This is a genomic window from Clostridium sp. AM22-11AC, from assembly GCF_003473545.1.
GTDB lineage: Bacteria > Bacillota > Clostridia > Lachnospirales > Lachnospiraceae > Enterocloster.
Window position 1 is genome coordinate 1 of the sequence record NZ_QUCM01000001.1, and the last position, 57,671, is coordinate 57,671.

Genomic DNA, 57,671 nt, shown 5'->3' on the forward strand with positions numbered 1-57,671 from the left:
ATGACCATGGACGAATACAAAGATTTAAGAAATGACATTGGCCTGGATGAAAATTCCAAAGTACTGCTCTTCTCTACAGAGGGCGATACCGATCCTGATCGTTACAAGAACATTGTATGAAAAGGCCTTGATAAATAATTACAAAACAGGAAATACATGTTTAAAACATAACCACTAAAAGAGATCCTTCTATGATATGTTCGATATCTATAGAAAGGATCTCTTTAATATCATAAATACTCATAAACAAAAGAAACTTTTATTTTTCCATCTCTTGTACACAATATCCCCTTATGCTATACTGAAGCTAGTGCTGATAACACAGAAAACTCTGTGTTATGGGTCTTTTTTTATCTTTATAAAATTTCATATATAAAATTATTTTTACGAATGGAGAAGTTTTTATGAAACAGCCATCTAAAGATCTGACTCAGGGATCCCTTTGGAAGAACATTTTTGTTTTCAGCATACCGCTGATGCTTTCCAATGTCCTCCAGGTTCTTTTTAATATGTCGGATATCGCCGTTGTAGGACGTTTTGCGGGGCCGTTAGCTTTGGGGTCCGTTGGTTCCACTGCGATCCTGGTAACGATGTTTACAGGCTTTCTCATTGGTCTGGCGGGTGGTATCAATGTACTTACCGCCCTCTATCTTGGCGCCGGGAAAAAGCAGGCTCTTTCCCATACGGTCCACTCTGCTCTTATCGTCAGTATCTGCAGCGGTCTGGCCCTGTTATTATTCGGTATCTGCTTTGCAAGACCTGTCCTTGAGATCTTACATACAAAGGAAGAACTGATCGACGGCTCTGTGCTGTATCTTCGCATTTACTTCCTTGGAATGCCTGCCCTGGCTGTTTATAACTGCGGTAATGCTATTTTCAGCGCAGACGGTGATACAGCAAGGCCGGTACGCTATCTGCTCCTTGCAGGCGTTTTAAACGTGATCATGAACCTGTTCTTCGTCGTCATCTGCAAGATGGATGTAGCCGGTGTTGCAACTGCCAGTGCCATATCCCAGTATGTATCTGCCGGACTGATCTTACGGGATCTGTTCTGTATCAATACAGATTACAGACTGCATTTATCAAAGCTCCGTCCGGACCCGTCAAAGACCATCGACATCTTAAAGATCGGTATTCCTTCCGGTCTGCAGAATGCTATTTTCGCCCTTGCAAACCTGTTTGTACAGGTAGGTGTCAATTCCTTCAGCGCCACTATGGTTGCAGGAAATTCTGCGGCTGCAAACTCCGACGGCCTGATCTATGACGTAATGGCAGCTATCTATACCGCATGCGCCAGCTTTATGAGCCAGAACCTGGGTGCCGGAAAACGTGACCGGGTATTAAAGAGCTATCTGATCAGCCTGCTGTATTCTTTCGGCATCGGAGGTGCTATGGGACTGCTCTTAGTTATCTTCGGAAAACAGTTCTTATCTCTGTTTACAGCTGATCCTGAAGTCATTACTGCCGGTCTTAAGCGCCTTACCATCATGGGCTTTTCCTATGGTGTTTCTGCTTTTATGGACTGCACCATTGCCGCTTCCAGAGCCCTTGGAAAGAGTCTGGTTCCCATGTTCATCGTGATCATGGGTTCCTGTGTATTCCGTGTTGTATGGGTCTACACTGTATTTGCCTACTTTAAGACGATCCCGTCTTTGTATCTGCTTTATGTTTTCTCCTGGACCATTACAGCCATTACAGAGATCATTTACTTCCTGCATGTATACAGAGGGATATTCCCCAAGGCGAACGCTGTGGCCTGATCTGATCACATCAGATTCGCTTCAAAACATTGTATTTATCCCAAAAATCTTCAAATACTGTCTGCTGCCAGTTCTGTTGGATGCAGGCGGTATTTCTTTACTTTGAACCTGCTACCGGCAGCTTCCTTCAGATGCATAAAATGCATGGCAACAAAAAAACACCAGGAACAACTTTTCAGTCATTCCCGGTGCTTACTATTTATAATAATTCTGACAGATTAAGCAAGTTTGCTCTTTGCCAGTTCTGCTAACTTAGCAAAACCTTCTGCATCGTTGATAGCCATATCGGACAGAACCTTACGGTTTAAATCAACCTCAGCCAGCTTTAAGCCGTACATGAACTTGCTGTAGGACAGACCATTGATACGAGCTGCTGCGTTGATACGAGCGATCCACAGCTGTCTGAACTGTCTCTTTCTCTCTTTTCTGCCTGCGTAGGAGCTGGTCAGTGCGCGCATAACGGACTGCTTAGCAACTCTGTACTGCTTAGAACGAGCGCCTCTGTAGCCCTTAGCCATCTTCAGGATTCTATTGTGCTTCTTCTTTGCGTTTAAACCGCCTTTAATTCTTGCCATCGGTAATTCCTCCTTCTACAATCTAAAACTTACAGATATGGTAAAATCTTCTTCATTGCCTTTACGTTAGTAGCATCGGTAACGATATCTTTTCTAAGATTTCTCTTTCTCTTAGTAGACTTCTTAGTTAAGATGTGAGACTTGTAAGCTTTATTGCGGACTAACTTACCGGTTCCTGTCTTTTTAAAGCGCTTTGCTGCAGCTCTGCTGGTTTTTAACTTTGGCATTGTAAATTTCCTCCTTAAAACTTTCTATTTTAACGTTTTGCAGTTAAAAACATAACCATGCTTCTTCCTTCCACCTTTGAGGGCTTATCTACTACTGCGATATCAGCCAGACTCTCAGCGAAATCGTCCAGAATGTATTTTGACTTGGACATATGTGCCATTTCACGACCGCGGAAACGAAGAGTAACTTTTACTTTGTCTCCCTTTTCCAGGAACTTTCTGGCAGCTCCTACTTTTGTGTTCAGGTCGTTAGTATCAATATTCGGGGACAAACGAACTTCTTTTACATCAATTACTTTCTGTTTCTTGCGGGCTTCTTTTTCCTTACGAGCCAGCTCGTAACGGTATTTTCCGTAATCGATGATCTTACATACCGGTGGTTTAGCAGTTGGTGCGATCTTTACCAGATCCAGTTCTGCTTCCTGTGCCAGCTTGAAAGCGTCTCTTGCAGACATAATTCCTAACTGTTCACCATTTTCACCGATCAATCTTACTTCTCTGTCTCTGATCTGTTCGTTAATCATTAATTCGCTAATAGTTGTACACCTCCATAGTCATGTTTTTGAATGAAGAGCAAAAATAAAGCGGATAGCCAGTGCCATCCGCAAAAATACATAATCTTTCACTGAAACCTTTATCTGTCTCTCAATACGATACCAGATAAAAATCAAACCAAAACATTCAGTTTTCAGTCAGTGTCTGAAATATGAACCCGGGTCACTTGCTCGTGCCAGGGTGAGGCGGATATACCTGCTTTCCTGTCAGTCGTTCTCACAACTTTTATTACTATACTCTATTTTATTTTCTTTGTCAATAGGTTTTTTATTTATTTTTTTCTCCGTTATCCCTGCTCAAAAGTACCGCAGCAGGTCTCTCCGCAGTCACAGGCGCCTTCTCCACGGATATCGATCTTTCCTGCACAGCAGCAGTGATCTTCATTATATCTGCAGCTGTCCGCATCACAAACCACATCCAGTTTGGACTCAGGCGTTTTAAAAAGATTTTTAAAGACTCCGCCTGTGTTTTCAGAAAAACTTGCGCAGCAGGTATCATCTGCACAGCGTGCATAAGCCCCGTCTACTGTAATAGAACTCTTACAGCAGCACCCTTCCGCATAGTGTACACAGTTTTTTGCGCTACATTCCAGTTTCGTCATAATCTGGTCCCTCCTGATCTTTCATTCAAACATTTCTTAGGTTTAAAGGTTACCAGACTATTATGTTCCGAAACTCTTTTTTTATTCTAAGCGCGCTTTTTTAACGGACTTTTGCGTTCATGGCACGTACTGCCTGGATACAGGAGCTTTCTGTTCCGTCCATATGGTACATGTCCCCCTGCGTAATGCCAGTATACACTTTTACATCATCTATGTATACTGTTCCTGTTCCCTGGGCTGAAATGACCAGTTCTCCTGCAGATGCAGTACCAAAGTTAAGGGTCACGGTCTGCGGACTGCCTGCAGATACAGTCTGCTTCTGTCCTCCTGCCTGCACCATGACCCGGCAGTTTCCTTCTCCTTCCAGCAGAAAACTTACATACAGGTTATTTTCTTCCATTCCTGCAGAGCGGTTGTGGATATCCTGGCTGATCCATCCGGAAACCGGAAGTACTGCCATCCTGCTTCCATTGTGCTCTTCTACTTTGCTCCCGCCGGAAAATTTCCAGCCCTGCTGTGCAAGGGCAAACTGGGAATTATACACTTTATTATCCCCGTAATCCCTGTAGGTCCAGATCCCGTATCCAAGTGTCTTTGCCTTAAACAGCTCTGCCATTCCATCCAGATAAGCCGCTTTCTCCGTTTCCAAAAGCTGGGCATTATGTTCAAAACCAGGTGTATTATCTGTAAATAAGAACTGGTCAATGTAGATCTTTTTCTGCTGGCTGCTCTGGAATAACCGGTCAAAATAAGAAGCTGCATTGGAAAGAGCCTGGGCTGCTGTTACTTTTTCCCCATTATTTTCAAATCCCATGGGAACGCTGAACATGGCACTGGCAAAGCCGGATGAGCCACAGGAAAAAGTAGCATCATGAGGAGCACCTTCTAATGTCCCGTCCAGCCGCCTTACCGGATCCACATCCAGACGCACTTCCATGGAAAGGTCCGGAAATACAGTCTGGGTCTCTGCAAGGATATCATTTAAAAAATGGTCATAAAACTGGAAAAACAATTTTCTTGCATAAGACTCTTTTGCCGGCAGATAGATTTCCCCATAAGAGTCAAAGGTATCCCTGTAGATCTCTCCTAATTCTTCTAATGTATAATGTTCTTTTACATACTGGGTATAGCCGCACTGTGCTGCCATTTTCCGTCCTGTGATCCCGCTTCCATAAAGGGTACTGCCATTTTCCGCAAAATTCCAGAAATCTTCCCAGGTAATAAAACCGCCGCTGAAATTGTCATAAGCAGACGCCTTTTCATACAACCGTTTTGCATAGTGAAGCCATGCTTTCTTTGTTTCACTGTCATAAAGCAGCTTTTCATAACGAGCCAGTACATTTTCACTGCTGTAATAGTCCCAGGTATATCCCACTCTTAACATGACCTTCAGATCCTGGGCTTTTGCCGCCTTCATTACCCGGTCAAACTTCTCCCATGCGTAGTCATTATAGTGTTCCGGCGCCATAGATGGCTGAAATTCCCTCCACGGTACTACAAGAATAATGCTGTTAAACCCATCTTCCCGGATCTGTTTTAACTCCTCATCCATATGGCTGCTTTCACTGTTCCAGAAATTGATCACCCAGTCATCCGAGTAATAGGTTGCAGACTTTAAATAACCATTTTCATGGTTCCCATGATCAGATGCTTTCGTAAATCCGGTACAGAACAAAAAAGCAGACGCTGCTGCTATAAGAACAGCGCCTGTTGTAACCCTTCGCAAATTTATCTTCATTTGTTTTTATCCCTTTCCCCTTTTGTAAGTTCCGGCCATACGGTGCAGAGCATGGTCACAAAGCATGCCGTTCCGCCGATAAAGTTGGACACCGGTTCTGCCATAAGAATGCCGTCCGTTCCCATATGAAACATGCTGGGTAAAATAATGATCAGCGGTATTACAATGATCACTTTACGGAAAATAGAGAAGAATACCGCATTTTTCGCTTTTCCAAGACCAACAAAGATGGCCTGTCCTGCAAACTGAAACGCCATCATGAAAAAGCCGAAGAAATAAATACGCATAGCCGGAATTCCCGCTTCCACCAGATCCCCGGTACGGTTGAAGATACGGATGAAAAACTCCGGAAATGCATGGACCAGAGACCACACTCCTAATGTATACAAAACAGAAACAGCAGATACAAACACAATTGCTTTTTTCACACGGCCGTATTCTTTTGCACCGTAATTATATCCCATCACAGGCTGGGAGCTGTGGGTAATGCCCTGGACCGGCATGGAAATGACTTCACGGACTGTATTAATGACCGTCATAATACCTACATATAAATCACCGCCTGTTTTCTGGAGCATGGCATTATACATGACCTGGACAGAACTGTTGGTAATGGACATGGTAAAGCCGCTCATTCCAAGGCCAATGATACGCAGGACCCTGGATCTTTTCAGTTTCATACAGTTCTTTTTCAGCTTTAAAATAGCCTTTGGACCTGTAAGGAATTTTAAGATCCAGATGGCGGAGATCAGCTGGGATAAGATCGTTGCCAGCGCTGCCCCACGCACACCCATGTGAAAGAAAAAGATAAAAACAGGATCCAGGATAATATTTGCAACTGCTCCCAATAATACAGTCATCATTCCAATGGTGCCAAAACCCTGGGAATTGATAAAGCTGTTCATTCCAAGGCCGGTCATAACAAAGATATTTCCCATCAGATAAATGGTGATGTAGGAGTCCGCATATCCGATGGTTGCGTCACTGGCGCCAAATAAATACAACATAGGCCGTTTAAATACAAGTCCCACCACAGTCAGGATAACTCCTACAACAACCATCATAGCAAAGGAATTTCCCATAATGGCTTCTGCCTCTTCATTGTTTCCCCGTCCTCTTTCAATGGAACACAATGGGGCACCGCCCATTCCAAACAGGTTTGCAAAGGCGATCACAATGGATATGATGGGCAGACACAGTCCAAGACCTGTCAAAGATATGGTCGCCTCATCTTTTAACTGGCCGATATAAAGCCGGTCTACAATGTTGTAGAGCACATTGATCAGCTGTGCCAATGTCATAGGCACTGCCAGTTTTAATATGTTTACAACAATGCTTCCCTGGGCGAAGTTATTCTTCTGTTGTTTTTCCCCTGCCTCTTCTTTTACTTCCTCTTTTACATTTTCTTTCTGTTTCATTTTTCTTCCCTTGTGCTTTTAAAACAATTCTGCTGTCTTTAATATCTGAAAGATCACGTATTTTCCAGTTCCAGGCGCAATGCAGTCAGATCTGCCGGCTGGTCAATATCTTTTAATTCTCTTTCATCCACTTCCATCATCCATATTTCCTGTGGATATTTCTGCATGATCTGGCGTCCGCCCTGATCTCCTTCCAAAGCAAGAAGCTCTTTTTTGTAGCGTCTACGGAATATATTAGGGCTGCCTCTGTGTCCCTTTGCACACACACAGCCGATCCCTTTTTTGCTTTTCATAAACTCACTGACAAACCTGGCTATGGTCTCTCCTGCCATACAGGGCTGGTCTGCCACAAAATACAGATATGCATCTGCATTATCCCAGGCAACCTCTGTGCCAAGTTTAATAGAAGCTGTAATTCCCTGGTCGCTGTCCTCATTAAAAAAGCGCTCTGCTTCCGGAACCTGCTCCACAGATCCGGACAGTACCCGTTCATACTGGCTGATGAGGATCAGCTGACAGTTGATCTTTTCCGTTTTTTCTAACAATTTCGCTGCCTTTTGCAAGCTTAAAAGCCCGTGAAGATACAACGGCTCGCCTCTGAATTCTGTGATCAGTTTGTTGGTCCCATAACGCTTTCCAAATCCGGAAGCCATATAGATCATTGATACCTTCATTGTACTTACCTCTTTTATCTTTTTATACAGTACATCCCCCTAAAACAGGTTAAATGACGTTTCCTTCCACAGTTCTCCTGTTAATATTCCCCGTTCTTCCTCCATTCTTTCCAGAATGTTTTTTCCATTTTCTTCCAGTTTCATGGTATCTGCCTGGTTAAAGACCGGGATCACCTGACTGTAAGGAAATTGTTGTCTCAATGGCTCTAAATACCCCTTTTTCATTAAAAGAGACATTTTCTCCTCTGTCATGATCCATTTTCCATCTTTTTGATCCTCTGGTATTTTTAAAAGCTGTTCTGACGGCTGCATCCTGAAACAGCAGTCGGCTGCCTGTTTTCCCAAAGCTCCAAGACCATAGATACAAAGGATCTGATCGGAATTTTCAGGGATCACCGGTTCTTTTGGTCCAGGCACTTTCACCGGAAGCCGTTTGGAACCATCTGCCTCCACTAAGATCACATCTGCCAGTTTTCCTGCTTTTTCATAAAACTCCCAGTCCCGGAAAGCGATCTTTCCCTCTTTGGCAGGACATCCTGCAACTGCTATCCCTTCTTTTTCCAGCATTTTTTCTACTTGTCCCAGATCCGGTTCCAATACTCCAAAATATTCCGGAACTGCCATATGGGTCGTAGTCATTACCAGCACACGGCATCCTTTTTCTCTGCCTTCCCAGGCCAGACGGCGTATATAAGAGGTTTTTCCCCCGCCTCCCACAAAAGAAAGAACAGGGGAATGGTCTGCCTGACCCGGATCTTTTTTTAACCGATCGTCTATAAAAAGCGCGGACCACAACGTATCCGTCTGTGTCCATTTTCCCTGTGTTTTTACAGAAATCTTCAAATAAATTCCCCCAAAATTTGTCTTTGGAGTAATTTTACCATAAATTCTTAATACCGTAAAGAAAACAGCTGTGTACAAATATAAAACAAATACAAAAAGACCTGAAACAGCGTCTGTTGATCCAGACTGTTTCAGGTCTTTGCTGGTTTTCAATTTTTATCTGTTATTATTTCTCACAGATTACTTTATACATATCGTAAGCTAAAATTCCAAATACAAATGTTACTGCGATTGCTGCCATGTTCTTGTCTTCCTTTCCTGAGTCGTAGTTTTTAATTCGTAGTTTTTATTGCTTAACCGGTTTGTTTCAACCTGTTGGATTGCTTTCTTAACTCTGTAAACAGTATAACCTAAAAATTTTTTAGGTACAATCCGCAAAAATAATAAGGTTTTTGAGAATATCTAAATATTTTTGTATATTATGCAAAAAGTTTTAGAATTAACAAGCCCGCCAAATTATTAACATGTTATTGAGAAAACTTATCATTTAATCCTATGGACATTTTCCTACAAATCATGTATGATTTTATCAAGAGTTAGTTAGCACTAACCATTCTGATACGAAACATATAACTTACCATTCCCCCATACATATAATACAAGAACATGTTCTAAATACACTTTTCAGGGGCACACAACACATTATATTGCACACACCAAAGGAGGCTACATTCATGAGCGTTGTTATCATCGGCGGACATGACCGTATGGTCAGCCAGTATAAAAAAATCTGTAAAAACTATAACTGCAAGGCAAAGGTATTCACTCAGATGAGTGCCAGCCTGGACAAGCAGATCGGAAGACCGGATCTTTTAGTTCTGTTCACCAATACCGTTTCCCACAAGATGATCCGCTGCGCTTTAGACGAGGTCAATGAGCAGGAGACCGAGATCGTGCGCTGTCATACCAGCAGCGGTACTGCTCTTACTGAGATCTTAATGCAGCATGTTCCGGCATAGAGACAGGCATGAACTAAAAAAATAAAAACAGGACTGTAACCAGAAATTCCCTGGTCCACAGTCCTGTTTTTTGTATTTTGAGATATTTTCTTTTGGGTTTTATTCCTTTTTAGTACTCTTTCAATGCCCGTACTGCACATTCCACCTGCTCTTCTGTATTAAAATGAGAAAAACTGAAACGCACAGCCCCCTGGTCCACAGTGCCTAAAGCCCCATGCATTAAAGGCGCACAGTGACCGCCGGAACGGGTATCGATCCCATATTCTGTTGACAGATAGTCGCTGACTTCCCCGGACTCTTCTTCTCCCAGGTTTAAAGACACAATAGCAGCTCTGTCTTTCTGTGAAAAATCCCCGTAAATGCGGATATCCGGGATCTCCTTTACCTGTTCATAGAAAAGCTGCATCAGCTTCTGTTCCCGGGCGCCTATGGCCTCGATCCCTTCTTCTTTTATGTAAAGAAGGGCAGCTCTCAGTCCGGCAATGCCATGCCCGTTTAAAGTACCTGCTTCTAACGCTGTAGGCATCACTGAAGGATGCTGTTTTTCAAAGGTAAGGATACCGCTTCCTCCTGATAATAAAGGTTTTACAGCAAGACCTTTGCGCACACACAGTCCGCCTGTTCCCTGGGGTCCCATAAGGCCTTTGTGACCGGTAAAACACAGCACATCAATATGGTTTTCTTCTATATTAATAGGAAAATGACCTGCTGTCTGGGATGCATCTACGATAAAAAGGGCTCCGGCCTGTCTGCACCACTCTCCTACTTTTTTTAGATCTGTACGATTTCCTGTAAGATTAGATGCATGGGTCATGACTACTGCCCTGGTTCCCGGTGTGATCGCTGCCTTAAGGGCTTTGTAGTCCAGTTTTCCAAGGCGTCTTACCCGTTCTTTTTCCTCTTCACCGGCACTTTCCGGTGCCTGTTCACAGCCAACAATGACCAGTTCTGCTCCCTGTTTTTCCATTTCATATAAAGGACGCAGCACACTGTTGTGTTCTAAAACCGTTGTCACTACCCGGTCTCCCGGTCTGATCAGCCCCTTAATGGCAATATTTAAGCTTTCGGTAGAATTGGCTGTAAATGCCACCTGCTCCGGACCATCTCCATGGAACATTTCTGATAAAAGGACCCGGGTCTCAAAAATGACTCTGGCTCCTGTAAGTGCTTCTTTATAAGCTCCTCTGGAGCAGTTTCCCATACTGGAAATGGCCTCTGCCACCGCTTCTGCCACACAGGGCGGACGGTAAAAAGAAGTAGCCGCGCTGTCCAGATAGATCATATGCTCCCCTCCTTAATATCCCTGCTTTTCCTCTAAGTACATCAGGCCCTCTAAAACAGAGCCTCCGATATTTCTTGCCTTATCAGAAATGGTAAAGCAGTTTTTATATTCACTTTCTCTCGGGTCGATATCTGCGATCTTAAAGCCAACTGTTACCGGATAAGCATCACGGATCAGACCGCGGACCAGACCGGTAAGAGTTGCCTCTACCTTGACCTCTTCCCCGTTTTCTGTGCAGATTACAGCAATGGTCTGTCCTTTTTCTACCTTATCACCGATCTTTACTCTGCCGTAAAGCTTTCCTTCTGCCGGTGAATGGATGACCCGTTCTTTTCCGTATCCGCCGATGATACCGGGAGTACCTGTATTGGGCGTAGCCGGTCCCTTTTCGATAATACGGCCCAGGTTATGGCCTCTCTGTGTTTCAACTACAAGATCTACATCTACACCTGCACTAAAACCAGGTCCCAAAGCAATGGTCTTATCTGCCATCTGGCGGTTTGTCCCCAGATTTTTCTTTGCCAAAATCGCATCTACTAAGGCCCATGGACGTACCTGTTTTAAGATATTGCACTCCGGATCTACTAAAAGAGGTACTTTCTTTTTCTCTTTTAATACCTCTTTTGCTTCTTCCCAGGACTCTACCTTTATACAGGTCACATCCTCAACCTTGCTCTCCCCGTCATAAACAGCTTCTGAAAGCGCCACCTGACGGCGGATCGCAGACGGTGTGGATATCTCCAGGATCACTACCGGATATCCGCTGCGGAAAAGCCGGCTGATGGTACCGGTAGCAATATCTCCCCCTCCTCTTACGATCACAAGCTGTTCATTTCTCTGTATCATATATTTACCTTCTCCTAAAAAATTATACTTTCTAAGTAAAAAAGAATGTGCCTTGGCACAAAATGCCTTATGGACGTACCACTACGCTGGCTTTGGTCATTTTCTCCACGATCTCATACATATTGGTAACACCGCCTACCTGACGCTTTTCAGCCAGTCCGTAGTGGTTTAAGCAGGTTCCACAGGTAAGGATCTCCACACCCTGTGCCTCTAAGGTCTTAAGGTCTTCCAGGTTGTCAGAACCTTCACAGGATAAGAAGGCACCGCTATTGTATAAAAGAATGGTCTCCGGCAGCATATCCTGCTGGGTCAGTGCAAATACAAAGCCCTTCATCAGAAGCTTTCCTAATGCCTCATCCCCCTGTCCCATCTGGTTGGAGGAAAGGACAACTACCATGCCTTTTCTTCTTCCATCTGGTGTGCAGGTCACTTCTTCTGCTGCAACTGGTGCTTCAGCAGCTTCACCATTTCCTTCTCCTGCAGTAATGGTAACTAAGAATTCACGCTCACCTGTCTTTTCAGAGCATACAGCAAGACCTTTGTGATCTGCCATTTTACTTAAGTTCTGGACTGCGATCTCGTTATCTACAACAACTTCTACCTTTTCTCCTGGTGCAGATGCCTCTAATGCTTTCTTTGCTTCAATAACTGGTAATGGGCACTGTTTTCCTCTTTCATCTAATCTCATGGTTTTCTTCCTCTCTTTCCATAAATCTGATATCCAAAACCTCCGTTGGCGGTTTATTGGCATGTATCTTGTCAAGCCGCCCGTGGGCGGCCATGTTCATCTACTGGATGATAACCGCCTTCTCCTGTTTCGGCAGGATCTCTCCTACTACGCCGCAGGGAAGTCCCAGTTTTTCCAGTTCTTCCATAATAGCCGGAACATCTTCTTTATCTACAGATGCCAGCAGTCCGCCGGACGTCTGCGGATCATATAAAATCTCTTCTGTTGCAAAGGAGCAGTTTCTGAACTCCACCTTATCCTGCACATGGTTTCTGTTTCTCTGGGCAGCAGCTGTCAGGTAAAATTCTTCTACATAATCCTCACATTCCGGGATATAAGGCACTTTTTCCTTATAGATCCTTGCTGTAGCCTGGTCTGTGACCATTTCACAAAGATGGCCTAAAAATCCAAAGCCTGTCACATCGGTACAGCCGTGTAAACGGTATTTACGCAGGATCTCAGACGCATACTTATTTAATGTAGTCATGGATTTCACTGCCAGGTCATAGGCCTCTTTGGAAGCTGCTTTCATACGTGATGCCGTACATACGATCCCGACGCCAAGTGGCTTTGTAAGGATCAGCGCATCTCCCACTTTACAGCCGCTGTTGGCAAACACTTTATCCGGATGGATCACCCCTGTTACAGACAGGCCATATTTTACATCGCTGTCTGCAATGGAATGTCCCCCTGCAAGGACGCCGCCTGCTTCTCTTACCTTTTCACTGCCTCCTAACATGATCTTTCCCAAGATGTTTAAATCCATTGCTTCCGGGAAACATACAATATTTAAAGCTGTTTTTACATCACCGCCCATAGCGTAAATGTCACTTAAGGCATTTGCTGCTGCGATCTGACCGAAAATATAGGGATCTTCCACCATAGGCGGGAAGAAATCCAGTGTCTGTACAATAGCCAGGTCATCGGTAAGCTTGTACACCGCTGCATCATCAGAACCGTCAAAGCCGATAAGCAGGTTGGGATCATAGGTCTTTGGCAGGTTATTTAACACTCTTGCCAGTATTCCCGGTCCCAGCTTGGCAGTACAGCCGCCTCCTTTACAGAATACGATCTCCTGTGGCTCCATAATATCACTCCATTCCTTTTATCTTTTCTACCTTTTCCTCTGAAAAATACTGTGCAAACAGCTGATCCAGATGATCTACTGCATCCTTTTTAAAGCCTTCGTATGCCTCGATCAGCCGTTCTGCCTGTGGTGTCAGTGTAGAACCGCCGCCGTCTTTTCCTCCGGTCTCACGGTCTGTAAGGGCAAATCCCCATTCTTTTTCTGCCCCTTTTAACATCTTCCAGGCTTTGCTGTAAGCCATATTCATAGCCTTTGCTGCTTTTTGCAGCGAACCGGTACGCTCCACCTCCTGAAGGAGCATGACCATTCCCGGTCCAAAAGCTTTTTCCTCAAAATATAGCCTCAGCGACATTCCGTAGTGAAGCCTGCTTTCCCCCATATAGTTTCCTCTGTTATTCTTAATTAAATACAACGCTATAGCAAAAAAACCGGCGGGCCATTTCCGGGATCTTCATCCCGGGGCAATGGCCGTACCGGCTTTTCACAGTTTTTCTCCCGGATCACCGGACAGTTCCTGCATACTGCTTGCATAAAGCTCCAAACTGCTTTTTGTGTTACTTACTTAAGTATAACATTTTTTTGCAATTATGCAAACATTTTTAGTTTAATCTTCTTTTCTAATCTTCTTTTCTGGTTTCTTCTGCAACTTCCTGGGAAGGAACATCCTCTTCAAAGGTACCCCAAACGTGAAACCCTGGTTTCTGCAATTAACGCAGGATCTATATCATCCATAAAGCAAAAACAGAACCATTGCAAGCTCATACCTGCAATCATCCTGTTTTTAGTTTACTCTGTTTTTATACTTCTCTCCCGAAATAAAGTTCAAACAACCGTTCTCCCTCTTTTTTCAGGTCTTCTTCCATTTTTACATACCGTTTTAAAAATTCTTCTCCCTTAGGGGTCAGTTTGGAAGACCCCCCGTCACTGCCTCCGGACCGTGAAAACAAAAGCGGGAAGCCTAACTGTTTTTCTGCTTCTCTTAAGATCTTCCAGCCTTTTGTGTATGACATATGCATCTGCTTACAGGCTGTCTGCATGGAACCTGTATGGGAAGTAAGCTGTAAGAAATGGGCTGTCTGGGCATTAAAAAATATATCATCCCGTTCTAAGCCAAGCTGGATCCTTGGATGGACCTGGATCTGCTGTTTCCGGATAAAATCAACGCTGCTGTCTCCCTCTGTTTCTATAGCCTGAATGATCCCCTTGTCCTCAACGGGAATATTTTCTTCTTGAAAGGTTTCTGCTGCCTGACGAAGGGCTCCTCTTAAACCATCACTTCCCTGATAAGATACAATAGAGGGAAGTACAGAAGAAGAAATAAGAACCGGATGACCTCTGTGGCCGTCAAACATGGGACGGACCACATCTGCATCTGACTGCATCAGACGTTGCACAGTTTCCCGTAAGAAAACCGGGAACTTCGCCGGGAGCACAAACACGCGGTCGCAAAGATCTTCTATATAGTTAAGCCCCATACAGATACTGGAAAACATCTGGGTCACAGCATACTGCTCATTCCTAAGGCAGATCACCTGGAGATTGGAAATATGTTTTTCCAGCTCATCTGCCTTATCCCCTGTTACTACTACGATAGGGGAAACTCCCGCCCGCTTTAAGGTAATGATGATGCGGCGGATCGCCGTACTGTCGCCCACCGGAAGCAAGGGTTTAAAAACAGAATTTTTACTTTTATGTCCTGCTGCCACAATAACTGCTCCTGTGCGAAGCTTTTTTCCAGTTTCTAACTCCATGTTTCCCATTTCCTTTCTTATGTCTGTTCTACAGTTCTCCCTTTAAAAGCAGGATCGCTGACGGATCTGCCCGGAGATATTCCGGTACTACTCCCGCTGCATCATGAGTATGGATGGTCTTTTCCTTTTTCCACCAAAGACCATTGCTAAGAGTAATATACCACTCAAATGGCATTTCGGAAATACTTGGATCTACAACAGGGATAAGATTTTCCTCTCCAGCCTCTTTTTTGGCCTTTGCCTCTTCTCCTGCCAAAGGCTCAAAATCATGGGCACGGATACCGATGGCAGTTATATCATCTCCAACGGTCCGGTCTGTAACAAATTCCAGATTGTCCCAGTCAAGAGCGCGGACACGGTATTCGCCGATCCGTTCGATCTTTGAAATATTCTTACATCCGGTCAGTCTTGCTGCCTTACAGGTAACAGGATCCTGGAAGATCTTTCTGGAATTTCCAGCGATCAGCACATGTCCCTTGTCTAACAGCATAATATTTTTGCAAAGCTGGAAGGCCTCGTCTCTGTCATGGGTTACCATAACAGAAACACCGTCATAGTCAGCTAATACTTTAGAAAGTTCCAGACGCAGACCCTCTCTTAAGTATGTATCCATAGCAGAAAAAGGCTCATCTAAAAGCAGTGCTTCCGGCTCATAAGCTAAAATACGGGCTAACGCAACTCTCTGCTGCTGACCGCCGGAAAGCTGTCCCGGATAACGTTTTTCAAGACCGGTCAGGCGGAAACGTTCGATCATTTCTCCTACTTTTGCCTTTTTCTTTTCCATTCCTTTAAGACCGGCTGCAATATTTTCCTCAACAGACATGTTTGGGAAAAGGGCATAATTCTGGAACAGATAGCCTACACGGCGCATCTGTGGTTTTTCATTGATCTTTAAAGCCGAGTCATAGAGAACTCTTCCCCCGGCAGCTTCCCCTTTTGCATATTGTAAGGCAATACGGCCGCTGTCCGGGGTAACGATACCTGCAATGGATTTAAGAGTCATACTCTTTCCACAGCCGGAAGGACCTAAAATACCCAGACACCCTTTTCCTGCGCTGAATGAGATGTCCAGGTCAAATTCTTTTAATTTTTTCTTTATTTCAACTCCAAGCTGGAGAGAATGTTCTGTTTGAATAGCCATTCTTTTTACCTCCGAGAGAACATTAAAACTTCCGTGAGCGGATCAATGCGCCCCAGTTCATAAGAACAACGGAAATAAATGCAATGACAACAATGATAGCTACATAAGAATACGCTGCGTCCATATTTCCTGCAGCTACTTCTGAATAGACCGCCATAGGAAGTGTTCTTGTCTTTCCCGCAATGTTTCCTGCGATCATGGCAGTGGCGCCAAACTCACCTAAACCTCTGGCGAAAGCAAGAACGCCGCCGCTTAAGATACCCGGTGTTGCATTTGCAAACAGCACCTTCCAGAATACAGCCCATTCGCTCATTCCCAGTGTTCTGGCTGCTGCAACCAGGTTCTGGTCAACCTGCTCAAAAGCACCTCTGGCAGAACGGTACATTAACGGAAATGACATGGTAACGGCTGCTAAAACAGTTGCGATCCAGGAAAAGGCGATCTTTACACTGAAATATTCAATAAAAAACTGTCCAATAGGACGTTTTACACCGAAAAGATATAACAGAAAGAAGCCTGCTACTGTAGGCGGCAGGACTAAAGGCAGTGTCAGGATACCATCACAGATAACCTTTAATGTTTCATTTTTCAGGCTTACCACTGCCCAGGCTGCAAACAGCCCGATAAAAAATGTGATGAAAATAGACAGACTGGCTGTCTTCATGGAAATCAAAATTGGGGACCAGTCCATTTAGAACCTCTTTTCTTATGAGATTTATATGGGAAATTGATTAAAACCGGGATACTGTAACTTACTTTACAACATCCCGGTTTTATAGTTACTGACTACTGCGCACTGGAAAATCCATACTCTTCAAATACTGTTATTGCCTTATCAGTCTGTAAGAAAGCAACAAATTCCTTTGCAACTTCCTCATGAGCAGTACCCTTAACAACAGCTACAGGATAGATAACCTTCTTTGCAAGGCTTCCTTCTGGAGCTTCTGCAACAACTTCTACCTGATCAGCCATGCTTGCTGCATCAGTAGCGTATACGATACCAGCGTCAGCACTTGCTGCTGCTACCTGGTTTAATACCTCAGTTACGTTGGTTCCGAAACTTACCTTATCCTGGATCTTATCCCAGATACCCAGGTTAGTTAAAGCCTCCTGTGCATACTGTCCAGCTGGAACACTTGCAGGATCGCCTAATGCAATGCTGTCTGCATTTTCGATGTCCTCAAACTTCTCCAGCTTCTTCTCATTTCCAGTTGGAACGATCAGAACGATCTTGTTCTCTAACAGATCAGTAATGGTATCGGAAGCGATCATGCCTTCCTCATCCAGAGCTGTCATCTGCTTCTTAGCTGCGGACATGAATACGTCTGCTTCCAGACCTTCCTTGATCTGTGTCTGCAGTTTGCCTGAGCTGTCATAGGTTCCCTTTACAGTTACGCCTGGGTTTGCTTCTTCGAACATTGGGATCAGCTTATCTTCGTAAGCGTTCTTTAAGCTTGCTGCTGCTGCAACTAAGATCTCAGTCTCTTCGCCGGAAGCTGCTGTAGTTTCTTCTGCAGTTGTCTCCTCTGCTTTTGTTTCTTCTGCGGTTGTTGCTGCTTCAGTAGCTGCTGCTGTGGTTTCCTTTGCGCTGCCGGAGCATCCAGCTAACATTCCTGCTGCCATCATAGCTGCCATTACAAGGCAAATCTGTTTCTTCATAATCTCATTTCTCCTTTAAATAAAAATTGATTTATTTATAGCAGTATCGTTATACTCGTTTGACTATAGCGATCATAAGGAGAACACCGCCTGCACGGTATTCTTCCTCCCGCTGCAGGCGGTACAAAGATACTGTCTATATGCGATTTTTAAAACTTTCCGTTTTCCTTTTCTTAATCTCTTCTGGCACACTCAGAAGCACTGCCGCGAAGGATCTTTAAGCCGTGATCCAAACTGTCTAAAATAAATCCCAAGCTTTCTTTTACTGCCTTTGGGCTTCCCGGCAGGTTTACGATCAGTGTTTTCTTTCGGATCACACTGACACCTCTGCTTAACATGGCTCTGTCTGTCACTGCCATGGATTTATAACGAATGGCTTCTGCAATTCCGGGAGCATTCCGGTCTGCCACTGCCATGGTTGCTTCCGGAGTCTGGTCTCTCATGGAAAAACCGGTTCCGCCGCTTGTAAGCACCAGATCCAGCTGTCTGCCGTCTGCCAGACGCATTAACTGTGTCTTTAACATAGCCGGTTCATCCGGAAGGATCAGCGTCTCTACTACTTCATATCCCGCCTGCTCCAGCATTTCCTTTGCTGCAGGACCGCTTTCGTCTACTCTTTCTCCTTTGGCACCTTTATCACTTAAAGTGATAACAGCTGCCTGAAAAGGCCGGTTCTCATCTGGATAACAGGTAATAACAGTATCTCCCGGATGAATGGTTCCTTCCTGTAAGACCTCTGCAAACACGCCCTCTCTTGGCATGATGCATTCGCCCATTCTTTTATAAATCGCGCAATGGCTGTGACATTCTTTGCCGATCTGGGTCATGCGTAAAACCACATCCCCGATATAGATCATCATTCCTACCGGCAGAGAACGGAAATCAATCCCTTCTACCACCAGATTTTCTCCAAAAGCACCATCTTCTACCTGAGCGCCACGCTCATTAAATTCTTTTACTTTATCATAAGACAAAAGACTTACCTGACGATGCCATTTACCAGCGTGTGCATCTCCCTCGATACCAAAATCTTTCAGGAAATGTCCTTCCGGAACAGAATGTTTTTCAACACCTTTTTTTTCACTGGTACAGACCGCTTTTACAACACCTTCCGGTCCTCTTTTTCCAGTTATTTCCATTTTATCTTATCCTCCAATTGAAATCATGTTATGTGCCTCGGTGATCTCACCTGGCTTTTCAAAGCAATGTGCCGCTGGCTTTTCGTAGATCGCCTTTGCAAGTGCTTCCCGCAGCTTTTCCTGCAGCTTTTCATCCCTTACATCTCTGCCTTCTGGCCAGATATAATGGGTATCCTTATCCGGTCTTTCCTGCCCTTCTCTTAAAATACTTCTAAGATCTGTTCCCTCATCATAGCAGAGACAGGATTTTACATGTCCCTGGGATGTCAGACGGATGCGGTTACAGGTAGAACAGAATTTTCCGTGAATAGCACTGATCAGACCAATGCTTCCTTTAAATCCGGGAACTTTATAATAAACCGCAGGTCCAAATCCATGAACTCTTGTGTCTTCTTCCAGATCCGGATAGACCTTTTTCATATTTTCAAGCAGCCAGTTGTGATCAATGGTCTTAAACTGCTTTCCATAGCCGATGGGCATCATTTCTATAAAACGCACATCCACCGGATAATGCTTTGCAAGTTCTGCCATCTGCTGCCAGTTTTCCTGAGGGGAAAGTTCTGTAGCTTTTCCATTCTCCTGTAACTGTCTGAAATCAATGGAAACTGCATTGATCTTAACAGGGATTGGTAAGCTTTCTGCTTTTTCAATGAACCTCATAACATCGGCTAACTTATCCCGGCCCGTTATCTTCTCATAAAGTACCGGGTCTACGGTATCCAGGCTTACATTAATAGCATCCAGTCCTGCATCTAATAGCTGATCCAGATACTGATCTAACTGGACTCCGTTGGTAGTCAGGGTGACTTTTTCAATGCCTGGGATATTTTTAAGCATCTTTACTAACTGAGGGCAGCTTTTCCTTGCCAGTGGCTCTCCACCGGTAACTTTGATCTTTTTGATCCCTAATGATGCTGCCGCAATGGCAATGGCTTCAAATTCTTCCAGAGATAACACATCCCAGCGTGGCATGCAGTCAATGCCCTCCGGCATGCAGTATTTACACCGCAGGTTGCACCGGTCTGTAATGGAAAACCGCATGTAGTCGATCTCTCTTCCCATTCTGTCCTTCATCAGATGCCCTGCTTTCTGGGATTGACAAACTCGCCGCTTTTTCCACCGGATTTATGTTCCAGGTAAATATTTCCCATTTCCATGGACTTGTCCACTGCCTTACACATATCGTAAATGGTAAGAAGGGCAATATTTACACCGGTCAGTGCTTCCATTTCCACACCTGTCTTTCCGGTAGTACGGGCGGTACAGGCTGCTTCGATCTCGTTTGTTTCTTCTTTTATGGTAAAATCCACCGTCAGCTTGGTAAGATTTAACAAATGGCACAGCGGGATCAGTTCAGATGTCTTCTTAGCACCCATGATACCGGCTACTCTGGCAACTCCCAGTACATCTCCCTTTGCCATAGTCCCTTCTTTTACTTTCTTTAAGCACTCAGGGCTCATATAAATGCTTCCTCTGGCAGTAGCTTCCCGCTTTGTCTCTGCTTTTTCACTTACGTCCACCATAAGGGCATTGCCATTTTCATCAAAATGTGTAAATTCCATTTCTATTACACTCCCTTTCCAAAACCACAGTTAGGGAAGCTACAGACTGGACAGTTCAGACATAAGCCGCCCTGGCCCAAAGCAGCCAGTTCTTCTGCTGTTACCTGATCGTCTGCCATAACTCTTGGAAGGACCAGATCAAAAATAGTCCTCTTTGCATACATAACGCAGCCAGGAAGTCCCATAATAGCTACAGTTCTTGGATTTTCTCCCTCTGTTACCTGATAATAAGCTAACATGAACATAGCTCCCGGAAGTACCGGTGCGCCGTAAGATACAATATCAGCCCCGGTATTTTTGATGGCAAGAGGGGTCTTATCATCCGGGTCCACACTCATGCCGCCGGTACAGACTACGATATCTGCGCCTTTTTTGATCATATCAAGGATAGATGCTGTTACCTTTGTATCATCATCGTTCCAGGTCACATGGTCGATGATCTCTGTATCAAATTCTGCCATTTTCCCTTCAATGACAGGTGTAAAGGTATCTTTGATCCTTCCATAGAAAACTTCGTTTCCAGTGGTAACGATACCTACTTTTTTATGTTTAAATGGAAGCAGGTCTAAGATCGGCTTATTTCCTGTTGCTGCCATAGCTGCTTCTTTTGCCTTTGTCATCTTTTCTTCTTCAATGACAAGTGGGATGATACGGGTTCCCGCTAATTTATCGCCTTTTTTAACGGCAAAATTTCCGTGGCGGGTGGCGATCATCATCTGACCGAAGCCATTGACTGCCTTTAAACCATTGTTATTGATTTTTAATAAACCATCGCAGGCTGCAGACAGCTCGATCTTTCCTTCTTTTGCCTGGGAACGCTCCATGTATTCCCCTTTGCACATGGCACAAAGGACTTCTGCCGCGTCATTTTCATGAAGCATGCCCTCTTCTTTTTCCCATACATAAAGCTGGTCTTTTCCCACGCTTAAAAGCACCGGGATATCTTCTTTTGTAACAATGTGGCCTTTTCTAAAAACTGCATCCTTGGTCACACCTTTGATGATCTGGGTAATATCATGGCAGAGGACCGCTCCCTCTGCGTCTACTGTTTTAATTAATTTCATATTTTTATGTAACCTCCCGTTATTATTTTCTATAAATAACGTACTATTAGAATAACACTCACATAACTTTTTGTAAACCTTTTACCAAAAACTTTTTGCCTATCTTTTTGCCCATTTAAAAAGAGCCCTGCAGCATACATAGCCTGCAAGGCTCTTTTCATCCCCGATACATTTTCTTTTTACTGCTCTTCTTTTTTCTCTTCTCCAAGAAGCCGCTCAAATACCATATCGTATCCGTCACTTCCATAATTCAGAGAACGGTTCACACGGCTGATGGTAGCTGTAGATGCTCCTGTCTTTTCCGCGATCTCAAGATAGGTCTTTCCTTCCCTGAGCATTTTTGCCACTTCGTATCGCTGTGACAGTGACAGCAGCTCATTGATGGTGCATACGTCCTCAAAGAACTTGTAGCACTCTTCCGGATCTTTCAGCGTGAGGATCGCGTCAAATAAATGATCTACGGCTTCTGTTTTGATCTTCTTATTCATGATTTTTGCTCCTTATATACGTTACCGCCCCCGGACGGTCGTTTTAAAAATAATACAATTTTTTACGTCTGTATAATTTTAACATATTAAAGTCTGAAAGTCCATATCTAAAGTCTATATCTTTTCATGACCTTTTCTTAAAATCCATATATTCCCCCGGAAAAATGTGTGGTATACTAGGAAAGAACATCCTGATGTGCTTTCTGAACCCCAAAAAAGCACACTCAAACTGTAAGGAGAAAACTTTAAGTAACTGAATAAGTTGTCAAATGTGATAATATGTGTTTAAATATACTCATAGAGGTATACTATGAATACATCAAATATCACAAATTACAAGCCAAAAGATTTTGCTGAATTGCTAGGTGTTTCTGTCAAAACGTTACAGCGTTGGGATAGAGAAGGAACTCTAAAAGCAAATCGTACTCCAACTGATAGGCGTTATTACACTTACGGCCAATATCTTCAATTCAAAGGCATAAATACAGAAGATGATACGCGTCAAGTTGTCATTTATGCCAGAGTCTCTACAAGAAATCAAAAAAATGATTTACAAAACCAAGTCACATTTCTACGACAGTTTTGTAATGCTAAAGGTATTATCGTAGACCAATGCATTGAAGATTATGGGAGCGGTCTTAATTACAATCGCAAGAAATGGAACGAATTATTAGATGAAGTAATGGAACAGAAAATCAAAACCATTATCATAACTCATAAGGATAGATTTATCCGATTTGGCTATGACTGGTTTGAAAAATTCTGTATGAAGTTCAATACAACCATAGTGGTAGTAAACAATGAAGAACTATCGCCTCAAGAAGAACTCGTGCAGGATATTGTTTCAATACTCCGTGTATTCTCTTGTAGGTTATATGGACTTCGTAAATATAAAAAACAAATAGCAAGGGATGAGGAAATTGCTAAAGAGCTTCAAGACGGAAATAAATCCAACAGAAGAGCAGAAAATCAAGATACGCAAGACGATAGGAACTTGTAGGTACATCTATAACTTCTATCTTACTCATAATAAAGAACTTTATGATAATGGCAAAAAGTTTATGAGTGGTAAATCGTTTAGTGTCTGGCTTAACAACGAGTATCTTCCAAACCATCCAGAATATTCTTGGGTTAAGGAAGTAAGTTCAAAATCTGTAAAGCATTCAATCGAATGCGGGTGTACTGCTTTTACAAGATTTTTCAAACATCAGAGTGCTTTCCCTAATTACAAAAAGAAAGGTAAATCTGATGTGAAGATGTACTTCGTTAAGAATAATCCAAAGGACTGTTTTTGCGAAAGGCATCGTATCAACATTCCAACTTTAAGTTGGGTACGTATCAAAGAAAAAGGATACATTCCAACAACCAAAGATGGATATATAATCAAAAGTGGTTCAGTTTCAATCAAAGCTGACAAATTTTATGTTTCCGTTCTTGTGGAAATTCCTGATGCCCAGATTGCTAATAACTCTAACGAGGGAATTGGTATTGACCTTGGTTTAAAGGATTTCGCTATTGTTTCCAATGGTAAAACGTATAAGAACATTAACAAATCTGCAAGATTAAAGAAACTTGAAAAGCAACTTATTCGAGAACAAAGGCGTCTCTCTCGAAAGTATGAAAACTTAAAGAAAGGAGAAGTCACTCAAAGAGCAAATATACAGAAACAAAAGCTCAAGGTACAAAAACTTCATCATAAGATAGATAATGTCCGTACAGATTACATTAACAAGACAATCGCTGAGATAGTAAAAACCAAACCATCTTATATAACGATTGAGGACTTAAATGTAAAAGGAATGATGAAGAACCGATATCTTTCAAAATCCGTTGCATCACAGAAGTTTTATGAGTTTAGAGCTAAACTTCCATCTAAATGTAATGAAAACGGTATTAAGTTAAGAGTAGTAGCCAGATGGTATCCATCTTCAAAAATGTGTCACCGCTGTGGTCGCATCAAGAGAGATTTAAAACTTTCGGATAGAATTTACAGATGCGAATGCGGTTATGTTGAAGACAGGGACTTTAATGCTGCACTTAATTTGAGAGATGCTATAACTTACGAAGTTGCATAGTCAAACGCAAACGTAAGTACGTACCGAAGGCTTATTCGGGAATTAACGACTGTGGAGTGTACAAGAACCTGCAAGTAGATATGATTTCGGTCAATCAAAAGCATACACGATGAAGCAGTAAGTAGAGTTCGTGAGAACCTATATTATCTCGATGTGCGTATATTTACACACATTTTGAGTGGCAGGATAAGATTATTCATGGAATACCGTATTGAACATGACTCTATGGGCGAAGTACAGGTTCCGGCTGACCGTTACTGGGGGGCCCAGACCCAGAGAAGTTTCCAGAACTTCCCTATTGGAACCGAAAAGATCCCCATGGAAGTAATCCGTGCTTTTGCCATTTTAAAAAAGGCAGCAGCTATTGCAAATAACCGCCTTGGAAAACTGGATGATAAGCGCCTTGCTCTTATTTCACAGGCCTGCGATGAAATACTGGCAGGTAAGCTGGATGACAACTTTCCACTGGCTGTATGGCAGACAGGAAGCGGCACCCAGTCCAATATGAATGTAAACGAAGTCATTGCAGGACGTGGAAATGCCATTGCAGGTGAAAAACTCCTTCACCCAAATGACCATTCCAACATGTCCCAGAGTTCCAACGATACTTTCCCGACTGCCATGCACATTGCAGCCGTTATGGAGATCGAGGACAAGCTGTTCCCGGCGATTGACCGTTTAACCGATACTTTTACAAGACTGATGGCTGAAAATGAAGGCATTGTAAAAACAGGACGTACCCATCTGCAGGATGCTACTCCGATCTCCTTCTCCCAGGAGATCAGCGGCTGGAGAGAAATGCTCATCAAATCCAAGGCAATGCTTACTTTAAGTTTAAAAGGACTTCACGAACTGGCACTTGGCGGCACTGCTGTAGGTACCGGTTTAAATGCTCCTAAGGGCTTTGATACAGAGGTTGCAAAGGCAGTTGCTGAACTGACCGGCAAAGACTTTGTTACAGCACCTAACAAATTCCACTCTCTTACCAGCAAGGATGAACTGGTCTTCGCTCACGGCGCCTTAAAGGGATTGGCTGCCGATATGATGAAGATGGCTAATGACATCCGCTGGCTTTCCAGCGGTCCACGTTGTGGCCTTGGAGAAATCTTCATCCCTGAAAATGAACCTGGCAGTTCTATTATGCCCGGAAAAGTAAATCCAACTCAGTGTGAGTCTGTTACCATGGTAGCCGTCCAGATCATTGCCAATGACACCGCTGTAGGTATGGCAGCTTCCCAGGGTAATTTTGAGTTAAATGTGTTCATGCCGGTATGCATTTACAATTTCCTGCAGTCTGTACGTCTGCTTACTGACTCATTAAATTCCTTCAATGACCGCTGTGTCAGCGGCATCCATGCCAACCGTGAGAAGATGGATGAAAACCTCCACCGCTCCCTGATGCTTGTTACCTGCTTAAATCCATATATCGGATATGAAAATGCAGCGAAAACAGCAAAGAAGGCTTATAAGGAGAACATCTCCCTGAAAGAAGCCTGCGTAGAGCTGGGATTTTTGACCGCTGAGAAATTTGATGAGATCTTCCATCCGGAGCAGATGGTATAAGCGATGCTTTGCAGTTTATAACTATTGTTAATATACGCCCACCTGTTGGGCGTATGAGTATAAATAATTATCATAAGGAGACAACACACTATGGATATCAATCAGGCTTCCCTTCAGATGCACTATGACCTTCACGGAAAGATCGAGGTAATTTCCCGTAAAAAGATCGAGACCAGAGAGGATCTTTCCCTTGCTTATACACCAGGCGTTGCAGAGCCATGCCGCGTGATCGCAAAGGATTATGAGCAGTCCTTTAAGCTGACCCGCCGTTCCAACCTGGTAGCTGTTATCACAGACGGAACTGCAGTTTTAGGTCTTGGAGATATTGGTCCTGCTGCCGGTATGCCGGTTATGGAAGGAAAATGCGCCCTGTTTAAAGAATTTGCTGACGTAGACGCATTCCCACTGTGCATCGACTCCAAAGACACCGATACCATCGTTCAGACCATTTATCTGATCTCCAAGAGCTTTGGCGGTATTAACTTAGAGGATATTGCAGCTCCAAGATGCTTTGAGATCGAGCGCCGCTTAAAAGAAATGTGCGACATTCCGGTATTCCATGATGACCAGCACGGAACTGCTATCGTAGTTGCTGCTGCATTATTAAACGCAGTAAAAGTAACAAAGAAAGAAATGGGCAAATTAAAGATCGTCATCAACGGTGCTGGAGCTGCTGGTATCGCAATCGGCAAACACCTGATCAACATGGGCTTTGGCAATGTGATCATGTGTGATATCAACGGTATCATCTGCGAGGGCGACGAAGGCTTAAATCCAGGCCAGGAAGAGATCTCCCACATCAGCAACTTAAATCATGAGCACGGCAAGCTGGCTGATGCTTTAAAGGGTGCTGACGCATTTATCGGTGTATCCCGTCCAAACCTGGTTACAAAAGAAATGGTTTCTACCATGAACAACGGTATCGTATTTGCCATGGCAAACCCGACTCCTGAGATCATGCCAGATGAAGCATTAGCTGGCGGCGCTGCTGTTGTAGGTACCGGTCGTTCCGACTTCCCGAACCAGATCAACAACGTCCTGGTATTCCCAGGTGTATTCAAGGGCGCTCTTTCTGTTCGTGCAAAAGAAATCACTGAATTAATGAAGCAGAGAGCTTCCTACGCAATTGCCAGCATGATCCCGGATGAGGAACTGACTCCGGAAAACATCATTGCTTCCCCATTAAACAAGAAGGTTGCTGATGTAGTTGCAAAGGCAGTTGCTGATACTGCTATTGAAGAGGGTATCGCAAGAGTATAATAAACGTTACAGTTCAGCCATGGGCTGGTCCGGTACATATTTAATAAAGGCTGTGGCAGAATAATTTCAAATTCTGCTGCAGCCTTTTGCTATATATAACTACAATCTTTCCCGCCTGTGACGGGCAAATGCACTGTTTTATTCCCCGTATCCGCCGTTGGCGGATATGGCACCGGACGATGATCCGAAAACAACACAACAGAAAGGACAACTTACATGTGTACAGCCGCAACTTACAAAACCAACGATTTTTACATGGGACGGACCCTGGATTATGAATTTTCTTATGGGGATGAGATCACAGTCACTCCCCGAAATTACTCCTTTACTTTGCGTCATGGCGGAAAGCTGGAAAACCACTATGCTATCATTGGCATGGCCCATGTTGCAGGAAACTATCCTCTTTATTATGATGCCATCAACGAAAAAGGTCTTGGCATCGCAGGCTTAAATTTTGTTGGAAATGCAACATATAAGCCTGTGAACCCAGACTCTGACAAAAAACAGATTACCCAGTTTGAACTGATCCCCTTTATCCTGGGTACCTGTGCTTCTTTAAAAGAGGCAAAAGAAGCTTTAAAAAACATGGACCTGGTAGACACACCGTTCAGCCCGCAGCTTCCGGTAGGAAGTCTCCACTGGCTCATTGCCGATGAGACCGGCTCTATTACCGTAGAAGCAGTAAAAGAAGGACTGATGATCTATGACAACCCAGCAGGTGTCCTGACCAACAATCCTCCTTTTCCGCAACAGATGTTCCAGTTAAATAACTATATGCACTTATCACCCAGACAGCCCGTAAATACATTTTCAAAGGATCTGCCTTTAAATACCTACAGCCGTGGAATGGGCGCTTTAGGACTTCCCGGAGATCTGTCCTCTTCCTCCCGTTTTGTCCGGGCTTCTTATGTAAAAATGAATTCCCGGTGCAATGGGGATGAGCTTTCCAGTGTCAGCCAGTTTTTCCATATTTTAGGCTCTGTGGACCAGCAGAGAGGCTGCTGCGAAGTAGCTGAGGGAAAATATGAGATCACTCTTTATACCTCCTGCTGCAATGCAACAAAGGGAATTTATTATTATACCACCTATGATAACCACCAGATCAGCGCTGTAGACATGCATAAGACCGACCTGAACGGACAGGAACTGGCCCGTTTTACACCTGTTACCACAGAACAGATCCACTTTATGAACTGATCCTAAAAGCAGGCTGCTACTGCTCCTTATAAATTTTCAGCTGCCCTTTTTCCTTCTTTGCCAGATAAAGGGCAGTGTCTGCTTTTTTATATAAATCTTTAAAATCTTCCCCTGCGTTTCTTAAGGCTCCGCCTGCACTGATGGTAATATCCAGATCCGGATTGGACGTTTTCATGGCAATGGCAAACTCTTTTTGTATCTTTCCAATAACATCAGCGCCTTTTTTCTCTGCATCTTCCGTAAAATATAGCATAAACTCATCACCGCCCAGTCGTGCTGTTACACAGTTCTCATCTGCATAATGCCGGATCAGCTTTGCCAGATGGATCAAAGCCCTGTCACCTGCCAGGTGGCCTTTTGTGTCATTCATGCTCTTAAAATTATCTACGTCACAGATATAAAGAGTCCCGCTTTTTTCCTTTAAAAAGTCTGCCTCTATTAAGCTGATGGCCCTTTTCCGGTTATAAAGTCCTGTAAGAGGATCTAACTGTGCTTCTTTGATCAGCTGGTTCTCCCGCTCAATACGGTCAGAGACATCGGTCATAATACTGATCATGGCATCTCTTCCGTCTTCTGACTTTATCTTCTTTCCAATATCACTGACCCAGATGATACGGCCGCCTTTCCCGACTATACGGTATTCCACCTTATATTCATTTTTCTCATGAAACTGCTTCTCGATGCTCTCTTCCACCCATTTCTGATCCGGTGGATAAATGATATTCATCATCTTTTCATTTGTGGCATCCACCAGTTCTTCATAGGCATATCCTAATATATTTAACATGGTATCATTAATGGTATAAAGAGGATATCCTTCTTCCAGATAACTGCCCATAATACCGCCGGGAAGGGCTTCTGACACCAGTTCCATCAGCTTTTCGCCGGTTTCAGAAGAAAGCTTCCGGACACTGTTATTCCTGCCATAACGGAGAGGGAAAAATTCCTGATGTTCCTGCTCTACAGTTGGGGTAGACATATGTAAAGAGGCGATCTTCCATTTTCCATCCTCTTTCACACAGATACAGGTAAGACGGGTCAGCATTTCCATTGTTACACCTTCTGAGTCAATCTTTGCCAGAACATTGGTGAAAATACTCCATCCATACTCTCCCAGAGGGTTTTCAGTATAGTTAAACAGTTCATAGTCAAGAGGCTGGGGCATTTCTTTAAATTCACATTCCATTAAAGCACGCAGTTCCTCTTTATTTCTTGCCACTTCCTGTTCTCCGGTCCCAAGGCTTATCACCTGGTCCGTAAGAAGAGCCAGGGTATCCTCTAAATTCCGCTCTCTCAGATAATGCCTGAAAAATTGTTCCAGAAGTTCTCTCATATGCGTTTTCATCTCCTGTATGATTGCAGAGTTCCTGCAAAAACGATCTTAAGCCAGCATAAATTTCTCTACTACCAGTCCCACACCATCGTCATTATTAGAAGCTGTAATATAGTCTGCTGCCTTTCTTACCGGAAGGACGGCATTTTCCATGGCAACTCCAAGACCTGCATACTGGATCATGGTCAGATCATTATAACCATCCCCACAGGCGATCATCTCTTCTTTTGTCATTCCCAGATGCTGCAGCAGGCGCTCTAAAGACTGGGCTTTGTCAATTCCTTTCGGAAGTACCTCCAGGAAATAAGGTTCTGAACGGTATACTGCAAAATTCTTTCCCATGGCAGCCTTTACCTTTGGCTCTACGGTTGCCAGGTAATCCCCGTCATCTAAGAGAAGAAATTTTGCTACCGGGAAATTTACATGCTCTTCCATGTTGTCTACCTGACGCAGAGGAAGATGGTTGATCTTTGACTCTTTGTGGGCGTAAACGCACTGGTCATTATTGGTAATGATCTCCTCGCCCTCATAAGTCAGAAAATCCACCCCGTATTCCTTTGCCAGATCCATGATCTTCTTGTTTGACTCCACCGGAAGCAGGGATGAAAAGATCACTTCTCCTGTTTTACAGTTGGTGATCATGCCGCCGTTGTAGGATAAAATATAGCTTCCAAAACGTGCCAGATCCAGTTCCTTTGCCAGTGGTTCCACGCCTGCTGTCGGGCGGCCGGATGCCAGCACCACGATCTTTCCTGCTTCCTGTGCCTTCATCAGGGCTTCTTTGGTCCTTGGTGTAATAACCTTGTCTCTATTTGTCAATGTTCCGTCCAGATCCAGGACGATGATCTTATAATCCATATTTATCCTCACTTTATCGGTTTTTCATTTTTAATTAAATTAAATGCAGCAAAAAGGCTGTCATAAAATGGTACTACCACTTTATAACAGCCCCTTCACTCACGTCCCCCCGCGCTCATGCACTCTACTGCCTGCTGACGCAGGCGGGACCTTCGTTAATGGGCCAGGAAAAACAAATGCCACCTTCGGTGTCCCTTGTTTTTCTTTTGAACCCATTATATCACATACAGACTCTATACCACAATCATTTACTCTACATCTAAGATCAGAGATGCCACATCGACCGGATTTTCGATCATGCCTGTATCTTCCATGAACTTCTCTGTTTTTTCCATGGCTTCAATATCACTGTCTTTGATCTCCATATCAAAATCATAAAGTCCGTACATTTCTTCTACTGCTGCTTCCTCTAAACCGGTTGCCTTTGCAGTGGCGGAAACTGCTGCTGCATGATCTGCGTCCATTTCATCTAACACCTGTTTCTGTGCAGTAAGAAATGCTTTTACCAGTTCCGGATGTTCTTCGTAGAATTTTTCACTGGTTGCAGTAACGATGGTTGCCTCTGTAAGACCTTCTCCGTCTGTCACTATATAAAATCCGTCTTTTTCCATATTGTAGGCAGTCGGACCTGCAAGAAGAGCCGCGTCTACACTTCCACCTGCCAAAGCTGCCTGGGCATCCGGGATCCCCATTGCCATAAATTCAATATCGTCCTCAGTCATACCTGCATTATTTAAGTAAGATACTAACAGTTCATGTAAAATGGTTCCCTTTGGACCTGCTACTTTCTTTCCCTTTAAATCTTCTGCTGTCTTAATGCTGTCATCCTTTGCAAACAGCTTAAATGCCTTTGGGGAACGGCTGTAAATGCTCATGATCTTAATGTCTGCGTCATTGGAAGCAGATAAAATTACAGAAGTAGCGCCTACCGCATTTAAAAACTGGATATCTCCGGAAGCTAAGGCCTGTGTCTGCTCCGGTCCTGTTGTCAGATCTGAATACTGCACGTCATAACCCATCGGACCAAATACACTGGCAAAGATCTCCTGATCCTGCTCTACGATACTGGGAACATTTAATGGAGACTTTACATAGGTAACAGACAGGGTTCCATTTTTCTCTGTCTCTGTTTTTGACTCCTCTGCACTGGTCTCCCTGCTTTCTTCCACGCTGCTTTCCTGTGCGCTCTGCTCTGCAGCCTGCGTTTCTGCCGGTGCCTGGCTTTCTGCATTTTTAGCACCGCATCCTCCTAAAATTCCCACTGCTGCCAGCACTGCTGCTGCATAAACATTCCATTTTTTCATATTTCATTTCCTCCCGTTTTTTATGTTAGGTTTTAAAAGTTTTTTTGCGTTTGTGACCTGTTTTCCAGTGTTTTAATGATCTTTCGTTTAATGCCGATCATTTCTTCTGACAACAGGTCTCTGGGATATGCCAGATTTTCTCCAATCGTAAACCAGCTTCCTACCTTCCCATTTTCCATAATAAGGATCTCATCCCCTAAAAGCAGGGCCTCATCTACGCTGTGGGTGACAAACAACGCCCCCATTTTCTCTTCTGCGCAGATCCTTAAAAACTCCTTTTGCATGGTCTGCCTGGTAAAATGATCCAGAGCTGCAAAAGGTTCATCCATCAGCAGATACGAGGCATCACAGGCTAATGCCCTTGCCAGAGCTGCCCGCTGCATCATTCCTCCTGATAACTGGTCCGGATAAGCTTTTCCAAATTTTTCCAGTCCTGTAAGTCTTAAAAGAGTTTCTGCCTTTTCTTTTAACTTTGATTTTGAATGTTTCTTTTTGTCTGCCCCAAATAAAATATTTTGTTCTAAAGTAAGCCATGGCATCAGGCGGGGTTCCTGAAAAACCACTCCCAGTTTTTCAGGCTGTTCAAAAAGGATCTGACCGCCATCTAATGTTTCAAGACCTGCCAGGATCCGCAGAAGCGTGGTTTTTCCGCAGCCACTGCGCCCTAATATCACCGTGATCTTTTCTGTATCCAGATCTGTGGAAAACCGTCTTAACACCGGATGACTGTTTTTTGATACTTCAAAGCTTTTTTCCAGCTGTTTTAATCTGATCTCAGCTATTTTCCACACCTCCCCGGACCCATTTTCTGATGATCCACAAAAATGCCTTATCGCAAAGCAGACCTACCAGGCCGATCACAAAAATCCCTACGATCACCTTGTCGGAGCGGGACATCTGCTGGGCATCCAGGATCAGATATCCAAGGCCTTTTCCCGCAGCGATCATCTCCGCACCGATAATAGCCCGCCAGCTGTATCCAAGACCGATGCGCATTCCCACTAAAATATCAGGAAATGCCCAGGGAAGACGGATCTTAAAGAAACAGGCAGTTTTTGACAAACCACAGGTCTTTCCCACTTCCAAAAGCTTCTTATCACAGGAAAGAAGGCCTTTTCGGATGTTCATAAACATGGGAAAAAAAGACGCCAGTACAATAATGATGATCTTGGATGTCTCTCCAATCCCAAACCACAGGATCAAAAGAGCGATCAAACTGATGGGCGGCACATTGCGCATAAATTCCACATAAGGGCCATAGTATACTTCCAGATCTTTCTTTAAAGCAGCGATCATTCCCAGGCAGAACGCACAGACAAAAGAAATGGAAAAACCTGTCAGGACCCTCTTAAAACTTACCAGAACATGCTTAAGCAATGTCCCGTTTCCCGTCATTGTAACAAAGGACTTCCACACTTTTTCCGGTCCCGGAAGCACATAAGCACTCCATTTTCCTGACAAAAAGGCCAGCTGCCAGAGGATCAGAAGGATCAGTGCCGGAACACAGGCTTTTATAAAATTCTTTAACTTTCCAGTGCCCTTATTCCGGATCTTATGCAAAAAAATACCCCCTTTCTGCTTTTTGCGACTGTATGACACGTTAAAAGGCGCGAAATACAGACACAAAAGCCCAAAGAGGGTATTTGTGTATTCTTTTATATGACAGGAAAAGCAGACCCCGTTTTAGGCCGCTGCCAGGAAATGACCAGCTGTTCTGGGTTGCAAAACAGGCGGAAAACTCCTTGTCTTCTGTCATTTTATTTTCAGCGTCTTTCACTCAGAAAGTGCTCTGCACAGTCTTTGTGTCAGTCACTTTCCATCATACGCTGAAATGAGAGCTGCGTCAACTCTTTTAGGGGGATTTCTTAGACTCAGGTTTCCCGCGCTGACGCGCTCTACCGTCTGCTTACGCAGACAATTCGTTCGTTAATGGTCCAAGAAAAACAAATGCCACCTGCGGTGTCGCTTGTTTTTCTTCTGGGACCATTACATATTTAATACTTCTTCCCACTTCTCTTCGATTACCGGGATGCCTTCTTCTTTGTTCTGCTTGATGTTTAACAGTTCCAGTTCGCCTGGGTAGTAAACTTCTCCGCCTTCTTTTACAGGGATGGAACTCTTTACATCTGCTACGATGTTGTTTACGATCTCATCGGTCAGTTCTACGCTGTTGCCCTTGGTTGGGTCGATAGCGATCATGATCTGGGTCAGACCTACTTCATCGCCGAAGGTACCGATCTTCTGTACGGAGTTTCCGTTGGAAAGTACAGTTGCGATCAGGTCAAGAGCGATTGAGATACCGCTTCCTTTCCAGTAGCCCATTGGAAGTACACGCCAGGTCTTCTCGATCTCGCCTGGATCAGTGGTCAGGTTGCCGTTGGTATCGTAACCGCCTGGTACTGGCAGCTGCTGTCCCTTTAAGCGGCAGTCTTCCAGTTTTCCATAGGAGAACTGAGATACAGCACAGTCGATCACTACATGCTCGCCGTTGCTTCTTGGTACTGCAAAGATCAGTGGGTTGTTACCGATCTTACGGTCCATACCGCCCCATGCAGGCATATTCGGGCAGGTGTTGGACCAGCAGATACCGATGCAGCCCTGGTCTGCTGCCTGCCAGCCGTAGCTGCCGCCGCGCATCCAGTGGTTGTTATTTCCCAGTGCAACAATACCCATGCCAAATTCCTTTGCCAGCTCTACTGCACGGTCCATAGCCAGTTTTGCATTTAAAGGTCCGAAACCACGATGTCCGTCCCAACGCTCAAAAGCTCCAAATCCCATGATCTTCTCAGCTTTTACCTTTGGATCGATCTCGCCCTTCTTTAAGTACTCAACCACTCTTGGGAAACGGTTTAATCCGTGAGAATATACACCAGCCATGGAGTTCTGTGCAAACAGCTCTGCGGAAGCCTTTGCATCCTTTGGCTCAAAACCATACTTTGTTAATACTCTCTCAAATTCGTTTACCATTACCTCATAAGGAACTCTCTTCATGATCTCTTTCTCCTTTATCTTTTATACTTTCTTTGAATTGCTTTTTTTCGCAATCGATTTCAGTGTTGTTAAAAGAAAATGGTTCTTTTTGGAAGAACCTTTTCTTTTTTATACCAGGCATCTGTAAAAAGCTGTCAATGACTTTTGCTTTTTGCAAATGCTATGTGGTTTCTCTCTCTTTAATATCCGTCAGCAGCATCACTTTATGGGATACTTCTTTTTTATCAAGAGCATCTAAGATCGCCCTTGAAGCATTCTGGCTGACTTCTACCAGTTTGTTGTCCAGACTGCTAAGCTTTGGTGTAACGATCTCGCCATACATGGTGTTGTCTATTCCCATGATCGCAAGATCCTGCGGAATACGCTTTCCCATTTTCTTTGCTGCTTCCAGGCCACCTACTGCCAACAGGTCTGTGGTATAGATAATACCGTCTGTTTCAGGTCTTTCTGTAAGAATCTGTTCTGTAAGTTTTGCACCTGCCGCCCTCACATCACGGGGATTGGTAAATTCTTTATTTACCGCTGTATAGAACGGGATATCTTCTTTGGCGATCCCCTGTTCTAACATAGCTCTCAGGTAGCCTTTTTGCTTGTTCCGGTTAGATGGTGTATCGGAGTCAACTGCCATTACCAGATGTTTCTTTCCTTTCTTAAACATCAGTTCCGCACAGTCTTTCACGCCCCGCTCCTCGTCAATGAGGATGCCGTAAACATTTGGCAGATCCAGATAACCGTTCACAATGGCTACCGGAACATCCGGAAGGTGCTCTTTAATGCTCTTCTTCACAGCTTCCGTCTCAAACATGGAACCCATAAGAATAGCACCGTCTACCCGTCTCTGCTCCAGGATACGGATGTAATCCGCTTTTTTCTCATCCCTTCGTCCGGTACTCAGAGTAATACAGGTATAACCTAAGGCAGTCATCTCCTGCTCGATCACATAAGCAGACTCTGTATGATGCTCGATCCGCAGATCCTCGATCAGGATACCGATGATCTTGGAAGACTGCATCACCAGGCCTCTGGCTGCTTCATTGGGAGTATAATGATTTTCATTTAATAATTTCTGTACCCTTTTGCGCGTCTGGGCATTGATCCCAGGCTTGTTGTTAATGACCCTGGAAACGGTACTTGCAGACACACCTGCCTGCTTTGCAATGTCGTATATCGTCATATTCCCTCTCCTGTTTCTCTGATGACTTCATCATACGCCTTCTTATAGGGTTTTGTCAAGAGATTTTTGCAATCGATTTCAACATTTGTTGCAAATAATTGCAAAGCATTCTGTTTGCTTACTTTTTTGCTGCATTGATTGAAAAATCAGTACGCACCAGATCTTCATATGGCACCCGTTTTTTCAGTTCTCCGGACTCCTCTAAAATATTTTCTAAAAGTTCAAAGCTGTCTTTTTCAAAAATTGTATCCTCTTTCCAGGTATCCTGTGATTTGTAGCGGTCTATAATAGCAGCAATTTTTTCCACCGGTGTATCTTTAAATTGAGGCTGGATGGTCTTTGCAATCTCCCATGCAGAATGGGAATTTACATAATCAAGCCCTTTCTGGATGGCATTGGTGAACTTCTGGATCAGCTGTGGATTTTTTTCCATATAGCTTTTCTTCGCACAGTAAGCGGTATAAGGCACATAGCCGGAGTCGCGGCCTAAAGATGCTACCACTGTGCCACAGTTTTCCATTTCCAGTGTAGTTGCAAAAGGTTCAAATTCTACCGTATAATCTGCATCCCCGGAAGTAAATGCCGCAGCAGTCAATCCGAAACTGATGCTCTGGTCAATGGTAAGGTCTGTTTTAGGGTCAATGCCATGCTTCTTTAAGATATATTCAAATACCATCTGGGGCATACCGCCTGCTCTTCCGCCCAAAACTTTCTTTCCCTTCAGATCTTCCCATTTAAAATCCGGCTGGGCCGTTCTTCCCACCAGGAAATTACCTGCCCGCTGGGTCAGCTGTGCAAAGTTCACTGCCGGATCGTCCGCCCCTTCCTGACTTACATAAATACTTGCTTCCGATCCCATAAACCCGATCTGGGCATCACCGGAAATAAGGGCTGTCATTACCTTATCTGCGCCAGCTCCATTTACCAGAGTCAGATCGATCCCCTCTTCCTCAAAATAGCCAAGTTCAATGGCAGCGTATTGGGGGGCATAAAAAATGGAATGTGCAACTTCGTTAAGGGTCACTTTTTTCATTTTTCCGCCTGCAGTACCATCCATTTTCCCACATCCTGCAAGACAGCCTGCCGCAAGTGCTCCTGTTAACAGGGCTGCTAAAAGCGCTTTATATCTTTTTTTCATAAATATCCTCCTGCTTCCGAAAATACATCGAACACTATATGATATACGGAAAAGGAGAAAATAGTGAATAAAATAAATAAGAATGTGCCTTGGCACATTCTCGCGCCGAGCGCGGTCGCTTGCGACAAACTTCCTCATCGCGCGAGTGCGCATCGTTGGCAGGTCGTGCCTTTTTGTGTACTAGGGAGTTCCAACGGAATTTCCTAGTACATAAAAAAAGACTCTATCCTTTTGGAACAGAGCCTCTCTTTACTAACTTAGTATTTTAATTTATTTCTCATCATAATCATCTAAGAACCAGTGGCGTTCTCCATCTTTCTTGTAGCAGACCACAGTATCCAGATTTACATTTTCAACACTCTTGAAAATATTTCCTTCTACGAATGGGTTCTTTTTCTTCATTTCGCGGATCAGTTCCTTGATCTCCACGCGCTTGGAACGGTTTTCTTCGTTGTTGCAGGTGGTGCAGGTGTCGGTAAACTTGCAGGCACACTGAATGAAATGAAGATGATTGTAATCTCTCCATGCCTTGATATCATCTTCCCTTACCAGATACAGAGGACGGATCAGTTCCATGCTTTCAAAGTTGGTGCTGTGAAGCTTTGGCATCATGGTCTGGACCTGGGCTCCGTAGAGCATGCCCATGAGGATGGTTTCGATAACATCATCATAATGATGTCCTAAAGCGATCTTGTTGCATCCTAATTCCTTTGCATAACTGTAAAGGTAACCCCGGCGCATTCTGGCGCAAAGGTAACAAGGGGATTTTTCTATGGTGTAGACTGCATCAAAGATGTCAGACTCAAAAATATGGACCGGAATACCTAATTTTCTGGCATTTTCTTCGATCACATGGCGGTTGTCCGGACTGTATCCCGGGTCCATGACCAGAAATTCCACTTCAAACGGGAACTTGTTGTGAAGCTTTAATTCCTGGAACAGCTTTGCCATAAGCATAGAGTCTTTTCCGCCGGAAATACAGACAGCTACTTTATCTCCTTCTTTTACCAGTTCATACTGTTTTACTGCTTTGGTAAACGGGGACCAGATGGTTTTGCGAAATTTTTTGCGGATGCTCTGCTCTACCTGATTTTTAATATCTTCGGCTTCCTGTCTGCGCATCTCTTCCCGCAACCATGCAATATAGCCGCCTTCCAGGCTGTAGGCACGGTAGCCTTCTGCTTCCAGTTCCTCTGCTGCTTCTATGCTGTTGGTTCCATGGGCACAGAACAGGATCACTTTTTTTGATTTTATGATCTGTGGATTACCCTGCAGATCTTCCTGTGAAATGTGGATGGCTCCCGGAATGGTTCCGTACTCAAAATCCCGGTCACTTCTCATATCGATCAACTGATAACTTCCCTCCGGAAGTTCATTCAGTTTTCCTACGTTTATTTCCATGTTTATATAACACCTTTCTGCTTTTGAAATGGTCACACAGGCTGTTACATGGCCTGCTTTTGTACTGGAAGTAAATATAACACGAAATTTCTTTTGCTTCAAGTGTGTTACATTTTTATATAAAAAGACGGGTGGCTTCTGTTTGTGAGCTGCAGGGTAAGCAAAGGCCGCCGTACCACAAATGGCCGGCGGTCTTTGAAATTACGTTTATTCGGTTTCAAGCAGTCCTGCTTCCCGCAGGCTGTTAAGAAGGAGATTGAACTGGGTTACAATGTCTTCTGTGCTGGTGGCATCGTCAACAGCTGCTGCCGGTGTGACGGTTCCCGCCGGACCAGCCGGGCCCTGAGGACCGGTCTCGCCCCTTGGACCTTCTGGGCCCTGGGGGCCTTGTGGGCCGGTTGCTCCCTGTGGACCTGTTGCTCCCATCTCACCCTGTGGTCCCTGAGGCCCAGTTGCTCCCGTTTCACCTATCGGACCCTGTGGCCCCTGCGGTCCTGTAGCTCCTGTCTCTCCTGCCGGCCCTTGGGGACCGGTCTCCCCGGTGGCTCCTGTCTCACCCTGGGGCCCCGGGTATCCGGGAAATCCCTGTGGTCCCCGTGGTCCTGGAGGTCCCATTGGACCAGGTCTGCCTGTGCAACCACAGCCTGGTCTCCATGGATCCGGTCTCCATCCGCCTGGCCCACAACCATCCGGACCGCCATTTCCGGGGATTCCGCTGCACGGTCCACAGTTTCCGCCTCTGCCCCCATCCGGTCCACAACAGCCGGGACGTCTTCCAAATTCATTCCTTCCGTCAAGATCATCAAAACACATATTCAGGCTCCTTTCCAATTCCATTTTCATCCATCTTCCGTCTCTGTAAAAACAGACGCTTTATTTTCTTTTGTTACTATAGAATATGTACAAGGAGTCTTTTTTGTGTCCATCTTAGCAAAGCAGCCTTTTCCAGTGATCTACGATCCGGTCTATAACATCTCTATAAATGCTGCAATACGTGTTTCGATCTGTCCGCTGTCTGCTGTAGAATAGTCAGTTTCCAGTTTCATGTAAGGAATACCCATTTCTTCAGCCATACGGCCCATTTTAAATGCCTCCACATTAAAGGTATGGCAGGCCTGAAGAACGATCTCCACTACTCCGTCTACCTGATAATCCCTGATCATCTGGGCAGTATTTTCCAAACGTCCGTTGTTAGAAGTCATAACAGAACAGTTGATGGACAGATAGCGGTCTGAAATCGCTCTGAGAATATCCGGCGCGTTTTCATCTACCAGCAGACGGTTGGTACGTTCACCGGAACAATCATCCAGACTGACGATCACGCCACCATTATTTTCGATCACACTTCCCACCTTCTGGATCACGCCACCGGTCGGACATCCGGTAAGCAGTATCCTTTTTGCAGAAGCTGGTACCGGGCGTTTTCCTTCTTCGTAAGCCTTTTTCGCCTCTGTTACCCGTTTACGGATATTATCGATCTGCTGATAAACATCAAAAGTAAAGGTTCCCTGCTGAAGGGCGATCATCATTTCCGTTCCCTTCATGGCTGGCGGTACCAGTTTCTGCAGATGATACATATCTAACTGTGCTTTTCGCAGTTCGTTGCGCACATGGGCTGCTTTTCGCAGACCTTCTTCTGTAATGGTACAGTTAAATTTCTCTTCCAGTTTCTCTTTTAACAGTTTTACTTCTTCATACCAGATATCTTTCGCATAAGGACGCTCCTGGCTCTGTGGAAGATGAAGTACATACGTTTCTTTGATCTCATTTAACAGCTCGTACATCTTCTTTTTACCATCACAGGTTGTCTCTCCGATGATAATATCCGAAAAATAGGTATAAGGACATTTTTCAGAATATGCAAAACCATAGGTACTCTTGATCAGCGGACATAAATTCTTTGGAAGGACTTTTTCCGCATCCGGTATGGTCTCACTGCTGGTTCCGCAAAGTCCTACCGTTGCAACACCTGCTGCATCTAACAGTTCCTGTGGTGTATAGGAACAAAGGCAGCCAGCCAGTTTTCCCCCATTGTCTTTAAATTCTTTGGCTCTTATAAATCCCTGTTTTCTTGCGTCTACAAACTCATCAAATGTCTTTGGCAGATCCATATTATAATTGCTCCTGATATTTATGATGTTCTCTCAAAATCTCTCTGTGATTGATCCTCTGAAAAGATTTTTTTATTCCCCTGACAACAACGCCGCCCCGATTGCTCCTGCATATCTTGCTAAAGGCATACTTTCCACAGGTGCATTTAACGCATGGCTTAAACGGCTGATCACATATTCATCTTCACAAAGTCCACCAGTAAGAAAATAGTGATTTCCTCCTAACTGCGAGATAAGCTGTGCCACTTTTACAGCTACTGACTCCACCACACCATAGGCAATATCTTCCCTGGAAGTTCCCTTTCCAATAAGGCTGATCACCTCGGACTCCGCAAACACCGTACACATAGAGCTGATAGTTACATCTTTGCCCTGTGAAGCCAATTCTGACAGTTCCTTCTGCGTCAGTCCCAGCCGGTTGGTCATGACTTCCAGGAATTTCCCGGTTCCTGCAGAACATTTATCATTCATAACAAATTTCATCACACGGCCGCTTTTTAATACGATCCCTTTTGTATCCTGACCACCGATATCAATAACGACTCCGTCCTTACCAAACAGCTTCCAGGCGCCTTTTCCGTGGCAGGTGATCTCTGTTATCACTTTATCTGCATAAGGCACAGATACTCGTCCATAACCGGTGGCTCCGTACCGGGTGCCTTCCCCTGCTACCTGTTCTTTTTCCAGCCACTCATAGATCTCATCTGCAGTTTTCCTGCTGGAAAATCCTGTTGCCATCTCCATGGTCTTCCATATTTCTCCATCCCGCAGCACCACGGTTTTTGCCGCACTGGAACCTATATCGATCCCCACCTGATACATGTCACTTCACCCCTTAAATCTCTTTGTTTTCATTTTAACATTAATTTTTCTCAATATCTAATCAGATATTGGATGATTTTGTGGGTATTTATAGGTTTTATCTATAAATTATGCTATAATGTAATGAGTGAAGAAAAAAGGAGTCACACCCATGGAATTCAAACAATTAGAGGCCTTCGTGGCCGTTGTAGATTATAAAAGCTTTTCCGAGGCAGCCAAACACCTCTACCTGACCCAGCCAACGATCAGTTCCCATATCCAGGCATTAGAAAAAGAACTGAATTCCCGTCTGCTCATCCGTACCACCAAACAGATGAAAGTTACAGACCGTGGAATGCAGCTCTATGAATGTGCAGTCCATATGTTAAATATGCGGGATCAGATCACGGATGAGTTTGTTGGGAATAAATGGAAACTGATCGATGTCAGTGCATCCACGATCCCCTCTTCCTACCTTCTTCCGGAGCTTTTGTCAGAGTTTTCCAAAATACAGCCGGATATCCATTTTCATATCTGGCAGTCTGACAGCGCTGACGCCATTGAAAAAGTGATCCAGGGCGCTGTGGATTTTGGTCTTACAGGTTCTAAAACAGATGCAGAGGACTGCTGTTTTATTCCCTTCTGTACCGACTCTTTAGTCATGGCAGCCCCGGTAACACCGGAATACCTGGAACTGGCTGATACATTAAAAAAAGAGGAACCTGTGGCTTTAAAACACTTTTTATCCCATCCTTTTATCCTTCGCGCCAATGGTTCCGGCACCCGCAAGGAGATCGATCTGTTTTTAGAACGGCACCAGATCAATCTTTCCGATCTTAACATCGTAGCCCGGATGAATGACCTGGAGTCTATTAAAAAATCTATTGTATCCGGCCTTGGAGTTTCCATTCTCTCTGCCCGCAGTGTAAAAGATATGGAAAGGACCCACCAGCTTCTCACCTTTCCATTGGAGAGTGCTGCGCAGGTCCGTACTTTTTACATCGTATACAGCAAAAACAGGATATTAAAACCCTATGTAAAGCAGTTTTTAAAATTCGTAGAACATTATTATAAATGACAAACTACATAAACAGGTTGCCTGACAATAACACCGGTACAAACATTATTGGATCCATACACCGTCTGCACCTACTCTGTAACCATCCGGAGTCATGGTATTTGTAAGCATGACTCCGTCCGGACCCAGGTAATACCAGTTACCTTCTGCCCCTGTCTTCCATACATTCTTTGCCATACTTCCTGTAGAACACAGATAATACCAGTTACCATCGATTTCTTTCCAGCCTTTTGCCATGTAGTGATCTGCCTGGATCCAGTATTCTTCTCCATTATCTGTGATCCATTCATTAGAAGCTTTTACTCCATTGTTCTTCACATAGTACCAGCCGGTATCATCTTTCACCCATCCACGTTCTTTGGTAACGCCCGGACCTCCGGTATTATTTCCTGAAGATACAGCATGCACCGGTGTGCTGGCTGCTGTTTCCTGACCTGCAGGAGTAACTGTCGTTCCCTGTGTTTCCTGTGCCTGGTTAGAAGAACTGCTGGAATTATCAGACGCATTCTTTCCAGAAGCCGGGCCGGAAACCTGCGTATTGTTCTGACTGGTACTCTGTCCTGTAAGAGCACCTGCCTCTGCCAGCTTAAATCCATAATCTAACAATGCCTTGGTATCCGTATAATGGGTAGACTGGCTCTTCATCACCACTGCGACCAGCCTTACCCCGTTGCGCTCTGCAACAGTCACCAGGGTATTTCCTGCCTTGGACGTATATCCTGTCTTTCCACCAATAATTCCCTGATAATAACGGGCATCATTTGGATTTAACATTTTGTGTCCCATAGTCACGGTAAGACCGGAAGGATTGTTTTTTGTAGCCGGAAGTGTATAGGTTCTGGTAGATGCCACTGTTTTTACAATATCATTTGCAAAAGCAGCTCTGGCGATCAGAGCCATATCGTGAGGTGTGGTGTAATGGTTGGGATCATTTAAACCATGTGGATTTGCAAAATGGGTATTGGTACAGCCTAAAGAGGCTGCTTTTGCATTCATTTTCTCCGCAAATGCTGCATTACTGCCAGCCACATGTTCCGCCAGGGCATTTCCCACTTCATTGGCAGATTTTAACAGCAGTGCATACAGGCACTGACGTACCGTCATCGTATCCCCTTCTGCCATGCCAATGGAAACAGCTCCTGACTCCAGGTTTGTAGTAGCTGTTGCAGAAAAGGTAACTGTATCGTCCAGATTACAGTTTTCTGCTACTAAAAGAGCGGTCATCAGCTTGGTAATGCTGGCAGGGTAATAGGTTGTATCCCCATTCTTGGAAAAAAGCACACTTCCATCTGCTGCGTTTAATAAAACTGCGCCCTGGGATGCAACGGTCGGCTTTGTAATAGAAGAAATGTCCACTGTCTGCCCGGAAGTATTCTGCGCTGTGGAAGGTTCTGAAGCCCCGGACTGACTTTGGGAAGAAGTTGTATTTCCTGTATCTAAAGGAGTAATGGAAACCTGACTTGCCCATGCTGGTACAGACAGCGCAAGAACAGCCGCTGTACAGATGGCAAGAAACTGGGATGATCTATGTTTTTTCATTGGGATATGTCCTCTCTGTGGTGTTTGAAAGAAACTTAGGCGGGACCTTCGTTAATGGCTTGTGAAAAGTCAGCGGACGCGTCACTGGCGCCTCCTCGACATGCTTGGCAACAAATGTCTGCTGCGCAGCCGCTTGTTTTTCCCTGCGCTCATTACATCTTAAACTCACGACCCCCGCGCATACGCGCTCCACTGCCTGCTAACGCAGGCGGTTCGTTCGTTAATGGCTTGTGAAAAACAAATGTCTGCTGCGCAGCCGCTTGTTTTTCCCTGCGCTCATTACATTATAGCACACACGCAGTTACAAAAAAACAAGCCATTTTGTTACGATTTCTTTAAGTTTTCCCCGTTTAACACAGCTTCTGTCAGTTCATCCCCTTTATACACCAGTTTTAAGGAGAAAAACGGTGCATTTTCCTGTAAAAGTTTTAAAAATATCTTATCGCCCTCCCACAGATTCAGTTTTAACAGATCTTCTTTTTTGATCCATTCCAGAACGCCTTCGTTGCAGGAGATCATCTCCCCTGTATATCCGTCTGCTGTATACAGGCACATGTATTCTGTTCCCCACACATCGGAAACAAAGGTTACGATCCCCCGGAATTTCCAGGAAGTCAGTGTAAGACCGGTTTCTTCTTTTGCTTCTCTTAAAAGACAGTCCTCCGGGCTTTCCCCTTCTTCAAAATGGCCGCCGATCCCAATCCATTTGTCCTTGTTTTCATCATTTTTCTTGCTGACTCTGTGAAGCATGAGATAACTGTCATCTTTTTCTATATAACATAATGTTGTAAGTTTGGAGCGTTCTCCCAATTTATGTTCCTGCTTTCTTTTTCAAATACATTACAATGAGCCAAAGCCCGGTCTGCGGCTTTTGGCCCATAACCCAAAAAGAGCCGCCGCAAACGCGGCGACCCATGAATTTCGTCTAACACTCAGATTCCCGCGCTGACGCGTTCCACTGCCTGCTCACGCAGGCTGAATCTTCGTGAATGGCTTGAAAAAAACAAATGTCTGCTAACGCAGCCGCTTGTTTTTTTCTGCACTCATATCTATTCCTCAATGGAATAGTTTGGAGCTTCTTTTGTGATATGGATATCATGTGGATGACTCTCTTTTAAGGATGCTGCGGAGATCTTAACAAATCTTCCTGTCTCCTGAAGAGTTGGGATATCCTTTGCTCCACAGTAACCCATACCGGAACGTAAACCGCCTAACAGCTGGAATACAGTATCTTCTACCATACCCTTATAAGCTACACGGCCTTCTACACCTTCTGGAACCAGCTTCTTTGCGTCAGTCTGGAAGTAACGGTCCTTGCTTCCGTTTTCCATTGCTGCAATAGAGCCCATGCCACGGTATACTTTATACTTACGTCCCTGATACAGTTCGAAAGCACCCGGGCTCTCGTCGCATCCTGCAAGCATGCTTCCCATCATACAAACGCTGCCGCCTGCTGCGATGGCCTTTGTAATATCACCGGAATACTTGATACCGCCATCTGCGATGATCGGGATACCGTACTCTTTTGCAACTGCGTAGCAGTCCATAACAGCGGTGATCTGAGGAACACCGATACCTGCAACTACACGGGTAGTACAGATAGAACCAGGTCCGATACCAACCTTAACGCAGTCAGCGCCAGCTTCGATCAAGGCTCTGGTTGCATCACCGGTTGCTACGTTTCCTGCAATGACCTGAACATCCGGATATGCTTCCTTGATCATCTTTACGCAGCGGATAACGTTTGCGGAATGACCATGAGCAGAGTCTAAAACAACTACGTCTACTTTTGCCTTAACCAGTGCTTCTACACGCTCCAGAACGTTAGCTGTGATACCGATAGCAGCACCACATAACAGACGTCCCTGGGCATCTTTTGCAGACAGAGGATATTTGATCTGCTTTTCAATATCTTTGATGGTGATCAGGCCCTTCAGGTTGAAATCATCATCAACGATAGGCAGCTTCTCTACTCTTGCCTTTGCAAGGATCGCTTTTGCTTCCTTTAAGGTAACGCCTTCTTTTGCTGTAACCAGGTTCTTGGAAGTCATGCACTCTCTGATCGGACGGCTGAAATCTTCCTCAAACTTTAAGTCACGGTTGGTAATGATACCAACTAACTTCTTGCCTTCTGTGATCGGCACACCGGAAATACGGAATTTTGCCATCAGATCATTGGCGTCCTTTAATGTATGCTCTGGGGAAAGATAGAATGGATCGGTGATAACACCGTTCTCAGAACGTTTTACACGATCTACCTCCTCAGCCTGTGCCTCAATAGACATATTCTTATGAATAATGCCAATTCCTCCCTGACGAGCCATGGCGATTGCCATACGATGCTCTGTAACGGTATCCATACCTGCACTCATTAACGGAATGTTCAGACGGATCTTCTTGGTCAGGTTTGTGCTTAAATCAACCTGGTTTGGGATCACTTCTGAATAGGATGGAACCAGAAGCACATCATCAAAGGTAATGCCTTCACCGATAATTGTACCCATTCATTTTTCCTCTCTTTCTCTGTAAAATTTTTGTATGAAGGTTCAATATAACGCCAGCGCTAAAAAAACATCGGTTTTATCAGACACTGGCGTTTTGGCCTTCTTATTAGTAAATAATACTAGCAAATTTTATATGGATTGTCAAACCCATTTAACGGAAAATATTCATTGAAATTCCTTATGATTTTTTATGAGGTAAACTTATCACTAGATAAATTTTCTTGGAAATACCCTGCGCATCGCTGCCTTCATCTTATCACCCGGTTCAAATAATACCTTGGTGGTCTGGGCCCCTTTCTGGCTGATCAGGGCATAGACATCTGCTCCGGCGTTATGACTGGTACAGTCGATCACTTTCATTCCCTGCTTTTCATAATCCTTTAAAACATAGGAATTTGCCGGTGCGATCACCTGTACATCTTCTTTATCGCAGTCAAACGTTTTCTTTCTTCTTGCTTTTCCAAGAATACTGTCTACACTGAAACCGCCATCTGCAAACAGGTATTCATATTCTACACTCAAATTCAGAAAAACAAAATACGTAGCCGCTGCTGCTGCCGCCAAGATCAGAATTCCCAATAACATCTGCAGTGCTGCCAGTACTGATAACGCGCACACAACGATCATCAGGATCTTTACCGGCCAGGCATATACGGGATCTTTCCGTTTTACCAGCCATTCAATATAATTTTCTTCCATGATAATTCTGCCTTCTCCTGTTGTATTTTTTATAACCTATATTGTTAATATTATAACCCATCTTTCTTAAGTTTTCCAGCTATTTTCACTGCTTGCATCGGATTTTTAACCTTTTGACCCTTGGTATCATATAATAAGTACAAATAACTTCCCAGGCAGGTAATATTCTTATGACTTCCCCTCTTTGTCTGAACGATATAAAACCTGGTGAAAAAGCACGGGTCTGCTGCCTTACCTCTTCCGGCAGCATCCGACGCCGTTTTCTTGATATAGGTCTCGTTGAAAATACACTGGTAGAATGTGTTGGGATAAGCCCTTTAGGGGATCCTGCTGCCTACCAGATCCGCGGAGCTGTGATCGCTATCCGTAAAGCAGACAGCAGAAACATCCAGATCTGCAGAAAGGAGAAAGCATGAAGCAGCCAAAAGCCATACCGGATCACTATCCTGTGATCGCCCTTGCAGGAAATCCCAATGTAGGAAAAAGTACTTTATTTAACAGTCTTACTACCGGGAAGAAGCAGCACACCGGAAACTGGATCGGCAAGACCACAGCTAATGCCTGGGGAATCTGCCACAGTCCGGCCCGTGATTACACACTGGTAGACATTCCAGGAACTTACTCCCTCTCTTCCCGTTCTGCAGAGGAAGAAGTTGCCAGGGATTTTATCTGTTTCGGTGCTCATCAGGCAGTGGTCATTGTCTGTGATGCCACCTGTCTGGAACGCAATTTAAACCTGGTCCTTCAGATCCTGGAAGCTACGGACCGTACATTGGTATGTGTCAATCTTTTAGATGAAGCGGAAAAGAAAAACATCACCATTGATCTGGATCAGTTATCAGACCTGCTGTGTGTACCGGTAGCAGGAACCTCTGCCAGAAAGAAAAGCACACTTTCTTCTTTCTTGGAGCGGTTAGATGATATTACTGAAGGTCCTGCCATTCCCCACTATCAGGTCACTTACTGCCCTGAACTGGAAAAAGCAGTCTCCATGGTGGAACCTGCTGTGAAAAATTGGCTGGATACCCATGAACTTCCATTTTATACCACTTCCCGCTTTCTCTCCCTGCGCCTGCTAGAAGATGATCCGTCCTTTCTCCGGTCTTTTACAAATGCCTGCCAGCTTGTTCCGTCACAGGATCCTGCCATTGCAGACTGTTTAAAAACTGCCTGGGATCATTTAAACAGAAAAGGCATTTTTAAAGACATATTAAAAGACCGCATTGTCTCCGGCCTGATCGACAACGCTGAAACCATTGCCTCCCTTTGTGTAAAGCTGCCGGAACGCAGCTACAATGAAACCGACCGGAAACTGGACCGCATCCTTACAGGCCGCCTGGCTGCCTATCCTGCCATGGCCGGACTTTTAGCCCTTATCTTCTGGATCACCCTGGTTGGGGCAAACGACCTGTCCGCCCTGCTTTCCAGACTGTTTTTTTCCTTTCAGCCGGTACTGGATCAGGCCCTTTTATCCCTTCATTTTCCAGACTGGATCCGGGACGCCTTCGTTCATGGGGTCTATCAGGTCCTCGCCTGGGTGGTTTCCGTTATGCTGCCTCCCATGGCTATTTTCTTTCCTCTTTTTACCTTATTGGAGGACTCCGGCTATCTGCCCCGTATCGCCTACAACTTAGACCGGCCTTTCCAGTGCTGTAAAGCCTGCGGGAAACAGGCTCTTACCATGGCAATGGGATTTGGCTGCAACGCAGCAGGGATCACAGGCTGTCGTATTATCGACTCCCCAAGAGAACGGCTTATTGCCATGATCACAAACAGTTTCGTTCCCTGTAACGGCCGTCTGCCTCTTTTTATCACTTTGATCCTGCTGTTTTTATCCGGAAATAGCCATGGCCTGCTTTCTTCTGCTGCCAGTGCCCTGCTGCTTACTTTGTTCATCCTTTCAGGGATCGCCATGACTTTTATTACCTCTTACCTTTTATCTGCAACGATCTTAAAAGGAGTTTCCTCTTCCTTTACCTTAGAGCTTCCCCCTTACAGGAAGCCCCAGATCGGCAAAGTGATCTTTCGCTCGGTAACAGACCGGACCCTTTTCGTCCTTGGAAGAGCTGCCGCTGTAGCTGCTCCTGCCGGTTTTCTCCTGTGGATCATGGCAAATACAGCTCCGGGAAATATAAGCCTTCTTGCACGTTTCAGCCGGTTTTTAGACCCTCTTGGACGTCTTATGGGGATGGACGGGGTGATCTTAACTGCCTTTATCCTGGGACTTCCGGCAAACGAAATCGTTCTTCCTATTATCCTTATGGCCTACACAGCCCAGGGAAGCCTAACAAATTTTGAAAATATGGGACAGTTAAAAGAGATCCTTCTGTTACATGGCTGGACCTGGAAAACAGCTGTCTGCGTCCTGCTTTTCTCCCTGATGCACTGGCCCTGTTCCACTACCCTGATCACACTGTATAAAGAAACAAAAAGTAAATGGTGGACCTTTGTTTCTGCTTTTCTGCCGGCATTTTGCGGTGCTTTATGCTGTATCATTTTTACGGTCCTGACCCGCCTGTTCCAGACATTTTGACATTTAGTTTAATATTTCCTTAAACCAGTATTTACCTGCCTTGACATCCCTTATCCCTTCTTATATAATACAAAATCTGTAAAATACTTTATAAAGCATATGAAAAAGCATATGAAAAGAGGGATATTTATGTCTTCAAACAAGAATTCCCGCTCTTCCTATCATGGTCCCAGAGGAAGACGGGATAAGGATCATACATCAAAGCGGCTGCATTTTGACTATGACAGGCCGAAAAGAAAACCAATAAAAGGAGGTTGGATCCCCTTTGCAGCAGCAGGAGCTGTTGTCGTACTCTTAGGCATCTCCGCTGCTGTACTCCATTCCCGTTCTGTTTCTGAACCGGAAAGAGCCGCAAAAGCAACTGCCAGCCAGGCATCTGAAACTTCTCCTGTCTTACTGACTGTCAACGGCATTTCTTTAGAGGGATTAAGCAAAGATGAGGCTGTTTCCCGGATCAGTAAGTCTCTTTCCTGGAATATGACTGCCGCATATGAAGATGACAGTAAGGAACTTCCCAACATTCTTACAGACGCCATCCGCAACTGGCTTACCAGTAAAGAAGAGGAAACCGTTTCAGGAGATCTTACATTAACAGCGGCAGAGCTTCCAACGGATGCCCTGAAAAATTCCATTTCCCAGGAACTGGAAGAACTGGCAAAAGAATGGGATGTTCCTTCAAAGATCAGTACCCTGGACCACTATGACAACCAGAAGGGACAGTTTGTGTTCAGGGAAGGCTGCGCCGGCTCACGTATTGACCGGGACCAGCTGGCCAATGATATTTTAGCTGCCATTCATGAAAACCGCATGGATGCTGTAGTAGAAGTACAGTCCCATAAGGAAGCACCTTCTATTTCCTGTGATGAGGTAAAAGCCAGCTACAAGACTCTCGTCACCTTTACCACAGAAACCACGGACAATGATAAGCGCAACACCAATGTACGCCTTGCTGCAGAAGCTTTAAACGGAACCATTGTCCAGCCCGGGGAAGAATTTTCTTTTAACTCTGTTGTAGGACAGCGTACTGCGGAAAAAGGATACCAGGAAGCAGCCGCATACAACAGTGGCGCTGTCGTCCAGGAACTGGGAGGCGGTGTATGCCAGATCTCCAGTACCTTATACCGGGTAGTATTTCAGTCCGGCATGGAAGTTACCTTCCGCCGCTCCCATACTTTCGAGCCTAACTATGTAACTCCGGGCCAGGATGCTGCCATCAGCTGGGAACAGCCTGACTTCCGTTTTGTAAATACTTCTGACAAACCTATCGGTATTCTTGCAAGCTACGCTGACCGCAAGGCAACTGTTTCTATTTTCGGCGTGCCTGTATTAGAGGATGGGGTTGTATGGGATCTGGCTTCTGAAAAAGTAGAAGAAATCGACCCGCCGGAACCGGAATACGTAGAAGACCCTACTTTAGCTCCGGGAACAGAAAATACAATAAAAGCGGCCACCAAAGGCAGCCGCTGGGATACTTATAAAGTTGTATACAAAGACGGACAGGAAGTCGAACGTACTCTGGACCACTCCAAAACCTATCTTGGCCATAGTGCTGTGATCCACCGCAATACTTCTTCCGCTTCCGGCACAACTACTTCCGGTACAACTACTTCTGATACAACTGCCTCCAGCACAAAAGGAGCACAAGAAAGCAGTTCTATTGCAAATCCAACAAAAGCAGCTGCTCCGACTAAGGCTGAGACAACAGAGAAAAAGGCTCCAAAACATGAAACAGCCCCGGCACAGACAGCTCCGGCACCAACAGAACCCGCGCCAACTGCTCCGGCTGCACCGGAAACCTCACAGCCAGCCCCGGAAGAAACCATTGCTCCCTTTGTTCAGTAAGTCCTTATTTTAACAGTTTTCCAAGGGTCTCCCGCAGTTTATCCACTTCGATCGGCTTGGAAAGATGGGCATTCATGCCGCTTGCAAGAGACCTGCGGATATCTTCATCAAAAGCATTGGCACTGATGGCAATGATAGGGATCTTTTTATGATCCGGATGATCGGTGGTCCGGATGGCATGGGCTGCCTCCAGTCCGTTCATAACCGGCATCATAATATCCATAATGATCAGATCATAATATCCTTTCTCGGAGGCGGTAAACTTATCTACCGCCTCTTTTCCGTCACAGGCATTTTCCACAGACATTCCCATATCTTCCAGAATATACTGTAATATCTCCCGGTTCAATGGATTGTCCTCTGTTACCAGAACGCGGACACCTGTAAAATCTCTTTCCACCCTGGAAACTTCTTCTTTTACATGGTGGGCGCTGACCGGCTTTAACGTAATGGAAAACCGGAAGGTACTTCCTTCCCCGATCTGGCTTTCAAGCTCAATGGTTCCGCCCATCATATGTACCAGACGGTTGCTGATCGCCAGTCCCAGTCCGGTTCCCTGCTGTCCTACCACAGAACGGTCCACCTGCTCAAAACTTCTGAAAATACGCTGGCGGTCTTCTTCACTGACACCAATGCCGTGATCCTTCACCGCAAACTGTAATTTAGAAAGACCATCAGAAAGCCTTGTTTCCTCTACTGTTAAAGTGATCTCCGTGTGATCCCCGGAATATTTCACTGCGTTGCTTAACAGATTGACCAGGACCTGACTGAGACGCAAAGCATCCCCATAGAACCACTGGTTGACCAAATGGATCTCCTGGTGATATTTCTGAGATTTTTCCTCAAACTTAGCTTCCAATAACGGATACAGTTCGCCGATCATCTTATCAAGCTGGAAATCATCTTTTACCAGTTTCATCTTTCCGCTTTCGATCTTTGACATATCCAAAATATCATTTAACAGACCTAACAGATATTTGGAGGATCCTTTTACCTTCTTTAAGCAGTCTAAACGCACTTCCTCTGTCTGTCCTTCTTTTAGAGCGATCTCTGTCATACCAATGATACCGTTCATAGGAGTACGGATCTCATGGGACATATGGGCCAGGAAATCGGATTTTGCCTGTGCAGACTGATCATGACGGTCTCTGTTGATACGATTCTGGATGATAATGCCGATCTCCCAGAGAAGCTTTCTATCCTCCTCATTTTCATAAACAGATGGTTCTATTCCCAAAAGGAAGATGCTTCCGGAATACTGTCCGTTATCTGACATAAGGATCCCCACACCGGTCTGGTCTATATCTGTTTTCCTGAAAACAGGTACAACGGACAACAGCTGTTTTACAGGCTGCACTGCGTTGATCTGGGCATCCTGATTTAATTTTTCATACTCTTCTTCTGTACAGTGGACAACGCCCCGTTTTCCCATGAGGCCATGAAGATGCTTCCACTGGTATTCCAGCTCGCTGGAAAGGAAATCATAATGAAAACTGGTGATCAGCATATTTTCCATTCCATAACGTGCTTTTAAGCGGCGGGAAAGCAGATCCAGTCCTGCATCAATAGACGGACAGCGGTCTAACAGATTTAATGCCAGGGAAGCCAGACTGATCTGTTCCATATATCCCATGGAAACGATCTTTCCAAATGTTTTCGGCTGTGCTCCCGGATCCTTTACCTCATTCCAGGAAAGGACACCGATCTCCTGCTTTTCCGCTTCTGTAACAGCGATCCGGACCCGTCTTAACAGAGAGGTGGTTGTTACACTTTCATCCCCTCTGGCAATTCCAGCCTGGAAATTAAGATTTAAGGCACTGCGCCGGATCATCACAGAAAAACGTTCTTTCAGTTTTTCCAGTTTCTGCCTGCAGCTTTCCTCTGTAATTTTAGGGATCCAGGCAAGGAGTTCATCAGAACCTGCACGGATCATCACCGGAGGTCTGGAAAGATCTTCGGCACACACCTCCAGAAACATTTTGGAAAATTCTTCCAGGACCACATCCCTAAATGTCAGACCAAAGTCCCTGGTTATGATGGTAAAATGACAGATATCCACAAGAATAAACATACCCTGGGGATACTTTCCACGAACCTTCTCAATTACCTCCATTCCCGGTTTTAAACGGTAAAATAAGGTAACAGGATCTATCATCTGCTTTCGTTCCTGTTTCAGTTCCCGCATCTTTGTTTCATGGATATCCCGGACAAAACCTACGATCTTTCGATCATCCTCTTTTGTCTCTGTAATGGTCTTTCCTCTGATCTCGATCCAGCGTCCCTGTGAGTGGTTGCCATTGATACAGCAAAACTGACCATAAATTGTATTCTCATGACTTTGCAGCATAGAAAGGAGCTTTTTCTGGTCTTCCCTTGAAAAATAACGGTCCAGGATCTTTTTTTTGGCATTTTTTATATCCCACAAACCATCCATTTCCCTGCTGTTTACGATCTCCAGTGTATTTCCTTTTTCACGGTATGTAAAAAACAGGTCATTGGAACTTTCTACTGCGATCCGGTAACGCTCTTTTTCTTCACTGAGCTGATGTTCTGTGCTGATCTCACTTTCTGTCAGATTTTCAACCACCTGATGCAGCTCATCTACTTCCTGGATACCGGAAGGCGCAAACTCTTTTAAGCCTGCAATTCCGCTTCGGATACTGTCCATAAGCCTGTATACCGGTCGTGTTACGCAGCGGATCACCACACTCATGATCACCAGTCCCAAAACTGCACAGGCCACAATAGTCGTCAAAATATCGCTGTACAGCTTATCTCCCAGACTGAAAATAGAGTCCTCTGCCACAAAACCACATAAAACCCAGTTTGTATTCTTATAAGGGACATTATTGGCATACAAATTCATTTTTGAAAACAGGGCATAGATCTCCTGGGAACCGATCTTAGAGTCCTTTACCTTGAAAAGATCCTCATGCTTTGTACTTTCCAGCTTAAAAATACCATTTTCACGCTGTACCGCATCATAAAGATTACCTTTTCCTGCAATATTTTCATACGTACCATCTCCGTTATCAACGGCAATGGCGTAACCGGCTGTCTGTTGCCTGTTCAGATCCTGTACACGGAAACAGGTATTGCACAGATAACTGACAGAAACTTCCGTTCCCACAACACCATAGATCACACCATCATTGACCAAAGGGACAGAATATGTGATCATTTTATGGTTATCCATTTCATAATCTTCCAGTATAAAAGGCATGGACCAGTAACCTAAACTGGCCATATCTACCCCTGTATGAGCCATACCTGCTGTGTAAGGTTCATAGAAAAAATCATCACTTTCCCTGATACCTTTTCCCTGAAAACGAAATGCAGGGGACCAGGAATTATCCAGGGTAATTCCCCACTGACGGGCCAGAGTTTTATCCCCGCGCTCCAAAAGAAGGTCAGAGTTTGTATCTGCCTTGGTCACAGGATCAGAGTCCCTGAGGAAAAATCCCGTAAAATCTCCCGGTGCCCCTATTGGCTGATCATTTGCCATAACAAGAAACACACCGCAGGTGGTATCACGGCGCAAAGACTCTAAAAGCTCCGGAAATACACGCTGGGTATATTCCTTCTGAAGTTCCTTATCCTTTGTAAACTTTTCTATATCTGCCCGTTGTTCTTTTAACAGATCAGAAAGAACACTATTCAGATAGTTGCTCTCTTTGCGCACAGCACTCCACTGCTCGATCATGGCATTTTCCAGTATTACCTTGCTGTTTTCCACCAGATAACTGTCAAGATCTACTGCATTACTCTCCATAATGGATTTAACACCGCTGGAAAGGAGCATGGAAAAAGGTAAGATGCCCTGAAATAATACCACCAGTAAAAGAGGCAGAAGTAAAATATGCATCAATGTTCTTTTCTTTTTTTTCATGTTTTACTTCCAAACCTCCTGCCTGTGGCATTTCTCATCTTATTTCTGATCCTGTTTCCGTCCTTAAATACAGGATCTACTGATTGGAATGTGCCGTGTCATTTAACTTCTGATACCAGCTGTCATACCATTCTTCAAACGCAGCATCGCCGGTAAATTCTGCAGCTGCTTCTGCTCTTGACATTCCGGCTGCTACCATTTCATCTACTTTTTCTTTATCCTGGGCAGCTTTGTCGGAAAGATCATAATCCAGGATATTTCTGGTGGCATATCCGTTTTCAAAGCAGTTCGGGGTATAAAAATGAATGGACTCATAGGCATTTAAAATACTGCTTAAACACTGATACGCCTTAGCATTTACTTTCAGGTCTTTTTCTTTGATCACTTCATCTAACGCTTCCATGGAATTGGCATCCTTGCGCACCGGCATATAGGCAGACTCACATACAAAACGGAGATTATTTTCTTTTCTGGTAAACCATTTTAAAAACTCACAGGAGGCATATTCATGCTGGGCATCTGACTTTGTCACTGCCATTCCTGCGCCCTGCTGTACATTGATCTGTTCGCCTCCCTCTAATACAGGAGGCTGCATTACCACATAATCAATGGCATGGCTGTCCTCATCGGTTACTACCTGATCCGGGAAGTACATAGAAGATGCGCAAGAACCGGTGTAAGCCAGGATATCCCCTGTTTTCACATCATCTGAACGGAATTTTCCCATACTTGCAAAATAGCCATTTACATAAGGTACATAATAATTGTCCCATAGGCGGCGGACTTTTTCTTTGTCTGCCTGGATCGTAACCTGACCGTCCTTTACGTCAAAGATATCTGCTCCTAACTGTTTCATGCCAATAATAAAGTAATTGGACATGGAGTCTCTTCCGTAAAATGCTTTTCCATCATCAGGGATATCCGGGGTCAAACTGTCGGTCCACTCATAGTAACGCTTTGCAACGTCTGCCACTCCCTCTAAAGTAGAAAGTTCCTCTAAAGAAGAACCGGTAGCATCTGCAAATGGCTTCCAGTCTGTTTTATTGATCATCATGATCTCTGTAGACTTTGCTACAGGGAAGAGATAAAGAGAGGTATCATCATGGAAATAGCCTTCTTTTATGTAAGAGTCCACATATTCAGACAGTTCTTCCTCTGTAAAATAAGAAGACAGATCCGCCAGTTTATCCTCTTTCTGTACTGCATAGGCAGTATCTGCGTAGGTAGAGAAAATATCCGGCAAAGACTGGGCACCTACAGCACCGGATACTGCATCTGAAACCGCCTTTTCCAGATCAGATACAGATCCCTGGGTATATCCTTCTACATAAATACCCTTGTCTTTTCCCTCTGTAGCGTTAAATTCAGAAACCAGCTGGTCAAAGGCAGCCTGTTGTGCCCCATTATAATAATGCCAGACAGTAAGGGAAACCGGTTTACTTGGGTCCAGTTTCACCTTGCTGCCTGGCGCAGTTGTTCCTGTATTCGTATTGCATGCTGTTAAAAGAATTGCCGTTCCTAAAGCGGCTGCTGTCCATGTCAAAAAACTTTTTTCCATAATGTGTCCCCCGAACCGATCGTGTACAATCTGTTTTTTAACACTATTATAACGAAATTGACAATAACTTTCAATGAAAACACAGGGGATTATAACTTTCCATTTGATTTTTGCTCTGTCAGCACTTTTAAGATCCGTTTGCGGTTGCTGTTTAAGTGGGTGATCATTGCATATCTTGCTCCCTGGGCATCTGCAGATGAAATGGCATCTGTGATCGCCTGGTGCTGGTCCACTGTTGTTTTGGCAAAATTATTTTTTGTCATCTGCACAAAAATCGGAATTCCCTTTACCACGATCTCCATAAGATTGCAAAGGGTCTGGTTATGGGTGCAGGCTGCCAACTGCCTGTGGTACTCAATATCCGCAGCAATATGATCTTTTCCTTGGACAACCAGGTCTTCTACCTCCTTCTGGATCTGCTGAAGTTTCTGACAATCAGCATAATCTGCATTGGTAGCTGCCATAGCTGCCACTTCCGGTTCCAGCATCAGACGTACATCTACAAATTCCAGACCAGTCTGGAACAGATTTTCTTCACTGTTTTCCTGAAGTCCTATAGGATCATCATTTACCGCCGGTGATGCCTGGGAAGCTTTTTCTTTCTTAATATAAGTGCCGCTTCCACGGATCACTTCTACTTTTCCGGAAAAAACCAGAAGCTTGATCGCTTCCCGCACCGTACTTCTTCCTACTCCGCAGATCTCAGCAAGCTGAAATTCGTTCGGAA

51 protein-coding genes and 1 pseudogene (1 of these 52 running past the window's edge) are annotated in these 57,671 nt (G+C 44.5%); 11 read left to right on the plus strand and 41 right to left on the minus strand.

The genetic code is table 11. The features are described 5' to 3' along the window. The first annotated feature begins 404 nt into the window (after window positions 1–404). The gene (locus DW251_RS00010) at window positions 405–1,760 is read left to right on the plus strand and encodes an MATE family efflux transporter (RefSeq protein WP_021869088.1); all 1,356 of its coding nucleotides are present in this window, start codon (window positions 405–407) and stop codon (window positions 1,758–1,760) included. 218 nt (window positions 1,761–1,978) lie between these two features. Here DW251_RS00010 and rplT read toward each other — a convergent pair whose 3' ends face one another. The 8 genes from rplT to yqeC form a co-directional block, all read right to left on the minus strand. Beyond that, window positions 1,979–2,335 (minus strand): 50S ribosomal protein L20, encoded by a 357-nt coding sequence (gene rplT, locus DW251_RS00015; RefSeq protein ID WP_021869087.1) that lies wholly within the window; start codon window positions 2,333–2,335, stop codon window positions 1,979–1,981. Window positions 2,336–2,364: 29 nt separating this feature from the next. Then, window positions 2,365–2,562 carry a 50S ribosomal protein L35 gene (gene rpmI, locus DW251_RS00020; RefSeq protein WP_021869086.1) on the minus strand — a complete coding sequence of 66 codons (198 nt, stop codon included), beginning with the start codon at window positions 2,560–2,562 and terminating at the stop codon, window positions 2,365–2,367. 29 nt (window positions 2,563–2,591) lie between these two features. Next, window positions 2,592–3,086, minus strand: coding sequence for a translation initiation factor IF-3 (gene infC, locus DW251_RS00025; protein ID WP_021869085.1), 495 nt, complete (start codon window positions 3,084–3,086; stop codon window positions 2,592–2,594). 317 nt (window positions 3,087–3,403) lie between these two features. Further along, window positions 3,404–3,718 (minus strand): DUF1540 domain-containing protein, encoded by a 315-nt coding sequence (locus tag DW251_RS00030; protein ID WP_118299868.1) that lies wholly within the window; start codon window positions 3,716–3,718, stop codon window positions 3,404–3,406. Window positions 3,719–3,818: 100 nt separating this feature from the next. Next, a complete protein-coding gene (locus tag DW251_RS00035) occupies window positions 3,819–5,456 on the minus strand; it encodes a hypothetical protein (protein ID WP_118299869.1) in 1,638 nt (545 codons plus the stop codon). Further along, the gene (locus tag DW251_RS00040; protein WP_118299870.1) at window positions 5,453–6,874 is read right to left on the minus strand and encodes an MATE family efflux transporter; all 1,422 of its coding nucleotides are present in this window, start codon (window positions 6,872–6,874) and stop codon (window positions 5,453–5,455) included. The genes DW251_RS00035 and DW251_RS00040 overlap by 4 nt, the downstream gene beginning before the upstream one ends. Window positions 6,875–6,927: 53 nt before the next feature. Further along, window positions 6,928–7,548, minus strand: a complete 621-nt coding sequence (locus tag DW251_RS00045) for a nucleotidyltransferase family protein (protein WP_021869081.1) — start codon at window positions 7,546–7,548, stop codon at window positions 6,928–6,930. 39 nt (window positions 7,549–7,587) lie between these two features. Beyond that, window positions 7,588–8,391: a selenium cofactor biosynthesis protein YqeC gene (yqeC, locus tag DW251_RS00050; RefSeq protein ID WP_243034823.1), complete on the minus strand. Its 804-nt coding sequence runs from the start codon at window positions 8,389–8,391 to the stop codon at window positions 7,588–7,590. A 674-nt stretch (window positions 8,392–9,065) separates the two neighbouring features. Here yqeC and DW251_RS00055 point away from each other — a divergent pair. After that, on the plus strand, window positions 9,066–9,350 hold the full coding sequence (locus tag DW251_RS00055) for a DUF2325 domain-containing protein (protein WP_118299871.1): 285 nt from the start codon (window positions 9,066–9,068) through the stop codon (window positions 9,348–9,350). A gap of 109 nt (window positions 9,351–9,459) precedes the next feature. Here DW251_RS00055 and DW251_RS18100 read toward each other — a convergent pair whose 3' ends face one another. From DW251_RS18100 to DW251_RS00120, 14 genes are all read right to left on the minus strand, one after another. Further along, complete coding sequence (locus DW251_RS18100; protein WP_021869079.1) at window positions 9,460–10,632, minus strand: aminotransferase class V-fold PLP-dependent enzyme; 1,173 nt, start codon at window positions 10,630–10,632, stop codon at window positions 9,460–9,462. A gap of 12 nt (window positions 10,633–10,644) precedes the next feature. Beyond that, the gene (gene yqeB, locus DW251_RS18105; protein WP_021869078.1) at window positions 10,645–11,478 is read right to left on the minus strand and encodes a selenium-dependent molybdenum cofactor biosynthesis protein YqeB; all 834 of its coding nucleotides are present in this window, start codon (window positions 11,476–11,478) and stop codon (window positions 10,645–10,647) included. A 67-nt stretch (window positions 11,479–11,545) separates the two neighbouring features. Then, window positions 11,546–12,166, minus strand: coding sequence for a sulfurtransferase-like selenium metabolism protein YedF (gene yedF / locus DW251_RS00065; RefSeq protein ID WP_021869077.1), 621 nt, complete (start codon window positions 12,164–12,166; stop codon window positions 11,546–11,548). A gap of 100 nt (window positions 12,167–12,266) precedes the next feature. Next, window positions 12,267–13,292: a selenide, water dikinase SelD gene (selD, locus tag DW251_RS00070; protein WP_021869076.1), complete on the minus strand. Its 1,026-nt coding sequence runs from the start codon at window positions 13,290–13,292 to the stop codon at window positions 12,267–12,269. A gap of 4 nt (window positions 13,293–13,296) precedes the next feature. Next, window positions 13,297–13,671, minus strand: coding sequence for a LysR family transcriptional regulator (locus DW251_RS00075; protein ID WP_118299872.1), 375 nt, complete (start codon window positions 13,669–13,671; stop codon window positions 13,297–13,299). 418 nt (window positions 13,672–14,089) lie between these two features. Further along, the gene (locus DW251_RS00080; RefSeq protein ID WP_021869074.1) at window positions 14,090–15,043 is read right to left on the minus strand and encodes an NTP transferase domain-containing protein; all 954 of its coding nucleotides are present in this window, start codon (window positions 15,041–15,043) and stop codon (window positions 14,090–14,092) included. A 28-nt stretch (window positions 15,044–15,071) separates the two neighbouring features. Then, on the minus strand, window positions 15,072–16,184 hold the full coding sequence (locus tag DW251_RS00085; RefSeq protein ID WP_347474594.1) for an ATP-binding cassette domain-containing protein: 1,113 nt from the start codon (window positions 16,182–16,184) through the stop codon (window positions 15,072–15,074). A gap of 22 nt (window positions 16,185–16,206) precedes the next feature. Further along, a complete protein-coding gene (gene modB, locus DW251_RS00090; protein ID WP_021868712.1) occupies window positions 16,207–16,875 on the minus strand; it encodes a molybdate ABC transporter permease subunit in 669 nt (222 codons plus the stop codon). Between the two features lie 95 nt (window positions 16,876–16,970). Beyond that, the gene (gene modA / locus DW251_RS00095) at window positions 16,971–17,843 is read right to left on the minus strand and encodes a molybdate ABC transporter substrate-binding protein (protein ID WP_118299873.1); all 873 of its coding nucleotides are present in this window, start codon (window positions 17,841–17,843) and stop codon (window positions 16,971–16,973) included. A gap of 173 nt (window positions 17,844–18,016) precedes the next feature. Then, window positions 18,017–18,982: an MOSC domain-containing protein gene (locus DW251_RS00100; RefSeq protein ID WP_021868714.1), complete on the minus strand. Its 966-nt coding sequence runs from the start codon at window positions 18,980–18,982 to the stop codon at window positions 18,017–18,019. A 6-nt stretch (window positions 18,983–18,988) separates the two neighbouring features. Beyond that, a complete protein-coding gene (gene moaA, locus DW251_RS00105; RefSeq protein WP_118299874.1) occupies window positions 18,989–20,056 on the minus strand; it encodes a GTP 3',8-cyclase MoaA in 1,068 nt (355 codons plus the stop codon). Next, a complete protein-coding gene (moaC, locus tag DW251_RS00110; RefSeq protein WP_021868716.1) occupies window positions 20,056–20,544 on the minus strand; it encodes a cyclic pyranopterin monophosphate synthase MoaC in 489 nt (162 codons plus the stop codon). The genes moaA and moaC overlap by 1 nt, the downstream gene beginning before the upstream one ends. Window positions 20,545–20,549: 5 nt before the next feature. Then, window positions 20,550–21,608, minus strand: a complete 1,059-nt coding sequence (locus tag DW251_RS00115; RefSeq protein WP_118299875.1) for a molybdopterin-binding protein — start codon at window positions 21,606–21,608, stop codon at window positions 20,550–20,552. Between the two features lie 179 nt (window positions 21,609–21,787). Continuing rightward, window positions 21,788–22,096 (minus strand): YerC/YecD family TrpR-related protein, encoded by a 309-nt coding sequence (locus tag DW251_RS00120; RefSeq protein WP_021868718.1) that lies wholly within the window; start codon window positions 22,094–22,096, stop codon window positions 21,788–21,790. Window positions 22,097–22,421: 325 nt separating this feature from the next. Here DW251_RS00120 and DW251_RS00125 point away from each other — a divergent pair, with 325 nt between their 5' ends. The 5 genes from DW251_RS00125 to bsh all read left to right on the plus strand — a co-directional run bounded on the left by DW251_RS00125 (window position 22,422) and on the right by bsh (window position 28,191). Next, window positions 22,422–23,096: an IS607 family transposase gene (locus tag DW251_RS00125; protein ID WP_182433560.1), complete on the plus strand. Its 675-nt coding sequence runs from the start codon at window positions 22,422–22,424 to the stop codon at window positions 23,094–23,096. Beyond that, complete coding sequence (locus DW251_RS00130) at window positions 23,017–24,171, plus strand: transposase (protein ID WP_347474595.1); 1,155 nt, start codon at window positions 23,017–23,019, stop codon at window positions 24,169–24,171. The genes DW251_RS00125 and DW251_RS00130 overlap by 80 nt, the downstream gene beginning before the upstream one ends. Window positions 24,172–24,369: 198 nt before the next feature. Next, window positions 24,370–25,734 (plus strand): class II fumarate hydratase, encoded by a 1,365-nt coding sequence (gene fumC, locus DW251_RS00135; protein WP_118299878.1) that lies wholly within the window; start codon window positions 24,370–24,372, stop codon window positions 25,732–25,734. A 90-nt stretch (window positions 25,735–25,824) separates the two neighbouring features. Beyond that, the gene (locus DW251_RS00140; protein ID WP_021870220.1) at window positions 25,825–26,994 is read left to right on the plus strand and encodes an NADP-dependent malic enzyme; all 1,170 of its coding nucleotides are present in this window, start codon (window positions 25,825–25,827) and stop codon (window positions 26,992–26,994) included. Window positions 26,995–27,210: 216 nt separating this feature from the next. Beyond that, entirely contained in the window at window positions 27,211–28,191 is a 981-nt protein-coding gene (gene bsh, locus DW251_RS00145) for a choloylglycine hydrolase (protein ID WP_118299879.1), read from the plus strand. Between the two features lie 16 nt (window positions 28,192–28,207). Here bsh and DW251_RS00150 read toward each other — a convergent pair whose 3' ends face one another. From DW251_RS00150 to DW251_RS00205, 12 genes and pseudogenes are all read right to left on the minus strand, one after another. Next, window positions 28,208–29,524: a diguanylate cyclase gene (locus tag DW251_RS00150; protein WP_182433549.1), complete on the minus strand. Its 1,317-nt coding sequence runs from the start codon at window positions 29,522–29,524 to the stop codon at window positions 28,208–28,210. Window positions 29,525–29,572: 48 nt separating this feature from the next. Continuing rightward, a complete protein-coding gene (locus DW251_RS00155; protein WP_021870217.1) occupies window positions 29,573–30,382 on the minus strand; it encodes a Cof-type HAD-IIB family hydrolase in 810 nt (269 codons plus the stop codon). Window positions 30,383–30,630: 248 nt separating this feature from the next. Then, window positions 30,631–31,686 (minus strand): NrtA/SsuA/CpmA family ABC transporter substrate-binding protein, encoded by a 1,056-nt coding sequence (locus DW251_RS00160; protein WP_118299881.1) that lies wholly within the window; start codon window positions 31,684–31,686, stop codon window positions 30,631–30,633. 32 nt (window positions 31,687–31,718) lie between these two features. Beyond that, window positions 31,719–32,477 (minus strand): ABC transporter ATP-binding protein, encoded by a 759-nt coding sequence (locus tag DW251_RS00165; protein WP_243034824.1) that lies wholly within the window; start codon window positions 32,475–32,477, stop codon window positions 31,719–31,721. Beyond that, window positions 32,461–33,246 (minus strand): ABC transporter permease, encoded by a 786-nt coding sequence (locus DW251_RS00170; protein ID WP_347474596.1) that lies wholly within the window; start codon window positions 33,244–33,246, stop codon window positions 32,461–32,463. Before DW251_RS00170 ends, DW251_RS00165 begins: the two co-directional genes overlap by 17 nt. 426 nt (window positions 33,247–33,672) lie before the next feature. Continuing rightward, entirely contained in the window at window positions 33,673–34,677 is a 1,005-nt protein-coding gene (yiaK, locus tag DW251_RS00175; RefSeq protein WP_021870213.1) for a 3-dehydro-L-gulonate 2-dehydrogenase, read from the minus strand. Window positions 34,678–34,837: 160 nt separating this feature from the next. Then, window positions 34,838–35,851: a LacI family DNA-binding transcriptional regulator gene (locus DW251_RS00180; protein ID WP_118299882.1), complete on the minus strand. Its 1,014-nt coding sequence runs from the start codon at window positions 35,849–35,851 to the stop codon at window positions 34,838–34,840. Window positions 35,852–35,969: 118 nt separating this feature from the next. Continuing rightward, window positions 35,970–36,989 carry an ABC transporter substrate-binding protein gene (locus DW251_RS00185; RefSeq protein WP_118299883.1) on the minus strand — a complete coding sequence of 340 codons (1,020 nt, stop codon included), beginning with the start codon at window positions 36,987–36,989 and terminating at the stop codon, window positions 35,970–35,972. A gap of 270 nt (window positions 36,990–37,259) precedes the next feature. Continuing rightward, window positions 37,260–38,390 (minus strand): ATP-binding protein, encoded by a 1,131-nt coding sequence (locus DW251_RS00190; RefSeq protein ID WP_118300144.1) that lies wholly within the window; start codon window positions 38,388–38,390, stop codon window positions 37,260–37,262. A 321-nt stretch (window positions 38,391–38,711) separates the two neighbouring features. Continuing rightward, a pseudogene (locus DW251_RS18535) lies at window positions 38,712–39,098 on the minus strand (collagen-like protein); the annotation flags it as partial. Window positions 39,099–39,355: 257 nt separating this feature from the next. Beyond that, window positions 39,356–40,501, minus strand: coding sequence for a double-cubane-cluster-containing anaerobic reductase (locus DW251_RS00200; protein WP_118299884.1), 1,146 nt, complete (start codon window positions 40,499–40,501; stop codon window positions 39,356–39,358). A 72-nt stretch (window positions 40,502–40,573) separates the two neighbouring features. Beyond that, the gene (locus DW251_RS00205; protein WP_021870207.1) at window positions 40,574–41,323 is read right to left on the minus strand and encodes an acyl-CoA dehydratase activase; all 750 of its coding nucleotides are present in this window, start codon (window positions 41,321–41,323) and stop codon (window positions 40,574–40,576) included. Window positions 41,324–41,474: 151 nt separating this feature from the next. Here DW251_RS00205 and DW251_RS00210 point away from each other — a divergent pair, with 151 nt between their 5' ends. Then, on the plus strand, window positions 41,475–42,380 hold the full coding sequence (locus DW251_RS00210) for a selenium metabolism-associated LysR family transcriptional regulator (protein WP_021870206.1): 906 nt from the start codon (window positions 41,475–41,477) through the stop codon (window positions 42,378–42,380). A gap of 45 nt (window positions 42,381–42,425) precedes the next feature. Here the strand turns inward: DW251_RS00210 and DW251_RS00215 are convergent, their stop codons facing one another. The 4 genes from DW251_RS00215 to DW251_RS00230 form a co-directional block, all read right to left on the minus strand. After that, window positions 42,426–43,919, minus strand: coding sequence for a serine hydrolase (locus DW251_RS00215; protein ID WP_118299885.1), 1,494 nt, complete (start codon window positions 43,917–43,919; stop codon window positions 42,426–42,428). Between the two features lie 324 nt (window positions 43,920–44,243). After that, a complete protein-coding gene (locus tag DW251_RS00220) occupies window positions 44,244–44,729 on the minus strand; it encodes an 8-oxo-dGTP diphosphatase (protein WP_021869731.1) in 486 nt (161 codons plus the stop codon). A 239-nt stretch (window positions 44,730–44,968) separates the two neighbouring features. After that, the gene (gene guaB / locus DW251_RS00225) at window positions 44,969–46,423 is read right to left on the minus strand and encodes an IMP dehydrogenase (protein ID WP_021869732.1); all 1,455 of its coding nucleotides are present in this window, start codon (window positions 46,421–46,423) and stop codon (window positions 44,969–44,971) included. Between the two features lie 207 nt (window positions 46,424–46,630). Then, window positions 46,631–47,122, minus strand: coding sequence for a DUF6106 family protein (locus tag DW251_RS00230; protein WP_243034825.1), 492 nt, complete (start codon window positions 47,120–47,122; stop codon window positions 46,631–46,633). A gap of 170 nt (window positions 47,123–47,292) precedes the next feature. Here DW251_RS00230 and DW251_RS00235 point away from each other — a divergent pair, with 170 nt between their 5' ends. The 3 genes from DW251_RS00235 to DW251_RS00245 all read left to right on the plus strand — a co-directional run bounded on the left by DW251_RS00235 (window position 47,293) and on the right by DW251_RS00245 (window position 51,497). Further along, window positions 47,293–47,538 carry a FeoA family protein gene (locus DW251_RS00235; RefSeq protein ID WP_021869734.1) on the plus strand — a complete coding sequence of 82 codons (246 nt, stop codon included), beginning with the start codon at window positions 47,293–47,295 and terminating at the stop codon, window positions 47,536–47,538. Next, window positions 47,535–49,655 carry a ferrous iron transport protein B gene (gene feoB, locus DW251_RS00240; RefSeq protein ID WP_118299887.1) on the plus strand — a complete coding sequence of 707 codons (2,121 nt, stop codon included), beginning with the start codon at window positions 47,535–47,537 and terminating at the stop codon, window positions 49,653–49,655. Before DW251_RS00235 ends, feoB begins: the two co-directional genes overlap by 4 nt. 129 nt (window positions 49,656–49,784) lie before the next feature. Further along, window positions 49,785–51,497, plus strand: coding sequence for a VanW family protein (locus tag DW251_RS00245; protein ID WP_182433550.1), 1,713 nt, complete (start codon window positions 49,785–49,787; stop codon window positions 51,495–51,497). A 4-nt stretch (window positions 51,498–51,501) separates the two neighbouring features. On the opposite strand, the gene DW251_RS00250 is transcribed toward DW251_RS00245, so the two are convergent. From DW251_RS00250 to DW251_RS00260, 3 genes are all read right to left on the minus strand, one after another. Next, on the minus strand, window positions 51,502–55,386 hold the full coding sequence (locus DW251_RS00250) for an ATP-binding protein (protein WP_118299889.1): 3,885 nt from the start codon (window positions 55,384–55,386) through the stop codon (window positions 51,502–51,504). A 76-nt stretch (window positions 55,387–55,462) separates the two neighbouring features. Then, a complete protein-coding gene (locus DW251_RS00255; protein WP_118299890.1) occupies window positions 55,463–56,944 on the minus strand; it encodes an extracellular solute-binding protein in 1,482 nt (493 codons plus the stop codon). An 89-nt stretch (window positions 56,945–57,033) separates the two neighbouring features. After that, window positions 57,034–57,671, minus strand: partial view of a FadR/GntR family transcriptional regulator gene (locus tag DW251_RS00260; RefSeq protein WP_118299891.1) — the 3' portion only. Its footprint extends 97 nt past the window's final position; 638 of the gene's 735 nt are visible here — the last part of the coding sequence; its start codon lies off the right edge, out of view; it ends in the stop codon at window positions 57,034–57,036.

Coding starts and splice junctions, on each gene's coding strand:
- DW251_RS00010 (WP_021869088.1), top strand. CDS start 405: ATGAAACAGCCATCTAAAGATCTGACTCAGGGATCCCTTTGGAAGAAC.
- rplT (WP_021869087.1), bottom strand. CDS start 2,335: ATGGCAAGAATTAAAGGCGGTTTAAACGCAAAGAAGAAGCACAATAGA.
- rpmI (WP_021869086.1), bottom strand. CDS start 2,562: ATGCCAAAGTTAAAAACCAGCAGAGCTGCAGCAAAGCGCTTTAAAAAG.
- infC (WP_021869085.1), bottom strand. CDS start 3,086: ATGATTAACGAACAGATCAGAGACAGAGAAGTAAGATTGATCGGTGAA.
- DW251_RS00030 (WP_118299868.1), bottom strand. CDS start 3,718: ATGACGAAACTGGAATGTAGCGCAAAAAACTGTGTACACTATGCGGAA.
- DW251_RS00035 (WP_118299869.1), bottom strand. CDS start 5,456: ATGAAGATAAATTTGCGAAGGGTTACAACAGGCGCTGTTCTTATAGCA.
- DW251_RS00040 (WP_118299870.1), bottom strand. CDS start 6,874: ATGAAACAGAAAGAAAATGTAAAAGAGGAAGTAAAAGAAGAGGCAGGG.
- DW251_RS00045 (WP_021869081.1), bottom strand. CDS start 7,548: ATGAAGGTATCAATGATCTATATGGCTTCCGGATTTGGAAAGCGTTAT.
- DW251_RS00055 (WP_118299871.1), top strand. CDS start 9,066: ATGAGCGTTGTTATCATCGGCGGACATGACCGTATGGTCAGCCAGTAT.
- DW251_RS18100 (WP_021869079.1), bottom strand. CDS start 10,632: ATGATCTATCTGGACAGCGCGGCTACTTCTTTTTACCGTCCGCCCTGT.
- yqeB (WP_021869078.1), bottom strand. CDS start 11,478: ATGATACAGAGAAATGAACAGCTTGTGATCGTAAGAGGAGGGGGAGAT.
- yedF (WP_021869077.1), bottom strand. CDS start 12,166: ATGAGATTAGATGAAAGAGGAAAACAGTGCCCATTACCAGTTATTGAA.
- selD (WP_021869076.1), bottom strand. CDS start 13,292: ATGGAGCCACAGGAGATCGTATTCTGTAAAGGAGGCGGCTGTACTGCC.
- DW251_RS00075 (WP_118299872.1), bottom strand. CDS start 13,671: ATGGGGGAAAGCAGGCTTCACTACGGAATGTCGCTGAGGCTATATTTT.
- DW251_RS00080 (WP_021869074.1), bottom strand. CDS start 15,043: ATGGAGTTAGAAACTGGAAAAAAGCTTCGCACAGGAGCAGTTATTGTG.
- DW251_RS00085 (WP_347474594.1), bottom strand. CDS start 16,184: ATGGCTATTCAAACAGAACATTCTCTCCAGCTTGGAGTTGAAATAAAG.
- modB (WP_021868712.1), bottom strand. CDS start 16,875: ATGGACTGGTCCCCAATTTTGATTTCCATGAAGACAGCCAGTCTGTCT.
- modA (WP_118299873.1), bottom strand. CDS start 17,843: ATGAAGAAACAGATTTGCCTTGTAATGGCAGCTATGATGGCAGCAGGA.
- DW251_RS00100 (WP_021868714.1), bottom strand. CDS start 18,982: ATGGAAATAACTGGAAAAAGAGGACCGGAAGGTGTTGTAAAAGCGGTC.
- moaA (WP_118299874.1), bottom strand. CDS start 20,056: ATGAAGGACAGAATGGGAAGAGAGATCGACTACATGCGGTTTTCCATT.
- moaC (WP_021868716.1), bottom strand. CDS start 20,544: ATGGAATTTACACATTTTGATGAAAATGGCAATGCCCTTATGGTGGAC.
- DW251_RS00115 (WP_118299875.1), bottom strand. CDS start 21,608: ATGAAATTAATTAAAACAGTAGACGCAGAGGGAGCGGTCCTCTGCCAT.
- DW251_RS00120 (WP_021868718.1), bottom strand. CDS start 22,096: ATGAATAAGAAGATCAAAACAGAAGCCGTAGATCATTTATTTGACGCG.
- fumC (WP_118299878.1), top strand. CDS start 24,370: ATGGAATACCGTATTGAACATGACTCTATGGGCGAAGTACAGGTTCCG.
- DW251_RS00140 (WP_021870220.1), top strand. CDS start 25,825: ATGGATATCAATCAGGCTTCCCTTCAGATGCACTATGACCTTCACGGA.
- bsh (WP_118299879.1), top strand. CDS start 27,211: ATGTGTACAGCCGCAACTTACAAAACCAACGATTTTTACATGGGACGG.
- DW251_RS00150 (WP_182433549.1), bottom strand. CDS start 29,524: ATGAGAGAACTTCTGGAACAATTTTTCAGGCATTATCTGAGAGAGCGG.
- DW251_RS00155 (WP_021870217.1), bottom strand. CDS start 30,382: ATGGATTATAAGATCATCGTCCTGGATCTGGACGGAACATTGACAAAT.
- DW251_RS00160 (WP_118299881.1), bottom strand. CDS start 31,686: ATGAAAAAATGGAATGTTTATGCAGCAGCAGTGCTGGCAGCAGTGGGA.
- yiaK (WP_021870213.1), bottom strand. CDS start 34,677: ATGAAGAGAGTTCCTTATGAGGTAATGGTAAACGAATTTGAGAGAGTA.
- DW251_RS00180 (WP_118299882.1), bottom strand. CDS start 35,851: ATGACGATATACGACATTGCAAAGCAGGCAGGTGTGTCTGCAAGTACC.
- DW251_RS00185 (WP_118299883.1), bottom strand. CDS start 36,989: ATGAAAAAAAGATATAAAGCGCTTTTAGCAGCCCTGTTAACAGGAGCA.
- DW251_RS00190 (WP_118300144.1), bottom strand. CDS start 38,390: ATGGAAATAAACGTAGGAAAACTGAATGAACTTCCGGAGGGAAGTTAT.
- DW251_RS00200 (WP_118299884.1), bottom strand. CDS start 40,501: ATGGATCTGCCAAAGACATTTGATGAGTTTGTAGACGCAAGAAAACAG.
- DW251_RS00205 (WP_021870207.1), bottom strand. CDS start 41,323: ATGTATCAGGTGGGGATCGATATAGGTTCCAGTGCGGCAAAAACCGTG.
- DW251_RS00210 (WP_021870206.1), top strand. CDS start 41,475: ATGGAATTCAAACAATTAGAGGCCTTCGTGGCCGTTGTAGATTATAAA.
- DW251_RS00215 (WP_118299885.1), bottom strand. CDS start 43,919: ATGAAAAAACATAGATCATCCCAGTTTCTTGCCATCTGTACAGCGGCT.
- guaB (WP_021869732.1), bottom strand. CDS start 46,423: ATGGGTACAATTATCGGTGAAGGCATTACCTTTGATGATGTGCTTCTG.
- DW251_RS00230 (WP_243034825.1), bottom strand. CDS start 47,122: ATGGAAGAAAATTATATTGAATGGCTGGTAAAACGGAAAGATCCCGTA.
- DW251_RS00235 (WP_021869734.1), top strand. CDS start 47,293: ATGACTTCCCCTCTTTGTCTGAACGATATAAAACCTGGTGAAAAAGCA.
- feoB (WP_118299887.1), top strand. CDS start 47,535: ATGAAGCAGCCAAAAGCCATACCGGATCACTATCCTGTGATCGCCCTT.
- DW251_RS00245 (WP_182433550.1), top strand. CDS start 49,785: ATGTCTTCAAACAAGAATTCCCGCTCTTCCTATCATGGTCCCAGAGGA.
- DW251_RS00250 (WP_118299889.1), bottom strand. CDS start 55,386: ATGAAAAAAAAGAAAAGAACATTGATGCATATTTTACTTCTGCCTCTT.
- DW251_RS00255 (WP_118299890.1), bottom strand. CDS start 56,944: ATGGAAAAAAGTTTTTTGACATGGACAGCAGCCGCTTTAGGAACGGCA.